Origin of the sequence: Pseudomonas sp. YY-1, assembly GCF_002843095.1 — a bacterium.
In the GTDB taxonomy this organism is placed as follows: domain Bacteria; phylum Pseudomonadota; class Gammaproteobacteria; order Pseudomonadales; family Pseudomonadaceae; genus Aquipseudomonas; species Aquipseudomonas sediminis_A.
Genome location: NZ_PJLX01000022.1, coordinates 1 through 57,512, shown reverse-complemented (window position 1 = coordinate 57,512; position 57,512 = coordinate 1). Strand labels below are relative to the sequence as shown.

At 63.2% G+C, this 57,512-nt stretch carries 46 protein-coding genes (1 of these 46 running past the window's edge); 25 read left to right on the top strand and 21 right to left on the bottom strand.

Annotated elements, in window-relative coordinates:
* Both CXP40_RS22820 and CXP40_RS22815 read right to left on the bottom strand, forming a co-directional pair.
* Positions 1 to 828, bottom strand: the 5' portion of a protein-coding gene (locus CXP40_RS22820; RefSeq protein WP_106735590.1) for an alkene reductase. It extends 222 nt beyond the left edge of the window; the window shows 828 of its 1,050 coding nt (coding positions 1-828); the start codon lies at positions 826 to 828; the stop codon falls past the left edge of the window.
* 27 nt (positions 829 to 855) lie between these two features.
* Positions 856 to 1,152 (bottom strand): helix-turn-helix transcriptional regulator, encoded by a 297-nt coding sequence (locus CXP40_RS22815; protein WP_169886839.1) that lies wholly within the window; start codon positions 1,150 to 1,152, stop codon positions 856 to 858.
* Between the two features lie 126 nt (positions 1,153 to 1,278).
* Between CXP40_RS22815 and CXP40_RS22810 the strand changes: the two genes are divergently transcribed.
* Entirely contained in the window at positions 1,279 to 1,866 is a 588-nt protein-coding gene (locus CXP40_RS22810; protein ID WP_106735589.1) for an ACP phosphodiesterase, read from the top strand.
* 132 nt (positions 1,867 to 1,998) lie between these two features.
* Here CXP40_RS22810 and CXP40_RS22805 read toward each other — a convergent pair whose 3' ends face one another.
* Positions 1,999 to 4,716 (bottom strand): cation-transporting P-type ATPase, encoded by a 2,718-nt coding sequence (locus tag CXP40_RS22805; protein WP_106735588.1) that lies wholly within the window; start codon positions 4,714 to 4,716, stop codon positions 1,999 to 2,001.
* A 176-nt stretch (positions 4,717 to 4,892) separates the two neighbouring features.
* Between CXP40_RS22805 and CXP40_RS22800 the strand changes: the two genes are divergently transcribed.
* Positions 4,893 to 5,741 (top strand): universal stress protein, encoded by an 849-nt coding sequence (locus CXP40_RS22800; RefSeq protein WP_106735587.1) that lies wholly within the window; start codon positions 4,893 to 4,895, stop codon positions 5,739 to 5,741.
* A 2-nt stretch (positions 5,742 to 5,743) separates the two neighbouring features.
* On the opposite strand, the gene CXP40_RS22795 is transcribed toward CXP40_RS22800, so the two are convergent.
* Together CXP40_RS22795 and olsB are read right to left on the bottom strand one after the other, a co-directional pair.
* The gene (locus tag CXP40_RS22795) at positions 5,744 to 6,520 is read right to left on the bottom strand and encodes a lysophospholipid acyltransferase family protein (protein WP_106735586.1); all 777 of its coding nucleotides are present in this window, start codon (positions 6,518 to 6,520) and stop codon (positions 5,744 to 5,746) included.
* Between the two features lie 108 nt (positions 6,521 to 6,628).
* Entirely contained in the window at positions 6,629 to 7,360 is a 732-nt protein-coding gene (olsB, locus tag CXP40_RS22790) for an L-ornithine N(alpha)-acyltransferase (RefSeq protein WP_099522304.1), read from the bottom strand.
* A gap of 148 nt (positions 7,361 to 7,508) precedes the next feature.
* Here olsB and CXP40_RS22785 point away from each other — a divergent pair, with 148 nt between their 5' ends.
* From CXP40_RS22785 to CXP40_RS22760, 6 genes are all read left to right on the top strand, one after another.
* A complete protein-coding gene (locus CXP40_RS22785) occupies positions 7,509 to 8,399 on the top strand; it encodes an acyl-CoA dehydrogenase (protein WP_106735585.1) in 891 nt (296 codons plus the stop codon).
* Between the two features lie 66 nt (positions 8,400 to 8,465).
* A complete protein-coding gene (locus CXP40_RS22780; RefSeq protein ID WP_099522302.1) occupies positions 8,466 to 9,251 on the top strand; it encodes an MBL fold metallo-hydrolase in 786 nt (261 codons plus the stop codon).
* A gap of 241 nt (positions 9,252 to 9,492) precedes the next feature.
* Positions 9,493 to 10,611, top strand: coding sequence for a serine hydrolase (locus tag CXP40_RS22775; RefSeq protein ID WP_106735584.1), 1,119 nt, complete (start codon positions 9,493 to 9,495; stop codon positions 10,609 to 10,611).
* Complete coding sequence (locus CXP40_RS22770) at positions 10,608 to 10,928, top strand: amidase (protein ID WP_099522300.1); 321 nt, start codon at positions 10,608 to 10,610, stop codon at positions 10,926 to 10,928. Before CXP40_RS22775 ends, CXP40_RS22770 begins: the two co-directional genes overlap by 4 nt.
* A gap of 80 nt (positions 10,929 to 11,008) precedes the next feature.
* Positions 11,009 to 11,581 carry a YceI family protein gene (locus CXP40_RS22765; protein ID WP_106735583.1) on the top strand — a complete coding sequence of 191 codons (573 nt, stop codon included), beginning with the start codon at positions 11,009 to 11,011 and terminating at the stop codon, positions 11,579 to 11,581.
* Between the two features lie 2 nt (positions 11,582 to 11,583).
* Positions 11,584 to 12,738 carry a phosphatidylserine/phosphatidylglycerophosphate/cardiolipin synthase family protein gene (locus CXP40_RS22760; protein WP_256579543.1) on the top strand — a complete coding sequence of 385 codons (1,155 nt, stop codon included), beginning with the start codon at positions 11,584 to 11,586 and terminating at the stop codon, positions 12,736 to 12,738.
* Between the two features lie 6 nt (positions 12,739 to 12,744).
* Here CXP40_RS22760 and CXP40_RS22755 read toward each other — a convergent pair whose 3' ends face one another.
* Positions 12,745 to 13,026: a hypothetical protein gene (locus CXP40_RS22755; protein WP_106735581.1), complete on the bottom strand. Its 282-nt coding sequence runs from the start codon at positions 13,024 to 13,026 to the stop codon at positions 12,745 to 12,747.
* Between the two features lie 239 nt (positions 13,027 to 13,265).
* On the opposite strand from CXP40_RS22755, the gene CXP40_RS22750 reads away from it, so the two are divergent.
* The 3 genes from CXP40_RS22750 (at position 13,266) to CXP40_RS22740 (ending at position 19,230) form a co-directional block, all read left to right on the top strand.
* On the top strand, positions 13,266 to 15,059 hold the full coding sequence (locus tag CXP40_RS22750) for a DUF1302 domain-containing protein (protein WP_106735580.1): 1,794 nt from the start codon (positions 13,266 to 13,268) through the stop codon (positions 15,057 to 15,059).
* A gap of 27 nt (positions 15,060 to 15,086) precedes the next feature.
* Positions 15,087 to 16,454: a DUF1329 domain-containing protein gene (locus CXP40_RS22745; RefSeq protein WP_256579542.1), complete on the top strand. Its 1,368-nt coding sequence runs from the start codon at positions 15,087 to 15,089 to the stop codon at positions 16,452 to 16,454.
* Between the two features lie 169 nt (positions 16,455 to 16,623).
* On the top strand, positions 16,624 to 19,230 hold the full coding sequence (locus CXP40_RS22740; RefSeq protein WP_106735578.1) for a LuxR C-terminal-related transcriptional regulator: 2,607 nt from the start codon (positions 16,624 to 16,626) through the stop codon (positions 19,228 to 19,230).
* 272 nt (positions 19,231 to 19,502) lie between these two features.
* On the opposite strand, the gene CXP40_RS22735 is transcribed toward CXP40_RS22740, so the two are convergent.
* From CXP40_RS22735 to CXP40_RS22720, 4 genes are all read right to left on the bottom strand, one after another.
* Entirely contained in the window at positions 19,503 to 20,846 is a 1,344-nt protein-coding gene (locus CXP40_RS22735) for a short-chain fatty acid transporter (RefSeq protein WP_106735577.1), read from the bottom strand.
* 178 nt (positions 20,847 to 21,024) lie between these two features.
* Entirely contained in the window at positions 21,025 to 22,206 is a 1,182-nt protein-coding gene (locus tag CXP40_RS22730) for an acetyl-CoA C-acetyltransferase (protein ID WP_106735576.1), read from the bottom strand.
* A gap of 137 nt (positions 22,207 to 22,343) precedes the next feature.
* A complete protein-coding gene (locus tag CXP40_RS22725) occupies positions 22,344 to 23,000 on the bottom strand; it encodes a CoA transferase subunit B (RefSeq protein WP_106735575.1) in 657 nt (218 codons plus the stop codon).
* 12 nt (positions 23,001 to 23,012) lie between these two features.
* The gene (locus tag CXP40_RS22720) at positions 23,013 to 23,711 is read right to left on the bottom strand and encodes a CoA transferase subunit A (RefSeq protein WP_074859308.1); all 699 of its coding nucleotides are present in this window, start codon (positions 23,709 to 23,711) and stop codon (positions 23,013 to 23,015) included.
* Positions 23,712 to 23,817: 106 nt separating this feature from the next.
* Here CXP40_RS22720 and CXP40_RS22715 point away from each other — a divergent pair, with 106 nt between their 5' ends.
* Positions 23,818 to 24,699 (top strand): LysR family transcriptional regulator, encoded by an 882-nt coding sequence (locus CXP40_RS22715; protein ID WP_106735574.1) that lies wholly within the window; start codon positions 23,818 to 23,820, stop codon positions 24,697 to 24,699.
* Between the two features lie 2 nt (positions 24,700 to 24,701).
* Here CXP40_RS22715 and CXP40_RS22710 read toward each other — a convergent pair whose 3' ends face one another.
* Genes CXP40_RS22710 through CXP40_RS22695 form a run of 4 tightly spaced genes read right to left on the bottom strand, consistent with a single transcriptional unit; the run spans position 24,702 to position 34,480 of the window.
* Positions 24,702 to 26,540 (bottom strand): peptide transporter, encoded by a 1,839-nt coding sequence (locus CXP40_RS22710; RefSeq protein WP_106735573.1) that lies wholly within the window; start codon positions 26,538 to 26,540, stop codon positions 24,702 to 24,704.
* A 58-nt stretch (positions 26,541 to 26,598) separates the two neighbouring features.
* Positions 26,599 to 30,426, bottom strand: coding sequence for an S-layer family protein (locus CXP40_RS22705; RefSeq protein ID WP_256579541.1), 3,828 nt, complete (start codon positions 30,424 to 30,426; stop codon positions 26,599 to 26,601).
* Positions 30,427 to 30,436: 10 nt separating this feature from the next.
* Positions 30,437 to 33,469: a ShlB/FhaC/HecB family hemolysin secretion/activation protein gene (locus tag CXP40_RS22700; protein ID WP_106735571.1), complete on the bottom strand. Its 3,033-nt coding sequence runs from the start codon at positions 33,467 to 33,469 to the stop codon at positions 30,437 to 30,439.
* Between the two features lie 42 nt (positions 33,470 to 33,511).
* On the bottom strand, positions 33,512 to 34,480 hold the full coding sequence (locus tag CXP40_RS22695; RefSeq protein WP_256579540.1) for an alpha/beta fold hydrolase: 969 nt from the start codon (positions 34,478 to 34,480) through the stop codon (positions 33,512 to 33,514).
* Between the two features lie 541 nt (positions 34,481 to 35,021).
* Between CXP40_RS22695 and CXP40_RS22690 the strand changes: the two genes are divergently transcribed.
* Positions 35,022 to 36,620 (top strand): argininosuccinate lyase, encoded by a 1,599-nt coding sequence (locus CXP40_RS22690; RefSeq protein WP_106735569.1) that lies wholly within the window; start codon positions 35,022 to 35,024, stop codon positions 36,618 to 36,620.
* Between the two features lie 57 nt (positions 36,621 to 36,677).
* Entirely contained in the window at positions 36,678 to 37,265 is a 588-nt protein-coding gene (locus tag CXP40_RS22685; protein WP_106735568.1) for a hypothetical protein, read from the top strand.
* 2 nt (positions 37,266 to 37,267) lie between these two features.
* Here the strand turns inward: CXP40_RS22685 and CXP40_RS22680 are convergent, their stop codons facing one another.
* Positions 37,268 to 38,479 carry a cation:dicarboxylate symporter family transporter gene (locus tag CXP40_RS22680; RefSeq protein ID WP_106735567.1) on the bottom strand — a complete coding sequence of 404 codons (1,212 nt, stop codon included), beginning with the start codon at positions 38,477 to 38,479 and terminating at the stop codon, positions 37,268 to 37,270.
* Between the two features lie 123 nt (positions 38,480 to 38,602).
* Here CXP40_RS22680 and CXP40_RS22675 point away from each other — a divergent pair, with 123 nt between their 5' ends.
* A complete protein-coding gene (locus CXP40_RS22675; protein ID WP_106735566.1) occupies positions 38,603 to 39,520 on the top strand; it encodes a LysR family transcriptional regulator in 918 nt (305 codons plus the stop codon).
* 177 nt (positions 39,521 to 39,697) lie between these two features.
* Here CXP40_RS22675 and CXP40_RS22670 read toward each other — a convergent pair whose 3' ends face one another.
* From CXP40_RS22670 to CXP40_RS22660, 3 genes are all read right to left on the bottom strand, one after another.
* Entirely contained in the window at positions 39,698 to 40,300 is a 603-nt protein-coding gene (locus CXP40_RS22670; RefSeq protein ID WP_106735565.1) for an NTP transferase domain-containing protein, read from the bottom strand.
* A gap of 2 nt (positions 40,301 to 40,302) precedes the next feature.
* Positions 40,303 to 42,501: an OsmC domain/YcaO domain-containing protein gene (locus tag CXP40_RS22665; RefSeq protein ID WP_106735564.1), complete on the bottom strand. Its 2,199-nt coding sequence runs from the start codon at positions 42,499 to 42,501 to the stop codon at positions 40,303 to 40,305.
* A gap of 128 nt (positions 42,502 to 42,629) precedes the next feature.
* Entirely contained in the window at positions 42,630 to 43,562 is a 933-nt protein-coding gene (locus CXP40_RS22660) for a LysR family transcriptional regulator (protein ID WP_017361825.1), read from the bottom strand.
* A gap of 212 nt (positions 43,563 to 43,774) precedes the next feature.
* On the opposite strand from CXP40_RS22660, the gene CXP40_RS22655 reads away from it, so the two are divergent.
* From CXP40_RS22655 to CXP40_RS22610, 10 genes are all read left to right on the top strand, one after another.
* Entirely contained in the window at positions 43,775 to 44,851 is a 1,077-nt protein-coding gene (locus tag CXP40_RS22655) for a 4-oxalomesaconate tautomerase (protein ID WP_106735563.1), read from the top strand.
* Between the two features lie 39 nt (positions 44,852 to 44,890).
* Positions 44,891 to 46,141 carry an OprD family porin gene (locus CXP40_RS22650; RefSeq protein WP_106735562.1) on the top strand — a complete coding sequence of 417 codons (1,251 nt, stop codon included), beginning with the start codon at positions 44,891 to 44,893 and terminating at the stop codon, positions 46,139 to 46,141.
* A gap of 41 nt (positions 46,142 to 46,182) precedes the next feature.
* Positions 46,183 to 47,163 (top strand): tripartite tricarboxylate transporter substrate binding protein, encoded by a 981-nt coding sequence (locus CXP40_RS22645; RefSeq protein WP_106735561.1) that lies wholly within the window; start codon positions 46,183 to 46,185, stop codon positions 47,161 to 47,163.
* 48 nt (positions 47,164 to 47,211) lie between these two features.
* The gene (locus tag CXP40_RS22640) at positions 47,212 to 47,664 is read left to right on the top strand and encodes a tripartite tricarboxylate transporter TctB family protein (RefSeq protein ID WP_106735560.1); all 453 of its coding nucleotides are present in this window, start codon (positions 47,212 to 47,214) and stop codon (positions 47,662 to 47,664) included.
* A 4-nt stretch (positions 47,665 to 47,668) separates the two neighbouring features.
* A complete protein-coding gene (locus tag CXP40_RS22635) occupies positions 47,669 to 49,183 on the top strand; it encodes a tripartite tricarboxylate transporter permease (protein ID WP_106735559.1) in 1,515 nt (504 codons plus the stop codon).
* A 14-nt stretch (positions 49,184 to 49,197) separates the two neighbouring features.
* Complete coding sequence (locus CXP40_RS22630; RefSeq protein ID WP_106735558.1) at positions 49,198 to 50,145, top strand: D-2-hydroxyacid dehydrogenase family protein; 948 nt, start codon at positions 49,198 to 49,200, stop codon at positions 50,143 to 50,145.
* 309 nt (positions 50,146 to 50,454) lie between these two features.
* A complete protein-coding gene (locus CXP40_RS22625) occupies positions 50,455 to 53,193 on the top strand; it encodes an autotransporter outer membrane beta-barrel domain-containing protein (RefSeq protein WP_106735557.1) in 2,739 nt (912 codons plus the stop codon).
* 107 nt (positions 53,194 to 53,300) lie between these two features.
* Positions 53,301 to 53,489: a hypothetical protein gene (locus tag CXP40_RS24055; RefSeq protein WP_256579539.1), complete on the top strand. Its 189-nt coding sequence runs from the start codon at positions 53,301 to 53,303 to the stop codon at positions 53,487 to 53,489.
* A 204-nt stretch (positions 53,490 to 53,693) separates the two neighbouring features.
* Positions 53,694 to 54,059, top strand: coding sequence for a type II toxin-antitoxin system RelE/ParE family toxin (locus CXP40_RS22615; RefSeq protein WP_061241945.1), 366 nt, complete (start codon positions 53,694 to 53,696; stop codon positions 54,057 to 54,059).
* A complete protein-coding gene (locus CXP40_RS22610; protein ID WP_074675645.1) occupies positions 54,052 to 54,384 on the top strand; it encodes an XRE family transcriptional regulator in 333 nt (110 codons plus the stop codon). Before CXP40_RS22615 ends, CXP40_RS22610 begins: the two co-directional genes overlap by 8 nt.
* A 420-nt stretch (positions 54,385 to 54,804) precedes the next feature.
* On the opposite strand, the gene CXP40_RS22605 is transcribed toward CXP40_RS22610, so the two are convergent.
* The 3 genes from CXP40_RS22605 to CXP40_RS22595 form a co-directional block, all read right to left on the bottom strand.
* Positions 54,805 to 55,044: an AbrB/MazE/SpoVT family DNA-binding domain-containing protein gene (locus tag CXP40_RS22605; protein ID WP_041476652.1), complete on the bottom strand. Its 240-nt coding sequence runs from the start codon at positions 55,042 to 55,044 to the stop codon at positions 54,805 to 54,807.
* Positions 55,041 to 55,844, bottom strand: coding sequence for an inositol monophosphatase family protein (locus CXP40_RS22600; RefSeq protein ID WP_041476671.1), 804 nt, complete (start codon positions 55,842 to 55,844; stop codon positions 55,041 to 55,043). Before CXP40_RS22600 ends, CXP40_RS22605 begins: the two co-directional genes overlap by 4 nt.
* A 61-nt stretch (positions 55,845 to 55,905) precedes the next feature.
* A complete protein-coding gene (locus CXP40_RS22595) occupies positions 55,906 to 57,192 on the bottom strand; it encodes a Fic family protein (protein ID WP_256579538.1) in 1,287 nt (428 codons plus the stop codon).
* Between the last annotated feature and the right edge of the window lie 320 nt (positions 57,193 to 57,512).

Sequence of the window (57,512 nt, the reverse complement as noted above, 5' to 3'; positions counted from 1 at the left end):
CTTCTTCAGTTGCGGTGTCAGACTGTCGTCGCCGGATTTCTCACGGGCGCAGATGAAGGCGATGCCACGTTTGCCCAGTTCACGGGCGACGTAGCCGAAGGTTTCGGCACGATTGGCATCGCCCATGTCGTGTGAGTCGGCACGTGGCGCCAGGTGCACGCCGACGCGACCGGCGCCCCACACGGAAATCGCAGCATCGGTCACTTCCAGCAGCAGACGCGCACGGTTTTCGACGCTGCCGCCGTAGCGGTCGGTGCGCTGGTTGGTGCTGCTCTGCAGGAACTGGTCGAGCAGGTAACCGTTGGCACCGTGGATTTCCACTCCATCGAAACCAGCAGCCATGGCGTTCTCGGCGCCTTGACGATAAGCCTCGACGATATCGGCGATTTCTTCGGTCTCCAGCGCGCGCGGGGTAACGAAGTCCTTGATCGGGCGTACCAGGCTGACGTGGCCGGCCGGCTGGATCGCGCTGGGAGCGACCGGCAGTTCGCCGTTCAGGTAGATGGGGTCGGAGATGCGGCCGACGTGCCACAGCTGCAGGACGATCTTGCCGCCGTTGGCGTGTACCGCCTGGGTGATGTTGCTCCAGCCGCGGATCTGCGCATCCGACCAGATGCCGGGGGTGTTCGGGTAGCCCACGCCCATCGGCGTGACAGCAGTGGCTTCGCTGATGATCAGGCCGGCCGAGGCGCGCTGCACGTAGTACTCGGCCATCAGCGCGTTGGGCACGCGGCCTTCGTCGGCGCGGCAGCGGGTCAGCGGCGCCATGATGATGCGGTTGTTCAGGTGCAGATCACCGATCTGGATGGGGTCGAACAGTGTGGGCATGGTGGTTTCTCCGAGGGAAAGGTCAAATCAGAGTTGCTGGCCGAGGCGCTCGACGAAAGCCTGGATCAGCTCGTCGTTGCGCTTGAAGAAGTGCCACTGGCCGACCTTGCGACTGGTCACCAGACCGGCGCGTTGCAGGGTGGTCAGATGGGCGGAAACGGTGGATTGCGACAGCCCGGTGCGCAGGAAGATCTTGCCGGCGCACACGCCGATCTCCAGCGGGTGATCCTGTTCGGCGAAGTTGAGCTCGGGCTCCTTCAGCCAGTCGAGGATGTCGCGGCGTACTGGGTGGGCGAGGGCCTTGATGATGGTGTCGATGTCCATGGCGGTGTCGGTGTGTATCGTCATGGGGCGAACCTTATATCGTCTCCGGGCGATATACAGATTGATTGTTCCAATAGTCTCCATCAACGGCTTCGATTGTCCTGCTCAGGGCGGTAAGCTCGTGTCATGAACTACCTGGCCCATCTTCATCTTGGCGGCGATGCGCCGCCGCAACTGCTCGGCAGCCTGTATGGCGACTTCGTCAAGGGCCCCCTGGCCGGACGCTGGCCGACTGAGATCGAAGCGGCCATCCGCCTGCACCGGCGCATCGACGCCTTTACCGACAGCCACCCGCTACAGGCACGCGCGCGTGCCCGCTTTCCCGCCGCGCGGCGACGCACGGCCGGCATGCTGCTGGACCTGTTCTTCGACCATTGCCTGGCCCGCGATTGGGCCGAGTATGCGGCGCAGCCGCTGGACCATTTCACCCGCGAGGTGTACCGGGTGCTGGCCGCCGAGGCCGAGCTGCCAAGGCGCCTGGCGCTGATGGCGCCGCGCATGGCGGCGCAGGACTGGCTGGGCAGCTACCGCGAGTTCGCGGTGCTGGAGCAGGTGATCGCCGGCATGCAGCGACGCTTGTCCAAACCGCAGTTGCTCGATGGCAGCCTGGCGGAATTGGAGCGCCTGTACGAACCGCTCAGCGAGGACTTTCGCGCCTTCTACCCCGAGCTGATGGCCTTTGCCGAGGCCGAGCTGAACGGGATGGAATCGTAGCCCGGATGCAATCCGGGGATGAGCGGTATGCCCGCCACAATCGCCGCTAAAGCGCCTCCCACGGGTGTTCGTTGTTGGCTCCGTGGGAGGGGTTTCAGCGGCGACTACATCACTGCGGTGCTTCTCTGACGTTCAGATCGCCTGCGGATGCAGGCGATAGCGCCGCACCAGCCATTTCTCCAGCTCCACCACGACGAACAGCGTCAGACCCGCCAGCAACACGCGCAGCCATTCTTCCAGCGTCATGCCAACCGAGCCGAATACGTTCTGCAGCGGCGCGGCATAGGTGAACAGCAGTTGCAGCAGCAGGCAGATGCCGATGGTCAGCAGCACCGCGCGATTACCCAGCAGGCCGTCGCGGCTGAGTACCGAGGCGAACAGGCTGCGGCTGTTGAGCAGGTAGAAGATCTCGCACATCACCACGGTATTGACGGCGATGGTGCGGGCGCTTTCCAGGCTGTTGCCATGCTGCAGCTCCCAGAGGAACAGCGCGATACCGGCACCGGCGATCAGCACCGAAACCATCGCGATGCGCCAGACGAAGTAGGCCGACAGCAAAGGCTCGCCCGGCGCGCGCGGTGTGCGGCTCATCAAGCCGTGCTCGCTGGGCTCGAAGGCCAGCGCCAGGCCCAGGGTGCTGGAGGTGACCATGTTGATCCACAGCACCTGCGCCGGCGTCAGTGGCAGCACCACCTGGAACAGAATGGCGAAGATCACGATCAGCGACTGGCCGCCATTGGTCGGTAGAGAAAACAGGATGAATTTCTTCAGGTTGTCGTAGATCGCCCGACCCTCGCGCACGGCCCCGGCGATGGTGGCGAAGTTGTCGTCGGCCAGCACTACTTCGGCTGCTTCCTTGGCCGCTTCGGTGCCCTTGTTGCCCATCGCCACGCCGACGTCGGCGCGCTTCAGGGCCGGTGCGTCGTTGACGCCATCGCCGGTCATGGCCACGACCTCGCCGCTGTCCTGCATGGCCTGCACCAGGCGCAGTTTGTGCTCGGGGCTGGCGCGGGCGAATACCTCGACGCCGGGCAACACCTCGCGCAGGCGGCGGTCATCGAGCAGTTCCAGCTCGGCGCCGGTCATCGCCGGCAGGCCGACGCCGATGCCTAGTTGCGCACCGATGGCGCGGGCCGTCTCGGCATGGTCGCCAGTGATCATCTTTACCCGGATGCCGGCTCGCTGGCATTCGGCGACAGCGGCGATGGCCTCCTCGCGTGGCGGGTCGATGATGCCGACCAGCGCGAGCAGAGTCAGCCCATCTTCTACGTCGTCGAAGCTCAGGTTGCGTTGCTCGGTCGGTGCCGTTTTGCTGGCCAGGGCCAGCAGGCGCAGGCCACGGGCAGCCAGATCGGTGGCCTGGCGTCGCCAGTAGTCGGCATCCAGAGCCGTGTTAGCGCCGTCGGCGCTGCGCTGGCTGGCGCACATTTCCAGCACGCGCTCGGGGGCGCCCTTGAGGTAGACCAGGCCATGGCCTGCGTGGTCATGGTGCAGGGTGGCCATGAAACGGTGTTCGGACTCGAACGGAATCGCGTCACTGCGGGGCAGTTGTGTGTGCAGCGACTGGATATCGAGACCGCTTTTCAGCGCCAGGGTCAGCAGCGCGCCTTCGGTCGGGTCGCCATGCAGTTGCCAGTGGCCGGCGGCGTCCTGTTGCAGGCGGGCGTCGTTGCACAGCTGTGCGGCACGGGCGATCTCCAGCAGTTCGGTGTCGGGCTCGAGCAGCTTGCCGTCCTGGTGGAAGGCGCCTTCCGGGGCATAGCCGACGCCGCTGATATCGAGGATGCGACTGGCGCTGACCACGCGTTGCACGGTCATTTCGTTGCGGGTCAGGGTGCCGGTCTTGTCCGAGCAGATCACCGTCACCGAGCCCAGGGTTTCCACTGCCGGCAGGCGGCGGACGATGGCGTTGTGGCCGGCCATGCGCTGCACGCCGAGGGCGAGGATCACCGTCATGATCGCCGGCAGACCTTCGGGGATGGCCGAGGCGGTCAGCGCCACCACCATCATGAACATCTCGCCGGGGTTCTGGCCGTGCCAGAGAATGCCGAGGATGAAGGTGGCCATGGCCAGGATCAGGATGATCACCGCCAGCCAGCGGCTGAACTGTTCGATCTGTCGCAGCAGCGGCGTGGATAACGCCTGCACCTGCTGCAGCATGGCGCCGATGCGGCCGAGTTCAGTGTTGGCTCCGGTCGCCACCACCACGCCGCTGGCCTGTCCGCTGCTGACCAGGGTGCCGGAATAGGCCATGCAGCGACGGTCGCCGAGCGCGGCGTCGGCGTTGCAGTGAGCAACGGATTTTTCCACCGGTACCGATTCACCGGTCAGCGCCGCTTCTTCCACCAGCAGGTTCTTCACGCTGATCAGGCGCAGGTCGGCTGGCACCTTGTCGCCGGACGCCAGCAACACGATGTCGCCGGGCACCAGGCGCTCGGCATCGATTTCATGACGTTCACCGCCACGCAGCACCATGGCGTGGGGCGAGAGCATGCTGCGGATGGCGTCCAGCGCGTTCTCTGCCTTGCCTTCCTGGATGAAGCCGATGATCACGTTGATCAGCACGGCGGCGAGGATCACCGAGGTATCGATCCAATGGCCGAGCAGGGCGGTGATCAGGGCCGCGACCAGCATCATGTAGAGCAGCACGTTGTGGAACTGATAGAGCAGGCGCAGCAGCGGGCCACGGCGTTGCGGCGGCGGCAGGCGGTTGGCGCCGTGGCGCTGTAGGCGCTGCTCGGCTTCCTCCTGGCCGAGGCCGCTGGCACTGCTGCGCTGCTCGTCGAGCGCTTGTTGTGCAGTCAAACCGTGCCAGGCGTGGTCACTATGTTGTGAGGGGGGATTGCCCATGGGGCGCGTCTCCTTGGTTGGGCCGGCTGCGCCTGTCGATCGCCATCGGCCGGCGCAACCCGCAGTCCTTACTAACCTAGACCGCTTTAGCGCGTCGGACCTGACCTGCATCAAGGAGTACGAGGTCGCGAGGCGCTTGAATGTAACGCGGTGTTAAACCCATGGAGGAACACGAGATGATCAAGATTCTGGTAGCGACCGATCTGTCCGAACGTTCGGCGCACGCGGTACAGCGCGCCGTGCAATTGATCCGCCGCCAAGGTGGTGGCGAGTGGGCTCTGCTGCACGTGATCGATGACGATGCGCCGGCTGCGCATGTGCAACGTCAGGTACAACAGGCCGAAACCCTGCTGCAGGCGCAGGCCGAACGCCTCGGCGAGCAGGCGGGCAGCGTGCCGCGGGTGATCGTGGGCACTGGCGAGGCCGCCTCGGTCATTGTCGAAAGCGCGCAAGGCATCGGCGCCGACCTGCTGGTGGTGGGCGCACATCGCAAGTCGGCACTGCGTGACTTCTTCGTCGGCACCACGCTCGAGCGGGTGGTGCGCAGCAGTCATCTGCCAGTGCTGCGGGTCAATGGTCCGGTGACCCATGAATACCGCCATGCGTTGCTGGCGATGGACCTCTCGCGCACCTCGCAGCAAGCCCTGAACCGGGTGCGTGAGCTGGGTCTGGCGAGTCTGGACGAGCTGCACGTGGCCAGCGCGGTCGAGCCGGTTGTAGCGGGCGCGATGATGGAGGCGGGTATCAGCGCTGAGGTGCTGGAGAATCAGCGCGAGCTGCAGCGTCAGCAACTGGTGGAGCGCCTGAGTGCAGTCGGCGTGAGCCTGAGTCACGAGCGCCTGCTGGTGCAGATCGGCTCGCCGGAAGGGGTGATCGGCGAGGCCTTGCGTCAGTCTGGTGCGGACCTGTTGGTGCTCGGCACCCATGCCCGCGAAGGGGCGTCGCGTTTCTTCCTGGGCAGCGTTGCCAGTCGCTTGCTGGCCTCGCTCGACAGCGACGCCTTGATCGTACCGCCGGCTGGCTGAGGCTAGGCCGCTGCGGCCGATTGCACCTCGGTTGCATCGAGCTGCAGTGCGCTGGCGATGATGGCCTGGCTGTGCCGGGCCAGTTCGTTGCGGCTGCGTGATTCGCTGGGGATCGGTGCGAGCAGGCGGATCTCGACCTCGCAGGCCGAGCCCGAGAGCAGGCGCAGCAGATGCGAGAGCATGTCGTCGTCGCCCACGAACGGTGCCACCGTGCAGGGTTGGCCATCGCGCAAATAACGGATGGCCACTGGTTGCAGCGCCACGCCGCTGTCGATGGCGCTGCTCAGCAGACGACCGTGAAAGGTGCGCAGGGCCAGGCCGTCAGTGGTGGTGCCTTCGGGAAAGATCAGCAGGTGATGGCCCTGCTGCAGGTGGCGGGTGAGTTGCTGGCTCACCTGGCTGCTGTCGCCTGCACCGCGGCGGATGAATAGCGTGCCACCCTTGTGCGCCAGCCAGCCGGCCAGCGGCCAGCCGCGTACTTCCGCCTTGGACAGAAAGGACAGCGGCTGCAGAGCGCCCAGCAGCGGAATGTCGGTCCATGACACGTGGTTGGCGACCCACAGCATCGGTTGCGTGGGCAGCTCGCCCTCCACCCGTACGCGAAACGGCAGGGCGCCGCCCAGGCGTGCCAGGAACCAGCGGGTCAGGCGTTGGCGCAGCGGCATCAGGTCGTGCCGAACTACACGCTCGAACAGGCTGACGATGCCGGCCAGCAGGGCGCCGAAGGCGATTACCAGGGCCAGGTGGGCGAGGCGCAGGGACAGACGCAGTTTGGCCATTGAGGCCTCCGCTTGAGAACGAGTGCCAGCATTATCCACGGGCAGCGCCGTTTGGCCATTATCGTGATTCATGCCGGCCTGTAGGGGCGAGCTCCTACAGGCCGGGTTTCAGACTGCCGCCTTGAAGTGCCGGGCGTAGCGTGGGCACAGCTCGTCGCGCTTGAGCAGGATGAACACGTCGGCCACCTGGAAATCCTTGTCCCAGCAGGGTTCACCGCAGATCTTCGCGCCCAGGCGCATGTAGGCCTTGAGCAGCGGCGGCATTTCGGCGATGACGTTGCCCGGCAGGTCCAGCTGCGGCAGTGGGTGTTTCGGCTCGGCACGCAGATGCTCGGTGCACAGGTAGCGTTCACGCAGGCGCTGCATGACAGCATGGGCCTGGATGCCGCCGTCCTGCATGGAGATGCTGGCGCAGCCCATCAGGTAGCGGTAGCCGCCTTCGTTGAGCACCTCGGCCAGCTCGCCCCAGAGTACGGCGATGGTGGCACCGTTGCGGTAGGCGACATCGACGCAGGTGCGACCGATCTCCAGCACCGGGCCTTCGAGACCGGCAAGGCCGTGCAGGGCGAATTCCTCTTCGCTGTAGTAGCGACCAAGACCGGCAGCCGCCTGGTGGTCGAGCAGGCGGGTGGTGGCCACCAGCTCGCCGCTTTCCAGATCACGCACGCCGATATGGCGGCAGTGAATGTCGTAGTCGTCCATGTCCAGACCCAGTTCGGCGCCGTTGAGCTTGGCGTCGAATTCCGCGCTGAATACGCGGTAGCGTAGGGCCTGCGCTTCACGCAGGGCGGCGGGGCCTTGCAGGCGTTCGGCCTGCAGTCGGCGAGCGGTTTGAGTCATGCCAGATCCTCCGTGTGCCGGCTGGATGCTTGCAGCCGGTCGATCTTGTTGGGCAAGCTCAGGCTAGGTAGCTGCGGTGTCACCACCGTGAAGCTTTTTTGATGCTTATGTGACAGCAGCTCAGATGCTGCTGCGAGGAGCCGATGCGATGCCTTGGTCGAGCCTGTTTCAGCCTATCGAGCGCCTGACTGCCGAGGCGGGGTTGGAGGACTGGTACGCTCGCCTGCTGGCGCGTCTGGGCGGCACGCCACAGCCCTTCGAGCTGGCGCTGGTGGGCGGTTTGCAGGCGGCCACGCCTGGGCTGGCCTTTCTCGCGGGTTACCAGGCGGCGCTGCGTGTGCTTTGGCCGGCGGCGCCCTGGACGGCCGGCGCGCTGTGTGTGACGGAGAACCGCAGCACCCGCCCGGCGGACATGAACACGCGTATAGACGGTCTGCACATCGTGGGTCGCAAGGATTTTGTCACCGCCGCCGAATGCGCCGACTGGCTGCTGGTAGCGGCGCGCGAAGAGGGCGAAGGGCAGGCACCGTGTCTAGCCCTCGGTGTGGTGCGCCAGGGCGCACCCGGCGTGCGCATCGAGCCGCTGCCAGCCTTGCCGCTGATGCCGGATATCGGCCATGCCCGTTTGCATCTGGATCAGGCGCAGGGCGAGCGTTTGGCAGGCGATGGCTGGGACGACTACGTCAAACCCTTTCGTACGCTGGAAGATGCGCACGTCCTCGCGGCAGTGGCGGCGTGGCTGTTCGGTGTCGGGCGCGAAAGCGCCTGGCCCGAATCCCTGCAGTTGCGTTTGCAGGCACTGCTGGCCGGCTGCGCCGAGGTGGCGCGGCAAGCGCCCAATGCCGCCACCACCCACCTGCTGCTGGCCGGTCTGTTCGCCCAGCAGCAGGCGCTGGCTGACGAACTGGACGCCGCCTTCGCCGCGGGGCCTACGCACTGGGCCGCGCTGTGGCAGCGCGACAAGGGTTTGCTGCGCATTGCCGAGGCGGCGCGCAGCAAACGCCTGGAGAAAGCGCGGCAGATTGTCGCCGGCTCTTGATCCATATCAGTACCCTCTCGGCAGCGTGCGCATAAGGTTGCCTCGCGATTCATCTACGAGGTTTCCATGCGCCGCGAGCCCATCGTGCTGTTCGATAACGGCAGCCACCAATGCCTGATGTTCGATGACCTGGTCAGCGGCGAAGGCGTGCAATCCAACCAGTTCCTGATCACCGACAACGAGCAGTACCTGCTGCTCGATCCAGGCGGCGACCTGACCTACACGCCGCTGTCGCTGGAGCTGTCCAAGCACATTCCGGTGCAGGACCTGACCTACATCTTCGCCTCGCACCAGGACCCGGACATCATCGCCTCGCTCGACAAGTGGCTGCTGCACACCCGTGCGCGGGTGATCTGCTCCAAGCTGTGGGCGCGTTTTCTGCCGCACCTGACCGCCAACTACCTGGTGCTGAGCCGCGGCATCAACACCTTCGATCGCATCATCGCGCTGCCGGATCGGGGCCAAAGCATCCCGCTGGGCAAGTGCACGCTCAAGGCCGTGCCGGCGCACTTCCTGCACTCGGTGGGCAACTTCCAGGTCTATGACCCAGTGAGCAAGATCCTCTTCTCCGGCGACATGGGCGCTTCGCTGGTGGATGACGCCACGCCGGTGCGCGATTTCGTCAACCATGTGCCGAACATGGAAGGCTTCCACCGGCGTTACATGGCTGGTAACAAGGCCTGCCGCCTGTGGGCGGCGATGGTGCGGCAGATGGACGTGGCGATGATCGTGCCGCAGCATGGCCGGCCCTTCGTCGGCCCGGAAATGATCAGCGCCTTCCTCTACTGGATCGAGAACCTCGAATGCGGTCTCGACCTGATGGGGCCTGAGGATTACCAACTGCCCAAATGAAGGTGGGATCAGACTGTGTGAAAACGTAGCGAGCGAAGGTCAGGCAAGGCAAAAATAGGCGAAGAAGCGCAGTTTACGAGTTGTAAATGAGCATTCGACCGGGCTGGCGTTCCAGCCTGTTTTCAACGCAGCATGGCCGAGCGTAGTAGTTTTCACAGCCGTCTGAGATGGCGGTTTCGTCGCTTCAAGCAGTCATCATCGCCGTGCTAGGGTGCGCCACGATTTCCGATCGAGGCCGCCCATGCCCACTTCCTTGCTTCGTCGACTGAGCCTGGCGCTCGGTTTCAGCCTGGCTGCCAGCACCGCCGTGGCGGAAAGCTGGCCGCAACCCGACTGGCAGAGCCAACCCGCACCACCGTCCGCCGCCATCGCCGAGCTTGAGGCCTATGCTTTTGCTCCGCGCGACGATGCCGAGCGCAAGGGCGTGCGCACCGATGCGTTGTTGGTGATCCGCGATGGGCAGATCGTCTACGAACGTTACGCCGAGCCGACCACCGCGCAGACGCCGCACCTCTCATGGTCGATGGCCAAGAGCCTGCTCGCCACCACCCTTGGCGTGGCCTATGGCGAGGGCCGCTTCAAGCTCGATGCGCCAGTGGCGCAGTACTACCCACCGATGGCGGACCACCCGCAGATCAAGATCGGCCACCTGCTCAACTGGGCCTCGGGTCTGGCCTGGCAGGAGGACTACGAGTACGCACCGCTTAAATCCTCGGTGGTGGCCATGCTCTATACACGGGGGCGCGACGATATGGCCGCGTTCACTGCTGCGCATGAGGCCGACGCCGCACCCGGCACGCGCTTTCGTTATTCCAGCGGCGACAGCAACCTGCTGGCTGCCGCGTTGCGTGGCATGGTCGGCGAGCAGGCTTACGCCGACTATCCCTGGACGGCATTGTTCGAACCGCTGGGTATCAGCAGCGCGACCTGGGAGCGCGATGCCAGCGGCACCTTCATCGCCTCGTCCTACGCTTACATGACTGCGCGCGACCTGGCCCGTGTCGGCCTGCTGATGCAGCGCGGTGGCCGTTGGGGCGAGCGCCAGTTGCTGCCGGCAGCCTGGGTCGATTTTGTCGCCACGCCCTTCGCCGGCTATCAACCACAGGGCTTCGCGCCTGGCGACGCGGTGCCGGGCGGGCACTGGTGGCTCAACGCTGAACTGCCGGGTAGCACGCGGCCCTGGCCGGATGCGCCGTCCGATACCATCGCCGCGCTCGGACATTGGGGCCAAGGCCTGTACGTGATGCCGCAGGAGAACCTGGTGGTGGTGCGTTACGCCGATGACCGCGATGGCAGCTTCCAGCACAACGAGCTGCTCAAGCGCGTGCGTGCGGCCTTCGCCGTGGAGGTGCAGCCATGATCCGTCGTCACCCGATTCTCAGCGCGCTGGCACTGCTGCTGATTCTGCTGCTGGCCTGGGCCTGGCCGAACCGCGTTTACCTGCAAGCGTTTCCGGACATCATCGGCGCCTACACGGCCAAGGAATACTGCTCCTGCCGTTACGTCAGCGGTAACCCGGCGGCCTACTGTGAAGGCTATGTCGCGCAGTACGTGCCGATTAGCAGCCTGCTGGATGACGAAAGCGCCAAGCGTGTGACCGCCAGCGGTCTAGGCCGCACTCACAGCGCAGCCTGGCTGGGTGAGCGACAGGGCTGTCAGTTGCTGCCGAACGAGTAGAACTGGGCCAGCGTTGGGCTTTGCAAGGCCTGCGCTGGCGACTATCGTTGCCGCCTGGTCATGCCGTTTTCCGAGTCCCCATGCGCCTTTCGCTTTTCGCCCTGCTGCTTGCTGCTGCCTTGCCCGTTCATGCCGATTGGTACCTGGACAACGAGTCCTCACGGCTGTCGTTCATTTCCACTCACTCTGGCAGTCAGTCGGAGGTGCATCGCTTCCTCACCCTGCACGGGCAGATCGCCTCTGATGGGCGTGCGCGCCTGCGGGTGGATCTGGATTCTGTAAGCACCGGTATCTCGCTGCGCGATGAGCGCTTGCGCAGCCTGCTGTTCGATACCTCGCGCCTGCCCGAGGCGCGCATCAGCGCTCAGGTCAACCTGCCACAACTCACCGACCTGGCGCCCGGCGCGCAGCTGGAACTGCGCCTGCCGCTGCAACTGACCCTCAACGAGCACAGCCGCGAGCTGGACAGCGAGCTACTGGTGACTCGCCTGGATGATCGACGCTTTCAGGTGGTGACCCTGGCTCCGCTGGTGTTGCACGCCGAAGACTTCGCCCTGGCCAGTGGCGTCGAGGCGCTGCGCAAGGTCGCCGACCTGCCGGCCATCAGCCTGTCGGTGCCGGTGGGCGCCGTGCTGATATTCACGGCGCGTTGAGCGTGCATAAGCGCGGCCGCATCTTTCCTTGGCGGGGCGGCAATCGCTTCGAATTGCTGCTGGACGGGCCGGCGTTCTTCCCACGCATGCTGGCGGCCATCGAGGGCGCCAGCCAGCAAGTGGAGATCGAGCTTTACCTGATCGAGGACGGCCGCTGCAGTGAGCGCCTGGTCGATGCCCTGTGCCGGGCGGCCGAGCGCGGCGTGGCGGTGCGCGGCCTGTTCGATGCCTATGGTGCGGCGGGGCTGGGTGCTGCGCTGCGTGAGCGGATGGCGGCCGCGGGCGTGCAGCTGCGCTGGTACAACCCGGTGCGCTGGCGGCGTGGCATCCGCAATTTTCACCGCGACCACCGCAAGCTGCTGCTGGTGGACCAACGCCTGGCTTACGTCGGCGGCACCGGTTCTACCGACGAGTTCTGGCTGCCAGACGAGCCCCGCAGCCCCTGGCACGAAGTCATGGTGGAAATGGAAGGGCCGCTGGTGGGCGACTGGCAGCAGTTGTTCGAGCAACTCTGGCTGGCGCGCTTTTCCTGGCGCCCGAGCAATCAGCCGGCCGCGCTGAGCCTGCCCGAATGCCCGCCAGCAGGGATTGGCCTGGGGCGTGTGGCCTATGCCGACGCGGCGCAGCACCGCGACATCCTGCTGTCGCTGCTACGTGCCTTGCGCGGGGCCAAGCAGCGGGTCTGGCTGGCCACGCCGTACTTCCTGCCTACCTGGAAAATCCGCCGTGCCCTGCGCCGCGCCGCGGCCCGTGGCGTCGAAGTGCGCCTGTTGCTGGCCGGGCGCCACACTGACCATCCTCCAGTGCGTTTTGCTGGCCAGCGCTACTACCCCAAGTTGCTCAGGGCTGGGGTGCGTATCTTCGAATACCAGCCGCGTTTCCTACACCTGAAGATGGTCCTGGTGGACGACTGGGTCAGCGTCGGTTCGTGCAACTTCGACCACTGGAACCTGCGCTTCAACCTCGACGCCAACGTCGAGGCGCTCGACCCGGACTTTACCCAGGCCGTGACGGCCAGCTTCATCGAGGACTTTGGCGTCAGCCGCGAAATCACCCTCGACGACTGGCGTCAGCGCCCCTGGTGGCGTCGTGCGCAACAGCGGTTGTGGGGCTGGCTGGACCGGCTGGCGGTGAATCTGTTGGATCGCTGGCGTTAGGCAGCGTCAGCGAGTGCTGAGGTTGCGTCCGAACAGACTGAAAAACAGCAGGTGCAATGTCACTGGTAGCAACAACCACTGGAAGTGGTAGTCGTCGCCAAGCCACAACCGGTACAGCGCAAATGGATGGGCCAGCACCAGCAGCCACCAGGTGCAAGCCGCCAGATGGCTGCGCCAGGTACCGTGTTCACTGCGAAAGTTGAGTAGGCCGAACGAGCCGGGTAGCAGGGCGAAGATCGTACCCATGCCAACGCCCAGTGTGGCGCAGAGTTTCAGCAGTATCTCCATGATCCTTGTCGCTCCTGTGGTTCGCGGCTGCACAGCATGCCTGGGCAGTGGCGTGCAGGAAAGTTCGCTACCGCCTTGATACCTCGTCATTCAGCACGCTGAGTGTCGCGGCCTGCGCCCGCGCCAGGGCGCCATTCATCCTTTCGGGCGACAGATGAAATCCCTCCTTGGTGCGCTTATCCGAGGTGTGGTCGCTGCGTAGGGTTCCCTGCAGTTGCACCCCACTTCAGGAGACCCGCATGACAAGAACAACAGGGCCCGGACTATTCCAGCCGCACACCTTGGCCTTGGCCATCGCCCTTGGCATCAGCGCTCCGGCGCAGGCCGTCAACTTCAACATCGGCGAGATCGAGGGGCAGTTCGACAGCTCGCTGTCGGTCGGTGCCAGCTGGTCGATGCGCAGCCCGGATCGTGACCTGATCGGCCCCAACAACGGCGGCCAGGGCCAGTCGCAGACCGGTGACGACGGCCGGCTGAACTTCAAGAAGGGCGAGACCTTCTCGAAGATCTTCAAGGGCATCCACGACCTTGAGTTGCGCTATCGCGATACCGGTGTGTTCGTGCGTGGCAAGTACTGGTACGACTTCGAACTCAAGGACGAGCACCGCCTGTTCAAGGACATCGACGATCACAACCGCAAGGAGGGCGCCAAGTCCGCCGGGGCGGAAATCCTCGATGCTTTCATCTACCACAACTACGCCATCGGCGATCTGCCGGGTACAGTGCGTGTCGGTAAGCAGGTGGTGAGCTGGGGCGAGAGCACCTTCATCGGCAATAGCATCAACTCGATCAACCCGATCGACGCGGCTGCCTTCCGCCGTCCCGGCGCCGAGATCAAGGAAGGTCTGATCCCGGTCAACATGCTCTATCTGTCGCAGGGCCTGACCGACCGCCTGAGCATGGAGGCCTTCTATCAGCTGGAGTGGGACCAGACCATTATCGATAATTGCGGCACCTTCTTCTCCACCGCCGATGTGGCCGCAGATGGCTGCGACAACGGCTACCACATCGGCTCGCCGGCCATCGCGCCGCTGCAGCCAGTGGCTGTAGCGTTCGGTCAGGGTTTTCGGGTCGACAGCGAAGGGGTGATCCTGCCGCGTGCCGGTGATCGGGATGCGCGTGACAGTGGCCAGTGGGGTGCTGCGCTGCGTTGGCTGGGCGACGAGACCGAGTACGGTCTGTACTTCATGAACTACCACAGCCGTACGCCCATCGTCAGCACGCAGAACGCAGGCCTGGCGACCCTGGCAGCGCTGCCGGGGATCATCGGCACCGCCAATGGCATCGTGCCGGGCAGCGGCGCGGGCCTGGCGCAGAGCGTGATGCTCGGCAATGGTCGTTACTTCCTCGACTACCCCGAGGACATCCGTCTCTACGGCGCGAGCTTCTCCACCACGCTGCCTACCGGCACTGCGTGGAGCGGCGAGATCAGTTACCGGCCGAACATGCCGCTGCAGATCAACACCACGGACCTGACCTTGAGCCTGGTCAACCCCATCGCACCGGGCACCTCGCCAGTCAGTGCCGGGCCGGGCGAGGACAACATCGGCTACCGGCGCAAGGAAGTGACCCAGGTGCAGACCACCTTCACCCACTTCTTCGATCAGGTCATGGGTGCCGGCCGCTTCACTCTGGTGGGCGAGATCGGCATGGCTCACGTCGGCGGTCTGGAGAGCCGCGACAAGATGCGCTACGGCCGCGATTCGCTGTTCGGTGCCTACGGCTTCGAGGGTGACACCCACGGCTTCGTCACCAGCACCTCCTGGGGCTACCGCGTGCGCGGCATCTGGGAGTACAGCAACGTGTTCGCCGGGGTGAACCTCAAGCCGAACGTGTCCTGGTCGCATGACGTGGACGGCTACGGCCCCAACGGCCTGTTCAACGAGGGGGCCAAGGCGGTGAGCTTCGGCATCGATGCCGACTACCGCAACACCTACACCGCCAGCCTCTCGTACACCGACTTCTTCGGCGGCAAGTACAACACCGCGGTCGACCGCGACTTTCTGGCGCTCAGCTTCGGCGTGAGCTTCTAGGCCATCAGGATCAGTTGAGGAATGCAGATGAATACAACCCTGAAGATGCTCGGCGCGCTGTCCCTGAGCCTGCTGGCCGGTAGCGTGCTGGCGGCGGTCAGCGAGCAGGAAGCAGCCAAGCTCGGTAACAGCCTGACCCCGCTGGGTGCGGAGATGGCCGGCAACAATGCTGGCACCATTCCGGCCTGGACCGGCGGCCTGGCCATTGATGCCGGGCAGGTCGACGCCCGCGGCTTTCTGAGTGACCCCTATGCCGGCGAGCAGCCGCTGTTCACCATCACCGCGCAAAACCTGGATCAGTACCGCGACCAGCTCACACCCGGCCAGTTGGCGATGTTCAAGCGCTATCCGGAAAGCTACCGCATGCCGGTCTACCCGACCCATCGCAGCTCGGCTGTGCCGGAGCGGATCTACGAGGCTGCCAGACGCAGCGCGCTGAATACCGGGCTGGTGGAGGGGGGCAACGGCCTGAGCAATTTCAATGACAGCCGCTACTACGCCTTCCCGATCCCGCAGAACGGCCTGGAGGTGGTGTGGAACCACATCACCCGTTATCGCGGTGGCAACCTCAAGCGCAGCATCGTCCAGGCGTCGCCGCAGACCAATGGCGCCTACACCCTGGTGAACTTCGAGGACGAGGTCGCCTTCCCCGACAACGTTCCGGATATCGACCCGGCGAAGGCGGAGAACACCCTGCTGCTGTTCAAGCAGCGGGTCACTGCGCCGTCGCGTCTGGCCGGTAACGTGCTGCTGGTGCACGACTCGCTCGACCAGGTGCGCGAACCGCGCATGGCGTGGATCTACAACGCCGGCCAGCGCCGTGTGCGCCGCGCGCCGCAGGTGGCGTACGACGGTCCGGGTACCGCCGCCGACGGCCTGCGCACCACCGACAACTTCGACATGTTCAGCGGTGCGCCGGATCGTTACGACTGGAAGCTGGTGGGCAAGCGTGAGGCGTTCATTCCCTACAACAACTTCCGTCTGGCCTCGCCGCAGGTGAAGTACAGCGACATCCTCAAGGCTGGCCATATCAACCAGGATCTGGCGCGCTACGAGCTGCACCGGGTCTGGGAGGTGGAAGCCACGCTGAAGAGCGGTGAGCGCAACATCTACGCCAAGCGGCGCTTCTTCGTCGACGAGGATTCCTGGCAGATCGCTCTGTCCGAGCATTACGACGGCCGTGGTCAGCTCTGGCGTGTGGGTGAGGCGCTGTTGTTCCAGCAGTACGACAAACAGGTGCCGGTGTACGCGCTGGAAGCCCTCTACGACGTGATCGCTGGCCGCTACATCGCCATCGGCATGGCCAACGAGGAGCGCACCGCGGTGCAGTACGGCACCCAGGCTTCAGCCAAGGACTTCACCCCGGCCGCGCTGCGTAACGCCGGCGTTCGCTGACCTGGCAGCAGTCTGAACAAGCCGGTGGCGCCCTGCGTGCCACCGGCTTTTTTCTGCCTGCTTCTCTCACGTGAATCTCACGCCATAAGCGTCAAGGGGTGGTCGTGAGTGGTGAGCGGGGTACCATCGCCAGGTGGTTCAACAATGACAAGCAGAGAGAACCGCTGCCATGCCGACCCTCGCCATCGCCCGCCCGAGTGCGCTGCAGGTGCAACCTGCCGATCTACCACGGCTGCCACCGTGCGTCGTTTCCCGTCCCGTCCTTCTGCAGCGTCTGCTTGCCAGCGAGTCGCGTCTGCGCCTGCTGTGCGCGCCTGCCGGTACCGGCAAGAGCGTGCTGCTCGGCCAGTGCGCGCGACACACGCCTGCCGCCGTCGAGCGGGTCTGGCTCGATCTCGCGGGGCGCAGCCTGACGCCAGCGCAGTTGTGCAAGCGACTGGCGGTTGTCTTGCAACTGCCGAACGATGATGCCAACGAAGCAGGACTGATCGAGCGGCTGCACGAGCGCGCAGGGCGCTTGTGGGTCTTTATCGATGACTACCCGCGGCAGGCCGACGAGGCGCTCGATGCCTGTCTCGACCGCCTGTTCGCCGCAGCGCCGGCTCAGGTCACCTGGTGGGTCGCCAGTCGTCGAACGCCGGCCTGGAACCTGCCACGTCTGCTGCTTCAGGGTGATCTGCTGGAGCTCAAGGGCGAAGAGCTGGCGTTGGATGAATCGGCGCTGAGCGAGCTTCTCGCCGCGCTGCGGATCGAGCTGGCCGATGATATCCGGCAGACGTTGCTCGCACACAGCGAGGGTTGGCTGGCGGCGATTCGTCTGCTGTTGCTCGATGCCGACGCGGACGCGCTGCGCCAGCGTTTGCAGGATGGCTGTCCGGTGCTGCGCGATTACGTGCAGCGTGAGGTACTGGCCGATCTGGACCAGGAGCTGCGCAGCGATCTGCATGCACTGGCCTTGCTGCCGCGTTTCTCCCTGTCGCTCTGTGAGCACCTGCTGGAGGGGCGTGCTAGCGAGCTGTTGAGTGAGCTGCAGCGGCGTCAGTTGTTCGTGCGCAGTCTCGACAGCAGCGGCATCTGGTTCCGGATGTGGCGACCGCTGGCCGAGGTACTGCGGCGCTTGCCGGGGGCACCGGCGCCGGCTCCGGTCCATGTGCGGGCCTGCCAGTGGTTCGCTCAGCATGGCGACATCCGTGAGGCGGTCGAGCATGCCTTGCAGGCGGGTCAGGTCGAGGTCGCGGTCAACTATCTGCAGCGCTTCGATCAGGAGCAGTTGCTGCAGGGCCATTCGGTAGCGCAACTGCTGCAATGGCGCGAGGAACTGCCGGACTGGTTGTTCGCCAGCTCGCCGCGTTTGATCGTGCTGCAGGCCTGGGCGCTGATTATCTGCGCCCGATTCGACGAGGCCAGTGCCTGCATCAAGGGACTGGCGCATTTCATGCCGCAACCCGATGCGCGGCGCCAGCGCAAGTTGATCGCCCATTTGCAGGCATTGACGGGCGTGCTGGCGCGTCAGTGCGGACGGCGCGATGCCCGCTTGCACTGCCAGGAAGCGCTGCAGATGCTGGACGAGGGCAGCTGGTCGCAGCGTGTGCTCTGTTATCAGGCGCTGGCTCAGCAGCATATGGCCGAGCACGCCCTGGATCAGGCCAAGCAGGCGCTGGATCAGGGCCTACGCCTGGCGCGGCTCAATGGCAGCCTGATTTTCGAGGCTTTGCTCAATACCGATCACTGCCTGCTGCTGCAGATGCGTGGCGAGGCCGGGCGCGCTGCGGAGCTCGCCGAACAGTCCCTGGCGCTGCTGCGCGAACGCTTCAACCATAGCCCGGTGGTCGCTCGCCTGCTGTTGGTACGGGCCAGCCTGCTAGCCCGCCAGGGCCTCGACGAGGAGGCGCAGCAAGCGTATCGCCTGGGGCTGCAGGAGGCCGAGCATTGCGAGGATGCCTACATCATCTCTGGCTATCTCGGCCTGCTGGAGCTGGCGGAGAGCCGTGGCGATCTCGACGAGGCGCATCAGTGGTTGCAGCAGGCCGAGCGGGTGATGCAGTGGTCGCACGTGCCGGAAGTGCGTTATCGCTGTGTGCTGCAGTTGCAGGCAGGGCGGCTGTTGCTGCGTCAGGGGCAGACCGGGCGCGCGCGTGAGTTGTTCGCCCAGACGCTGCAGCAGTTGCAGCAACGCCAGCAGTTGGCGCCGTCGGAGTTCTATGACCTGCTGCCGCGCCTGCGCCGCTATCTGGCGATCAGCGATCTGCTGCTCGGCCACCACACTGCCGCTGAGCATGCTCTGCGCCTGCTGCTGGATGAATGCCAGCTCGCCGGGCATCGCAGTCTGGCCTGCGAATGTCGGGTCAGCCTGGCCGAGGCGCTGCTCATGCAGGACGAGGTGGAGCAGGCAGATAACCTGTTGCAGCAGGCGCTTGGTGAGGCGCGACAGCTGCGCCTGCTGCGGCCGTTACAGGAACTGCAGCAGCGTCAGGCGCAATGGCTCGATCGCCTGTTGCCGGGTGAGGCTGGGCAGAACCTGCATCAGCGCCTGTTCGATCCGGCGCCGTGCTTGGATGAGCCGGCCAGTGCCGGTACTGCGCTGCTCAGCTCGCGTGAGCTGGCAGTGCTGCAGTTGATTGCGCAGGGTTATTCCAATCAGGAAATTGCTGATCGTCTGTTCATCTCGCTGCACACGGTCAAGACCCATGCGCGGCGGATCAACGTCAAGCTCGGTGTGCAAAGACGCACCCAGGCCGTGGCAATGGCCAAGGCGCAGGGGCTGATGGGGGATTGAGTTCGGCCTGCTGCGCGTCGGCGCTGCTGCGTTAGAGGCAGGCTCACAATGCTCGTGTACAAAAGTACAGTCGCCCGCGACTCCGACCGTTGCTCGCCTGCCTCTGCCTTGCATCGCTCTGGCTCGCGAGGTCTCACGGTGCGGTGATCGCGAGCGAGGATTCAACCGAGCAAATAGTCAGCTCGTAGGGTGGGCTTTAGCCCACCTGGGCTGGTCAGCGTGGGCCGAAGCGGATCGCCGCCCAGCCCACCCTGCAAAGCCTAGCTGCCTGGTCAGCCGAGGAAGTAGAACGCGCCGCAGATCACCACGCCCGAGTACAGCAGCATGATCAGGCAGTAGCCCATGATGTCGCGGGCGCCGAGGCCGACGATACCGAGCAGCGGCAGCGCCCAGAACGGCTGGATCATGTTGGTCCAGGCGTCGCCCCAGGCAATTGCCATGGCAGTGACGGTCGGCGAAACCCCCAGAGCTTGGGCGGCTGGCAGCATGATCGGGCCTTGCACCGCCCACTGGCCGCCACCGGACGGAACGAACACGTTGACCACGCCCGCGCTGAGGAAGGCCAGCAGCGGGAAGGTGTCGGCCGACGACCAGGAAATGAACGCCTCGGTGATCTGCCGGCCGAGGGAGATGCCGTCGGCATTGGCGCCCATCATCATGCCCATGATCCCGGCATAGAACGGGAACAGCAGGACGATGCCGCCGATGCCGCGCACGCTCTCGTCCACCGCGCGCATGTAGCGCTCCGGGGTGCCGTGCATCAGCAGGCCGCTGAACAGGAAGATGGCGATGACCACGTCAAGGCCAAGGACGAAACCCTTGGTGGCGAAGTGGTTGAACAGATAGATGCCAGCCATGGCCACCAGTGCCAGGCCTAGGATGCGGCTATCGTCCAGGCGCTGCGCCGGGGTTTCACGGGACGGCAGTTCCGCACGCGATTCCACCAGTTTGGCCGGGTCGGCGACCTTGGCACCCTGACGCGGGTGCATGGCGCGGTTGAGCAGCGGCAGGCCGATCACCAGCAATGCGACGATGGTCAGGTTGAGGGTGCTGAACAGGGTTTCGGTGATGCTTACCGGGTCGGTCAGTACGCCTGCAGTGATGCGTGCCAGATCCGGGCCGCCGGTGGCCAGGGAGAGCGGCACCGAACCCGCCAGGCCGCCGTGCCAGACCAGGAAGCCGGAGTAGGCCGACGCTACCAGCAGCGGGTAGTCGACGCCGTCGACCTTGCGCGCCAGGGCGCGAGCGAACACCGCGCCGATCACCAGGCCGAAGCCCCAGTTGACCCAGCAGCCGACCAGCGCCACCAGGGTGACCATGATGATTGCCTGACCGGGGGTGCGGGCCATACCGGCCAGGCGGTCGAGTTGGCGGTTGATGATCGGTGCGCTGGCCAGTGCATGGCCGGTGACGAAGATCAGTGACATCTGCATGGCGAAACCGAGCAGTGTCCAGAAGCCGCCGCTCCAGTGCTGCACCATGGCCGGTAGCGATTGGCCGGTGGAGAAGATACCAGCCAGTAGAACTCCCAAGGTCAGGAGTGCAGAGAACACGAAGGGTGAGGGCAGGTACTTCTGTACCAGGCTCACGCTCATGCGAGTGAGGGTGTTGAACATGGATGACGCCTCTTTCTTATGGTTGTGTAAGGGCTTTAACCAGGCATTCGAGGTTGGATACGCCTGGATACTACAAAGCCCGGCCGAGGCCGAGCTGGTGGTTATGTTGATCCGTAGGGCGGGTGTAGCCTGCCAATTTCTCTGGCAGCGGGGTGCACCCGACCTACGGTTTCGCGCTTTATTCGCGTTCGATGGCCAGCGCCACGCCTTGACCGCCACCGATGCACAGGGTCGCCAGGCCTTTCTTGGCATCGCGACGGATCATCTCGTGCAACAGGCTGACCAGCACACGACAGCCCGAGGCGCCGATGGGGTGGCCGAGGGCGATGGCGCCGCCGTTGACGTTGACCTTGTCAGCGTCCCAACCCAGCTCCTGGCCGACGGACAGCGCCTGAGCGGCGAAGGCTTCGTTGGCTTCGATCAGATCCAGGTCGGCCAGGCTCCAGCCGGCCTTGCCCAGGCAACGGCGGGTAGCCGATACCGGGGCGATGCCCATGATCGCCGGATCGACACCGGCATTGGCATAGCCAGCGATCTTCGCCAGTACCGGCAGACCCAGCGCCTGCGCTTTGGCCGCGCTCATCAGCAGCACGGCAGCGGCACCGTCGTTGAGGCTGGAGGCGTTGCCGGCGGTGACGCTGCCGTCCTTCTTGAATGCGGGTTTGAGCTTGGCCAGGGATTCGGCGGTGGTGCCGGCACGTGGCTGCTCGTCACGGGCGAAGGCGACTGGGTCGCCCTTGCGCTGAGGAATCAGCACTGGAGTGATTTCAGCGTCGAAGCGACCGGCCTCGATGGCCGCCACGGCCTTTTGTTGCGATGCAGCGGCGAAGGCGTCCTGGGCTTCACGGCTGACGCCGTACTTGTCCACCAGGTTCTCGGCGGTGATGCCCATGTGGTAGTCGTTGAAGGCATCCCACAGACCGTCGACGATCATGCTGTCGAGCATCTGTGCGTGACCCATGCGCAGACCGGTGCGGGCTTTGGGCAGCACGTAGGGCGCCAGGCTCATGTTCTCCATGCCGCCGGCGATGATCACGTCGGCGTCGCCGCAGCGAATGGCCTGGGTGGCCAGGTGCAGGGCCTTGAGGCCCGAGCCGCAGACCTTGTTCAGGGTCATGGCCGGCACGGCATGCGGCAGGCCGGCGCGGATGGCGGCCTGGCGTGCGGGGTTCTGGCCGCTGCCTGCAGTGAGCACCTGGCCGAGGATCACTTCATCGACCTGGGCGGCGTCGAGGCCGGTTTGTTCCAGCAGGCGCTTGATGACGATGGCGCCGAGCTCGGGCGCGGGGATGTCGGCCAGGCTGCCCTGGAAGCTGCCGATGGCGGTGCGGGTGGCGGCGACGATGACGACGTCTTGCATGGGAAATCCTCTGGGTATGGTAGGACGGAGAGCTTCGCGGATGAATCCGCTCCTACAGGGAGTGCAGCAGATAACACCAAATAAAAACACCCCGCAAAACGCCAGTCGTGGTGGCGTTCTGCAGGGCGGTAGACAACCTAGAACTGCATTTCCGGCACGTATTCGGGGACGATCAGTTTGCCGGCGGTCTTGGCGACGATTTCCTCGACGCTCACGCCCGGTGCGCGTTCGCGCAGGATGAAGGCGCCGTTTTCGATCTCCAGGTAGGCCAGGTCGGTCAGCACCTTGCGAATGCAGCCGCTGCCGGTCAGTGGCAGGCTGCAGTGCTCCAGCAGCTTGGATTCGCCGTCTTTCGAAGCGTGGGTCATGGTGACGATGATGTTGTCTGCACCGGCCACCAGATCCATGGCGCCGCCCATGCCCTTGACCAGCTTGCCGGGAATCATCCACGAGGCGATGTTGCCGCGCACATCCACCTCGAAGGCGCCGAGCACGGTCAGATCGACATGGCCGCCACGGATCATGGCGAAGGATTGCGCCGAGTCGAAGATCGCCGCGCCCTTGATTGCGGTGACGGTCTGCTTGCCGGCGTTGATCATGTCGGCGTCCACTTCGTCTTCAGTGGGGAAGGCGCCCATGCCGAGCAGGCCGTTCTCCGACTGCAGCATCACGGCCATGCCCTCGGGCACGTAGTTGGCCACCAGAGTCGGGATGCCGATGCCGAGGTTGACGTAGAAGCCGTCCTGCAGCTCGCGGGCGACGCGCTGGGCCATTTGTTCACGGGTCAGTGCCATGCTGGTCTCTCCTCAGGCGCGCAGGGTGCGTTTTTCGATGCGTTTCTCGAAGCTGCCGCAGATCAGCCGGTCGACGTAGATGCCGGGGGTGTGAATCTGCGTGGGGTCGAGTTCACCGGGCTCGACGATCTCTTCGACCTCGACCACGGTGATGCGCCCGGCGGTGGCGACCACCGGGTTGAAGTTCTGCGCGGTGTGGCGGTAGACCACGTTGCCGAAGTGGTCGGCCTTCCAGCCTTTGACGATGGCGAAGTCGCCGGTGATGGCCGGTTCGAGGATGTAGTGGCGGCCATTGATCTCGCGCGCCTCCTTGCCTTCGGCGACCGGGGTGCCGTAACCGGTGGCGGTGAAGAAAGCGGGGATGCCGGCACCGCCGGCACGCAGCTTCTCGGCCAGGGTGCCTTGCGGGGTCAGTTCGACTTCCAGCTCGCCGGACAGCAGTTGCTGCTCGAACAGGGCGTTCTCGCCGACGTAGGAGGCGATCATCTTGCGGATCTGCCGATCTTCCAGCAGCACACCGAGGCCAAAACCGTCGACGCCGCAGTTGTTGGAGACCACGGTCAGATCGCGCACGCCACGACGGCGGATCTCCGCGATCAGGTTCTCGGGGATGCCACACAGGCCGAAACCGCCGGCCAGCACGGTCATACCGTCCTGCAGGCCGTCCAAGGCTTCTGCATAGCTGCCGACGCGTTTGTCGAGTCCGCTCATTAGAGGCTGCCTCTTTTGTTGTTATCTGGGGTGAGACCAAGCTTCTGCGCTATGGGCTTATTTGTTAAGTTTGTTTTTCCTCTTGATTGATCAGGTAAATAAATCAATGACCGTCAAGCAGCTACGCGCCTTTCTCGCCGTGGCGCAGAGCCTGAGCTTCGCCCAGGCCTGCGAGCGCCTGCATCTTTCGCAGCCAGCACTGAGCCTGGCGATCAAGAACCTGGAGCAATCACTCGGCGGTCAATTGCTGGTGCGCACCACCCGCAGCGTGGCGCTGACGCCGGAAGGCGAGACGCTGCTGCCGATTGCCGTACGCCTGCTGGCCGACTGGGACAACGCCGAGGACCTGCTGCGTCAGCACTTCACGCTGCAGATGGGCAAGGTGGCGGTAGCGGCCATGCCGTCGTTCGCCGGCAACCGTCTGCCGGCGGCGCTGCGCGCCTTCCGCGATGCCTACCCACGAGTCAACGTGGCGGTGCACGACGTGATCAACGAACAGGTGATGGAGATGGTGCGCGACGGTCGCGTCGAGCTGGGCATCGCCTTCGAACCAACGACACTCGATGGTTTGCAGTTCACACCCCTGTACGAGGACCGTTTCGTCGCCGTGGTGCCGGTCTCCAGCGAGTTGGCCGAGCAGTCCGCGCTGACCTGGGCACAGTTGCTGGAACAACCCTTCATCACCCTGCAGCGGCCCTCGGCGGTGCGTTTGCTGCTGGAAGACAGCGTGACCGCCAGCCACGGCAAGCTACCGGTGGCGTTCGAGAGCCATCAGTTGGTCACGGTCGGGCGCATGGTCGCCGAGGGTCTCGGCGTCAGTGCCGTGCCGCAGCTGTGCCGGCAACAGATGGAAGAACTCGGCGCGCGCTGCCTGCCGCTGAGCGAGCCGCAGGTGTCGCGCCGTATCGGCTTGCTGCACCAGGCTAGGCATCAGCTGTCCAGCGCGGCGCAGGCGTTGAGTGAGACCCTGCTGCTACAGGAGCAGTAAGGTCAATCGCCCAACAGTTCCAATAGCCGCTCGCCGAACACCTCGGGCCGGCCTTCGAACAGGCGCTGCAACGGCTGTCCATCCGCCAGATAGCGGTAGAGCCGCTGGCGCTCGCTGAAGTCTCCGGCCAGGCGTGCGGCAGCGCTGACGTAGTCCTCGACGCTATCGGCGATCAGCCACTCGGGCAGGCCGGCGCGGCGCAGTAGTCCTTCGTCGATATGTTCGAACACTTCCGCACCGGTCTTGCACACCCCCGGCAGGCCGACGGTCAACGCATCGATGATGCCGTTGGTATTGCCGAACGGAAACGGGCTGAGGAACAGGTCGCAGCGGCTGAAGGCGCCCAGGTACTGCGGGTAGGGCTGGTGCGGGTAGATTCGCGCATTGGGCAGATAACGTCGGATCAGGCGCTGCAGCTGTGGGAAGAGCAGGCCCTGCGCCTGGCCGATGAGAAAGTGAAAACGCACCTGCTTGCCGTACTGACCTTGGGTGAGCTGGGCGATCTGCTGGCAGGCCTGCAGAAAACGTGGGTTGAGCTTCATGGTGGTGGCGGCGATGGCGATGGCCACCTCGTCACCGTCGCAACGCTCGGGCAGTGAGAGTTCCACGGGGATGGCCGAGGGGCGGTAGGGTTGGCCGTCGCTGGGTAGCAGGAGCAGCTTCTCGTCGAAACAGGCCGGATCACCGACGAAATCCTCTTCGACGCTGATGTAATCGATATGCCGCGAGCCGGTGGTCGCCGGGTGCCCCAGTGCAGCGACTTGCAACGGTGCCAGCCGCAGGTTGGCGACGAATAGGGTGAGCGGGAACATGCCCACGCTGGGCATGTACAACACCTGCGGTTGCAGCTTGGCGGCCAGTTCACGCACCTGGCGTACGCAGGCCAGCAGGTCGTTCGGTGCACTCAGCTCGGTGAACGCGTCGAACACTGCGCGTCCCAGATCGTCGACGTTGCTGGCATAGCCCACGGCATGCAGGTCGAAGTGCTGCCGAGCGGCTTCGAGCGTTCTGGAGTGGGTGCGGTAGATCGAATGGCCACCGGAGAACCACTCCAGTACCACCAGCATCTTGCGCTTGCCGGAGGCGGTGCGAGGTGCGGTCATCGGCAGCGAGTCGATGCCGTTATGCGCCAGCTTACGTTCGACCAAGCGGCAGATGGAGCGCTTGATGCGATGGCGCTGTGGCAGGTCGGCATAACTGCAGTGCATGTAGACGTCATGAATGATCGCCACCGGCAACTGATCCAGGCTGTCGAGGCTGTCCAGTCGTTCCGGCAGCCAGGCCAGCAGCGCCTCACGCTTGGAGTGCGCGGCGGGCGTGCCGAGAAAGCGCGGCGACAGCAGCGCCATGCACAGCGCCACGGTCAGGTTGCGGTTCTGTTGCCAGAGCAGCTCCACGTCCAATGGCAGCTGCGACTCGGACGAATAGAGCACGCAGAATTTCACCAGCTCCGTCGGCGCCACTTCGAAGCGGCCGTCTTCACCGCCATACAGGTTGAGCGCGCGCAGGATATGGTCGGCGTTGACGAAGGCACTGGCGGCGAACAGCGAGGACAGCCAGCGCTGGAAGTTGATCAGTTGATCGAAACCGGTGGGGCTGATCTGGAAGCCTGGGTCGGAAAACAGCGTGGTGATCGCGCTGGTGATGCGGGTCAGTACATGGGCTTCGAGATCCGCCGCGGAAACCGCCGGCGATACCGAGAGCACGAACTGGCCGGATAGCTTGCCGTAGTGGCGGTCGATGATCAGCAGCAGGCGAATCAGCTCGCGTGCGGCCGCCTCGTGCTGGCGCGAGTAGCAGAGCTGCTCGAAGTGTTCGAGGGAAAACTTCTCGTCGGTCATGGCCTGGCCTTGTTACGTATGGGCGGGCGCGACGTGTATGGCGTCGCGCCGCGCCTTTTCAGTTTTCGCTGGGTGCCGCTGCCTGCAACTGCGACAGATCCAGATCGATCAGATCGATACGCGGCGCCAGCGGCGTCTGCCGGTAGTCAGGATACAGAACCTGGCTCCAGGCGCTGCCGGCGATCTGCTGCTGCAAGTGACTGCGCGTTGCCTCGCCATCGTTGCCGAGGATGCTGGCGTTGATCAGCCCGCCGAGGCGATAGACCACCGCGCCACTGCCGCTGGCACCGATGCTGGTGTTGTCGCTGCCGTTGGCGATGTAGGTGCCGCCAGGTGCCTGCGCATCGATCAGCAGGATGCCGTTTTGAACGCCGAGGCGGTTGTTGCCGCTGACGAAGTTCAGCGCCGTGCCGCCGCGGCTGAAGGCTTCCAGGGTCAGGTTGCCGCCAGCGCGGGTCAGCAGGCTGTTGCTGCCGCTGCTGGTGCCGTTGAAGGTGATGCCACTGGCGCCGTTCTCACCACGACCGCTGACCTTGATATCGCCACTGGCCGAGCTCAGCGAGATGCTGTTCGAGCCGCTGCGTATGAACACCCCGCTGGCCTCGCTACCGCCGTCAGTGCGACCGTTGAGGCTGATGTCACCGCTGTTGCTGGCGATGGTCACCGAGCTGCCATTGCTGGACGGGTAGAAATGGATGCCGTTGCCCGTTCGCGAATAGCCGTCGAGGCTGATCGAGCCGCTGCCGGTGGCACGCAGTTCGGTTTGCCCGGTGAGTATGCTGAGGCCATTGGCATTGTTGGCCTGGCCAGTGATGCTGAGCTTGCCGTTCTCCACGCTGAGCAGGTTGTTGCCGTTGCTGTAGAAGTCCACGCCATCGCCCGAACCGGTCGAGCGGCCGATCAGGGTGACGTTGCCATTACCGGTGGTCTGGATGATGTTGGTCACGCTGAGCAGGGCGATGCCGTGATCCAGCTCGCTGCTGTCGGGGGAGTGAAAGTGGCCATCGAGCAGGATGTTGCCGCCCTGCGAGGCGATGCGGTTGGTCGAGGCCTGGCCGCTACCGCCGAGGGCGATGGCGTCGGAGGTGCCCACGCTGTCACCGCGCAGGGTGATGTCGCCGGTCTGGGTGGTGATGCTGACGCCCTGCGAGGCGCCGCTTGAGTTGAGGAAGATGCCGTAGCCACCGAAGCTGCTGGTGCTGTTGCCATTGATCTGGATATCGCCGGTGGTGGTCGACAGCTCGATGGCCGCGCCGCTGCCGGAGGGCGCGAGATCCACGCCCCGACCGGAGATGCTGTTGCCTTCCAGGGTCAGGTTGCCGCTCTGGGTGCCGACGCGAATCGCGGAGTTGCTGCCGCTGGCATCCAGATACAGCGCGCGGAACGAGCCGCTGCCGGTGTTAATCACGCTGTTGTCGGCGGCCAGGCGCACGTTGCCGGCAGTGCTGGCGATGTTGATGGCGCTACCACTGCCGGAGGTGATCAGGCCCAGCGAAGGCGTAGTGCCGCCGGAGCTGTTGCCTTCGACGGTGATGTCGCCATCGCTGAGCAGGTTGATCGAGGCGCCAGCGCCGGTGACGTTGAGCACCGTGCCGTAGCTGCCGCCACTGTCGCCAGCGAGCACGATCCTGCCCGAGTCGCTGGCGGTCAGGTTGATTGCGCCATCGCCTGCGGCTGCCAGGTACAGTGCGCGGCCGCTCTGGCTGTTGGCCTTGACCGTCAGGGTGCCGCTGCCGACACCGATGTTCTGCGTCGAACCACTGCCGGTGGAGCAGATCAGCACGCCGAAGCCGGAAGCCGCATTACCACTGAGGGTGACGTTGCCCGAGCCGCTGGCAGCGATGGTGTTGCTGGTGCTGAAGATGCGCGTGCCGTTGCCCGAACCCAGGTTGTCGGCGCTGATGTCGATGGAACCGGCACCTTCTGTCAGCAGGTTGCTGCCGCCATGCAGGATGAAGGCGTCACCCGTGCCGCTGCTGCTGGCCTGCACGGCGGTGATGTTGATATCGCCGCCGCCGGCATCGATGGTGCTGGCGGAGATGTTCATCGCGGTAGCGCTGGAGCCGGCAGCGAGGCTGGCCGAGGTGGCGCCGCGAATGGTGACGTCGCCGCCGTTGGTGTCGATCAGGCTGGAGCGGATGAACACCCCGGTGCCGCTGCTGACGTTGGTGCTGGCGAACGAGCCGCTCGGGTCGATCGCGCCGCTGATTGTCAAGTCGCCACCGTTGGTGCGGATGGTCGCGTTGTTCAGCGCCACCGAGCCGTTGCCGCTGTTGTTGAAGTTCGACAGCAGCGACACGTTCAACGTGGCGCCATCTGCATGGGTAATGCTGGTGCCGGTCATGTTGACGTTACGGTGGGCGATCAGCGTCAGGCTGGCATTGCCCTGCGCCTGAACGTTGTCCAGCACGTTGATGTCGCCGGAAGTGCCTGGGCCGGACGAGGTCTGCACGATGATGTTGGCACCCTCGCTCAGCGACGCATTGAGCGTGGCCGAGCTGAGGGTCGAGCTGCCGCCGGCGTTGGGGGTGAACGGGCTCTCGCTGGAGGTACCGGAGCTGGCGCCGCTGGTGATATTGATGTTGTACGGGTCGAGCAGCCAGGTGCCGCCCTTGCCGGAAGCGGCGCTGAGGTTGACGCGGCCGGTGGCATCCAGGGCATGGGCTGAGGTTTCCACGAACCCGCCATTACCTCCTTCGCCACCGCCGATAACGCTGATATTGCCGTGGAACTGAGTGCTGTCGGTGGCCCAGAGAATGACCTTGCCGCCATCGCCACTATTGAGCGCGTCGGCCTCGATGCGCGCGTCCTTGCCCATATGGGTGGCGCTGGCGTGCTGCAACGGGCCGGTACCCTGGTAGTCGCCGCCGAGCAGCACGGTACCGCCGCCGGCATCGCCGCTCGCGTCGATACGCGCATCGTCGAACAGGCCGACGTATTCGCCGGTCATGGTCACTTCGCCGCCGCGTTCGCCGGCATTGCGGCCGGAGACATCGAGCACGCCGCTGCTGGCCACCACGCCGCTGTCACCGCCGTCGAGGACGATACGGCCATTGCGTTGCTGCAGGCTGCTGGCCTCGATCACGCCTTCGTTGTTGACCACCTTGCTGAGCATGGCGTCGCTGGCGCGGGCGCTCATGATCACGGTACCGCCATTGGCTTGCAGCAGGCCCTGGTTGACCACGCTGGCATCGATGACGGCTTCGTCGACCTGCATGTTGATCAGGCCGTCGCCGTGGTAATCGAGGGTGATCTTCTCGCCACCGCCGAGTACCACCGAGCCCATCTTGGCGACCACGGTACCCTCGTTGCGTACCTGAGCGCCGAGCAGGGCGACGCTACCGCCGTCAGCCGCACGGATGGTGCCCTGGTTGATCACCGCACCGCCTGCGCCCTTGCCATCGAACTGCAGGCGCCCGGCCATGAAATCGTTATCGGCGATGTCCAGGGCGCTGGCTACCAGGCCGCCGACGTTGACCGCGGCGCTGCTGCCGAACAGCACACCAGTAGGGTTGATCAGATAGACCTGACCATTGGCATTGATCTGGCCCATGATCTGCGAGGCGTCGCTGGACAGCACGCGATTGAGTGCCACCGACGAGGCGCCCGGCTGGTGAAAATTCACCGTGGCATCACGGCCGACATTGAAGGTGTCCCAGGTGGCGATCAGCTTCTGGCTGTTCTGGTTCACATCCAGCACATTGCCGGACTGGCTGATGCTGCCGCTGCCTGCGGTGATCTGGCCGTTGCTGGGCAGGGCGTTGTTGTCCAGCGCCATGGCGTTCAGCGGCATCAGGCCGTGCATCACGCACAGCACGGCGTAGCTCAGCGGCTTGAGAGAAGGCTGTTGCGGACGACGGCCGCGACGGGCGTTTTTATTGTTCACGGTCATCTCCTCAGAATGAATAGTTGAAGCCGGTGCCGATGGCGTTGATGGTGGTGCCGACGCCTGGCGAGTAGCCGCTGGCCGCGTAGGCGCCGGCCACGGCGAAGTTGTAGTTCGACAGCGAAGCATTCTTCAGCAGCACGTAGTGGGCGAACACCTCGGTGTTGCGGGTGAAACGATAGCCAACGCCCAGCGCGTACTGGCGTGCGCCCATGCCGCTGGTGTCGCACTCGATTCCACTGGCGGAGATCATCGAGCACTCGCCAGGCAGTGCGCGGGCATAGCTGGCGCGCAGGCGCCAGGCGCCGATTCGGTGGCTGACGCCAAGCATGTAGGCGCGACGGCGGTACTCGGAGAGGTCGCTGAAGCTGACGCTGTTGTTGATCACGTCGTCTTCCGAGTAGTAGAGCTCGTCGGCCACCAGCGACAGCTGGGTGTTGCCGAAGCGGTAACCCAGGCCGAAACGGAAACTGTAGTCGTTCGATGAGGTGCCTTCGGTGACGTGGGTGTTGCTGCCCACGCCGCGGGCATTGCGGCCCAGGTTTGCGATACCGAAGTAGTTGACGTGACGTTCGGCGGCGGCGACCGCGGTGAAACCGCCGTTCTTGTAGGTCACGCTGCCGCCGTAGATGTAGCCCCGGTCGACGTCTTCTGCTGCTCGCATGCCGTTGTTGGAGTAAGCCAGCTTGACCTGCAGGCCATGCCACTCAGGCGACCACCAGGCAACCACGCCGGACTGGCGACGGTTGAACGCGGCATCGGAGTTGACGCTCTCATCGGCCTGGCTGAGCGGGCCGGACACGTTGCTGGCCAGGCTGCTGTTGAAACCGGGCGAGCCGATGATGTTGTAGTAGGCCGCGCTGGTCTTGCCGAAGAACGGGTCGAGGCTGGTGGTGCTCTCCTTCAGCGGCATGTCCCAGACGCCGTAGAGCAGAGTGCCGAAGCGATCATCATCGAGCGCTACGCCGGAGTTGCGCAGGCGTGTGTTGGGCGAGATCGACAGCGGTGCGGTCTCGTCGCCACTCAGGGTGTAGTTCACCGAAATGCCGTATTCCAGCTGCCACAGAAAACGCGTGTCGTCGTTGATCGGGATGCCAGCGTGGGCACCGATGTAGGAGACGTTGTCGCGAGCACGCCAGTAGCTGGACATGTTGCGGCCATTGGCCGTGGCCAGCTTGCTCTGGTCAGCCGGGGAGGCACGGGTGGAGTCACGACGGTCGATGTATTCCGGCACCAGGCCGAGCGATCCGTATAGCACCAGCTCGGTGGTCTTGCTACGGAAGTCCTCGCGGCTGCCGACGTCCTTGGCCAGGCCGGCGAAGGCCTGTGGTGTGCCGGTTACCGACAGCCAGAAGCGCTTGTTGTCGCGCTCGTCGCTGATCGGGTCGTCGCCTGGCGAGAAGGCCAGGCTGGCATTCATCACCAGGTCGCGGTGATAGACGTTCAGGCCCACACCGTAGCCGTAGCGGGTCAGGTGATTCTCGCTGTCGTCCCAGGGGTTCTTGTTCACCCGCACCCGGCCGCCATCGGCGAACAGGGTGGCTTCGGCAATGGCGCCATAATAGCGGCCGAGGTATTTGCGTAGCTCCAGGCGACCGAGCAGGCCTTCATCGCCTGCGGCTTCGCCGACCGGGTAGGCACGCACGCCGTTGGGGCCGCCGAGGCTGAATTTCTCCGAGGCATCGAGGTTCTTGTCTGCCCATTGGCCGCTGAGGGAGGCGAACAGCGAGTAGCCACCGCCTAATTCCTGCAAGCGGCTGAATGCCAGGTTGGCCTTGCGATAACGACCGGCGGCATTGGCGGTCAGTTGGTCGAGGGCTTCATCGAGCGGGGTGTCCTTGTTCAGCTTGCCGATGCCATAGGCCAGGCTCCAGCGGTTGCTGCCGGCCCAGTCGTCACGCCAGTCGCCATAAAGCGTGGCGCTGCGGAACACGGCGGATTTCTTCACCGCGAAGGCGCCGGCTTCGTCCTCGAAATGCCGGTGCTCTTCGGCCAGGTTGAGCGAGATGTTGGCATCGCGGCTGCGCAGCAGCGAGCTGTCGAGAAACACCGAAGAAACGATGGCGGTACCGCTGGCGTCAGCGGTCTTCAGGCTCTTGCCGATGGCGTATTCCATCTCCGCGTAGTTGGCGCCCAGGGTGACACCACTGGCGCCCAGCGGCTGGCGATAACCGAGGCCGCGAATCTCCAGGCCTTCGAAACTGTTCTGGCCGTTGAAGAACAGGCTTTCGCCGAAGCCGAAGGCGTCGTTGAGGCTGACGTTGCTGGTGACCCGGTTGGCGCCGGTGTAGTAGTTGCCGTGGTTGTCGAAGCTGACGCGGCCCGTCCAGGCAGTCATCTCGCTGAGCTTGAGGACGATGTCGGATGCGCCCGGCTCGCGCGACGGTTGCAGCACGGCGCGCACCGAAACCCCGGCGATATCGGACAGGCGCAGCAGCACGCGCTCCAGATCGGCCTCGCGGATCACGCTGCCGCTGGGAATGGCGTCGACAAAGCTCTGTTGCATGCCTGGACGCAGGCGCACGTTGGGCTCGGGTTCGGCGCGCACCGTGCCGACGCGACCTTCCTGCACGCCGATGGTAACCACGCCATCGCTGATTTCCTGGGCGGGCAGATAGGCGCGGGCGACCAGATAGCCGCGGCTGCGATACAGCTCTGTGACGCGCGCAGCGGCCTCACGCAGGCCGGCGAGATTCAGCTCTCGACCGGCATAGGGGGCAAGCTCCTGCAGCAGGCGCGACTCACTGATCTCACGGTTACCGGTGAGCTTGAAAGCATTTACGCGAAAGGCGGCAGAGGCCTGCTCGGCCGGATTTGCAGCCTGGCTGCGGTCATCCTGAGCTTCGATGCGCACATTGCCACGCGGCGCATCCTGGGTGCGTTCGGCCGGACGGAGAATGTCGCGGTTGTTGTCGAACAGCGTGCCGGCGGAGGGCAGAGGTTCGGCTTGAGCCTGGGCAGCGAGGATCGCCGCGGCCAGCAGGGTCAGATTGCGCGGGTGCAGCACCCGGCGTACCTGGGCGGAGGTGAAGGTCGAAGTCATGGCAAGCTCGTTGTTGTTTTTGTGAGTCGGGCAGACGGGGTATCAGCGTTTCGGGAACAGCGTGTTGGCGACAATCTCCGTCGCCAGCAAACGGGCCGCGTTGTGGCCGATACCGGCGACCGTGATCTGTGGGTGATGGATGGGCACCCCCCACTTGCTGGAAAGGAACGCCTCGTAGCGCAGGTAGTTGAGCTGGCGCTCGACCCGATGTGCGCCCTGCATGTTGGCGCCGCAGGTGCGATCCAGTACGCGGTGCCACGGGTCGTTGTCGCGCTCACCGACCATGAAGGTCACGTCGCGAGCGGCGTAACGGCGAAACAGCTGCTCGGCCCCGAGGTTCTGCCGGGTCAGATAGAAGGGGGCGCGATCCAGGCCATAGCGATAGCGGCTGAAGCTCGGGCACATGACTGTGCGCACTGGCTTGAACGAACCATCCTGCAGGCGGCTGTCTTCGATGTAGACATAGGAAGACGGAGCGGAAATGGCGTAGCGAACCTGGATCCCGGTAGTGGCGAGGCGCTCATCGCTGTCGCCGAGAATGCTGTAGCGCTGCATCAGCTGGCCACCGGCGGAGTGACCGATCAACACGACTTCCTTCATTGCCGGGAAACGCTGGCGGTCGGCCAGGTACAGCAGCAGATCATCCAACACGGCGAAGGCGTCGATACCGCGGCGACCTTTGCTCGATGCGGTGCCGTGCATCCATTTGTCACGTGCCCACAGCGGCATGTCACTACCGGCGCGGCTGTCCTCGGCGGTGAGGAAATTCAATGACAGCAGCAGGGTGTCGCTGGCGTCGAATCCGGCTTTCTTGAGCAGGCTCTGACCGTATTGGTAGTAGTCGTCGGCGTTACGACGCACACCGTGGATCACCACCACGGCACGTGAGGCCGGGCTGGCACCATTCAGGTCTGCATTGGCGAAGGCGAGGAAGTTGTAGGGCTCGTTCTGGCCCAGGCGCAGTAATTGCTGGTTGGCGCTGGCAAGACCGCAGTACAAGGCGCTGGTCAACAGAGCGATAGCCAGGACGGCCTGTCTGCGGAGGTTCGGGCCTCGCTTGAGTAGAGAACCCAGGGGCCAGAGAACGTCGTACGGCATATTCCACCTCGGCAGAGAGCGCGGCACACCTGCACAGGGCATTGGCATGTCGCTAAGTCGTACCCGCTGGTTGGCAGCGCAGGTCGACCTGATTGATTGGAGTTATGGCGACGATGCTAACAGCGGTTTTTGGCTAGATAAAATATCTTGAAAATAGCCAATTGATACTTTTTATATATTGAGCTGTGAGAGGCTCTGAACTCGTTGGGGTGGCACAGGCAGGGTGTGCCATATGCACCGATCGTTGTGGGCAATCTCGGTTCTTGGAGTTATCTCGGTGCGCGCGGCGCATCCTGCGGGCAGCGGCGCTTGATGAGATTTTTTTGGTACTTTTAAGGTATTGATTGGATATTTTTAATATATTTCATATCTTTCATGTATGCCGCTAGCATCGGTGGGCTGCTGCTTTTCAAGGCAGCCGAGCCCTCACTGATACCGAGCGGAACTGAAAACCATGAGAACAAGAAAGACTCTGCTTCACCTCGCCGTCGTCTATGCGCTGTTTGCTTCATCCAGCGCCCTGGCGGCCAACACTGCCGAACTGCCTTGCCGCACCACTGCCGAATGCGCTGAGCAGGCGCGCAAGATCGGCGCGACGGTGGACAAGTCGGCGCTCAAGGGCGGCGCCTACGAAAGCCAGTTCTCCTGGTTGAACCGCATCAACAAGGCATCGATCGTCATGCTGACCGAGGAGGGCATCGTTTCCGCTCCTCAGGGTCGACGCATCGCCGGTGGCGTGCAGCATGTGATCGATCAGGCTGCTCAGCCCGACGGCAAGAGTCCCAGTGACGTGTTGCAGGTCGAGCAGATCATGATCGACAAGATCGGTCCCGAAGCCTCGCTGATTCACTCCGGGCGCAGCCGCCAGGACATGTACGCCACCTATCGCCTGGCCGTGCTGCGTGCCCAGGTGCTGGATTACAGCGATGCGCTCAATTCGTCGCGCGCCCGCCTGCTGAAGATCGCGGGCGACAACGTCGACACCTTGATTCCGGCCTACACCAACGGTGTGCAGGCCATGCCAATCAGCTACGCGCACTACCTGCTGGCATTCGAAGCGGCTTTCGAGCGCGATGCGCAGCGCATTCATGAACTCTATGCACGCCTGAACCTGAGCCCGATGGGCACCGCGGTGCTGGCCAACTCCGGCTGGCCGCTGAACCGTGAGCGTCTGGCCACGCTGCTGGGCTTCGATGGCGTGCGTGAGAACTCGCTGGATTCCAGCCAGGTATCGACCTTCGACATCCCGCTGGAAGCGGCGGGCATCGCTTCGTCCTCGGCCATCCGCGTCGGTGCGCTGATCGGCGATATCCATACCCAGTACCACCAGACCCGTCCCTGGCTGCTGCTCGAGGAAGGCTCGACCTACACCAGCAGCGCCATGCCGCAGAAGCGCAATCCCGGCCTGCTGATGCGCACCCGTGAGTCGGCCTCCGATGTGGTTGGTCTGGCGGGTGCCACCACCATTCGCGCACACAACGTCACCACCGGCATGACCGACTACAAGGCCGCGTTCGAGGACTTGGGCCTGTTCAAATCGGCCACCGATATGTTCGAGCGCCTGGACATGGTGCTCGATGCGCTGGTGATCAATCCCGAGCGCGCCATGGAAGAGCTCGACGCCGACTGGACGACCTCGATGGAACTGGCCGATACGCTCGAACGCGAGCACAAGGTGCCGTTTCGCATCGGCCACAGCTTCGCTTCGCTGATCGTTGGTCAGGCGCGTGATCAAGGCTTGTTGCCGAAGGAGTTCCCTTACGCCGACGCGCAGAAGCTCTATACCAAGGCTGCGCAGAAGTACAACTGGAAGGATCAGCGCCTGCCGTTGAGCGAGAGTGCCTTCCGCGCCACCCTGTCGCCGCGCACCATGGTCGAGACGCGCAAGGGCACTGGCGGCCCGCAACCTGCCGAGGTCAAGCGCATGCTGGCCGAGGCCGGCAAGCGTTTGCAGGCGGACAAAAGCTGGATGGGCGAGCGTCGTCAGCAACTGATCAAGGCGGACGAGGTGCTGGACAAGGCCTTCGCCAAACTCTTGCCTGCTTCGCGTTGATTTCGAGTGGCGAGGCCTTGCGGGCTTCGCTGCTCATTTTCTTCAGGAGCGTGAAAGATGGAACGTGTGCGCCGCTACGCCTTGCTGCTCTGTTCGGTCGTCATGGCCAGCATGGTATTCAGTGACGCAGTGGCGCGTCGTTCCGACTCCAACGCTCCGGTTGAAGCAGGGGCGCAGCTCGTGCGGCTCGACGCTGTCGCTGACAGCTTCGCCCTTGCATTGGTGGCCAACGCCGATCTGTACAACCTGCCGCGAGGTATTCGACGCGTAGTCGTGCTTGTCGAGGGCGACTCGAACTCCAGCGAGTCGCAACTGGATGAGCAAGGCGATACGTTGATCCTCGTGCCGCAGTTCAGCGTCGCCGATGGCCGCAAGCGACCTGTGGATCTGCCCGTATGGCACAGCGAGCAGGCCTGGGTTGAGGGTGAGGTGTCGAGTGAAGGGCATGTCGGGCTATCGGCATTCACGGTACTCGATGCATTGGTGAGTTACCTGGGGCGCAGCAGCCATTTTCCGCAATTGCAGGAGGTGGTTTTCGTCGGTCGTGGCACGACGGCCGACCTGGTTGCGCAGCATCGCTTGCGCCCACAGGTAGCCACTTCTTTTCACGTTCGGCACGTGAGTACGCGACTGGCTCGGCACTGATCTCAGCCCAGCATCTCCCGCAATTTCTGTTTGTCCACCTTGCCATCCCAATGGGCGATGACCACGCAGGCTACGCAGTTGCCCAGCACGTTGGTCACCGAACGACATTTCATCAGACGCTCTACGCCGATCAGGATGCCGATGCTCTCCAGCGGCAGGATATTCAGCACGCTGAGCGTCGCGGTGAGCGTGACGAAGGCCGAACCGGCGACGCTGGTCGAGCCCAGTGAGGTCAACAGGCAGACCAGCAGGATGGTGCCCAGTTGTAGGACGTCCAGTTCGACGTGAGCCAGTTGTGCGAGAAACACGACGGCCACCGCCAGGTAGAGGTTCGAGCCGTTGAGATTGAAGCTGTAGCCGGCAGTGAGCGTCAGGCGTACGGTCTGGCTGTCGCAACCGGCTGCCTCCAGTTTGTCGATCAGGCGCGGCAGGGCTGCGACCGAAGAGCCCGTCGCGGCCACCAGTAGCAGCTCTTCCTTGACGTAACCGATCAGCCGCCACAATCGACAGCCCGCCAGGCGCAGGGCGATGGCCGGTACCAGCAGCAGGTAAACCAGGCAGGCCACATAGGCCACTACCACGAACTTGGCCAACGGCAGCGCCGCTTCCAGTCCGTACTTGCCGATGATGAAGGCGATGGCACCAAACGCCGCCAGTGGCGCGAAGCTGACGATCACTTGCATGGCGCGAAATACCAGCTTCACCGCCTGATCGAGCCGCTGCGTCAGGCGTTGCCCCGGTGCGCCACTGCGACCGAGCAGCAGGCCGCAGATTACGGCAACCAGCAGCACCTTGAGGATGAAACTCTGTTCGAGCGAATCGAGCAGCAGGCCCGGAAGTTGAGAGAAGAATGGGCCACTTGTGGTTTCAATCGTCGCCCAGTCGCTACCCATTTGGTGCAGGCCGCCGCCTGAGTGCAAGAGCAGGGCGACGAGCAAGCCGGTCAGCAGCGACAGCAGTGACATCAGCTGCCAGTAACCGACGGCCTTCAGGCCCAGGCGCGCGGTGGCGCGGTAGTCGCTGAGGGCGGCGACGCTGGAGCAAACCAGGACGAACATCACTACCGGCGCGCACAGACCAATTGCGGAGATGAACAGGTCGCTGAGCGGCTTCATCTCTACCGCCAGATCAGGCCACCAGACACCCAGAAGGGCGCCGAGAACCAGTGCCAACAGAAGCAGGGCAATGCCTGTTCGAGAATGCCTGAAGATCATTGGAGCCTGTTTTATTCTTGTTCGTCGTCGTGGCGTCGAGGCCGCGCGTGAGTGTTCATCCTACCCCATCGGCACGTGGATTCGGTATCGTGTGCCGGCCTGATCAACCTTCTAAGGGCCTGCATGGAACTTCGTCATCTGCGCTACTTCGTCATGGTTGCCGAAGAAAAGCATTTCACCCGCGCTGCGGCCCGTCTGAACATGCAGCAGCCGCCGTTGAGCCAGCAGATCCGGGCGCTGGAGCAGGAGCTTGGCTTCGACCTGTTCATCCGCCACGCCAAGGGCGTCGATCTGACCGTCGGTGGCGAGGTGTTCCTGCGCGAGGCTCGCGATATTCTCCAGCGGGTATCGCAGGGCGCATTGAAGGCGGCGCGCACGGCCAAAGGCATCGAGGGGCGTCTGAGCGTCGGTTTCACCAGCTCGGCGGCCTCGCATCCGCTGATTCCACGGATTATCAGGCGCTATCGGGATCTGTATCCGGGTGTCGATATCGGCCTCAACGAAGGCAACGCACAGGAGCTGACCGACGATGTCAACGGCGGCGATGTGGATGTCAGCATCCTGCGGGCTCCAGTCGGTAACCCTCAGGGCGTCGCCTATCACCGTCTGCTCAACGAAGAGCTGGTGCTCACCTTGCCGGTCGGGCATCGGCTGCTGGCGGGCAAGGGCGCGGTTTCGCTGAAGGATCTGGCTGGCGAACCGTTGATTCTGGTGCGCCGCCCCGGTGCGCCGGGGATGTACGCCAATTTCCTGCAAGCCTGTCGTAATGCTGGGTTCGAGCCGCATGTGGCGTTCGAGGTGGAGCGCATGCTGACCAACGTGAGCCTGGTGGCCGCTGGTGCCGGGGTTTCGGTGGTGCCGGCATCGATGCGCGGCTTCCACGAGCACAGTGTGGCTTATCGCTCGATTCGTGATGCCAAGCCGCGCCTGGTCGCGCCGATCACCCTGGTCTGCCGCGAGTTGCACCAGTCACCGCAGGTGGCCAACTTCATTGCCCTGGCTCGCGAGTTGGGCAGCGAGTACCGCAAGGAGCCGCACTAAGAACCTGTTCACGATCTCGCGAGCTAGAGCTAGGCAAGGCGAAGTCAGGCGAAAAAGCGCAGTTTACGAGTTGTAAATGAGCATTTTGACGGGGGCGCCCAGCTCGGGCTGGCGTTCCAGGCTGGTTTCAACGCAGCATGGCTGACGCGCAGCAGATCGTGAGCAGGTTCTGAGGGCTCAGCGTGTGCTGAGGCATTGCCAGTCTTCCTGAGTATCGACGTCCTGCAGCACACCAGGGTCGTCCAGCTCCACGATACGCACAGCGCTGGGGTTCTGCTGCAGCACCGGCTTGGCCCCGGTATCGCCGCTCAGCGTCGCGAGCTGCGGCCATAAATCGCGACCGAACAGCACCGGATGGCCGCGCTTGCCCTGATAGCTGGGCAGCACGATGTTGTTCGCGCTGGAGTGGGCGATCAGGGTTTCCAGGCTGTCCCGATGTATCGATGGCATATCGGCTAGAAAGATCGCCACGGCATCAGCGTTGGATTCGGCCAGTAGACGCTCTGCACCTGCCGCCAGGCTGTGGCCCATGCCCTGGGCTGTTAGCGGATGCTGGACGAGCTTGATGCTGACGGGTAATCCCAGCTCCGCGATGGACTCGTCCGGGCGCAACACCAGCCAGATTTCTTCGAGCATCGAGCAGGGCAGTGCCAAGCTGGCGTTGAGCAACGAGCGGCCGTCGCCAAGTTGCAGGCGGCGCTTGTCGGCGCCGAAGCGGCGGCTATAGCCGGCCGCCAGCATCAGCGCGGCGACGCTCTGGATTGCGCGCTCGCTAGCCATGCTCAGCCAGCCAATCCTGCCGCCCTGGCGCGCGCGGCGTGCAGCTTCTTGTAGCTGTCGATCAGGCGCAGGTGCTTGTCCAGGCCTTCGAGTTTCATGCTGGTCGGTGTCAGGCCATGGAAGCGTACGCTGCCATCTACCGAGCCGATCACTGCGTCCATGCGCTCGTTGCCGAACATGCGCCGCAGGTTGTGCTCGTAGTTAGCTAGCTCCAGCTCGTCGTCCAGCTGGATCTCAAGAACGGCGTTTACCGCCTGGTAGAACAGGCCGCGCTCGACGGTGTTGTCGTTGTACTGCAGGAAGGCCTCGACCAGTTCCTTGGCGTCGTCGTATTTCTTCAGCGTCAGGTTGATCAGCAGCTTCAGCTCGAGAATGGTCAGCTGGCCCCACACCGTGTTGTCGTCGAACTCGACGCCGATCAGTGTGGTGATGTCGGTGTAGTCGTCGACCTCGGCGTTGTTGAGGTTGCGCAGCAGTGACTTGAGTTCGCGGTCGCTGAGGCTGTGCAGGTTGAGGATGTCCTTGCGAAACAGCAGCGCCTTGTTGGTGTTGTCCCAGATCAGATCCTCGACCGGGTAGATCTCCGAGTAGCCCGGCACCAGGATGCGGCAGGCGTTGGCGCCGAGGTCGTCGTAGGTGGCGACGTAGACCTCCTTGCCCATGTCCTCGAGGATGGCGAACAGAGTCGCAGCTTCCTGCTCGTTCGAGTCGGCGCCTTCGCCGGAGAAGTCCCACTCGACGAACTCGAAGTCCGGCGTGGCGCCGAAGAAGCGCCACGACACCACACCGCTGGAGTCGATGAAGTGCTCGACGAAGTTGTTCGGCTCGGTCAGCGCCAGGCTGTCGAAGGTCGGCTGCGGCAGGTCATTCAAGCCCTCGAAGCTTCGCCCCTGCAGCAGTTCGGTAAGACTGCGCTCCAGCGCCACTTCCAGGCTCGGGTGGGCGCCGAAGGAGGCGAACACACCGCCGGTGCGTGGGTTCATCAGGGTCACGCACATCACCGGGAATTCACCGCCGAGTGAGGCATCTTTCACCAGCACCGGGAAGCCTTGTTCCTCAAGGCCTTTAATGCCGGCGACGATGCCCGGGTACTTGGCCAGCACGTCCTGGGGAACGTCCGGCAGGCACAGCTCGCCTTCGAGGATTTCGCGTTTCACCGCCCGTTCGAAGATCTCGGACAGGCACTGCACCTGGGCTTCGGCCAGGGTGTTGCCGGCGCTCATGCCGTTGGACAGGTACAGGTTCTCGATCAGGTTGGACGGGAAATACACCGTTTCGCCATCGCTCTGGCGCACGAACGGCAGCGAGCAGATGCCGCGCACCGTGTTGCCGGAGTTGGTGTCGTAGAGGTGTGAGCCACGCAGTTCGCCATCCGGGTTGTAGATGGCCAGGCAATGCGCGTCGAGGATTTCCTCGGGCAGCGCGTCCTTCGGCCCCGGCTTGAACCAGCGCTCGTTGGGGTAGTGGACGAACTCGGCGGCGGCGATGTCCTCGCCCCAGAACTGGTCGTTGTAGAAGAAGTTGCAGTTCAGCCGTTCGATGAACTCGCCCAGCGCCGAGGCCAGGGCGCTTTCCTTGGTTGCGCCTTTGCCGTTGGTGAAGCACAGGTTCGACTGCGCATCGCGAATGTGCAGCGACCAGACGTTGGGCACGATGTTGCGCCAGGAGGCGATCTCGATCTTCATGCCAAGGTCGGCGAGGATGCCCGACATGTTGGCGATGGTCTGCTCCAGCGGCAGATCCTTGCCCGCAATGTAGGTGGTGGTGTCACTCACCGGCATCAGCAGCGCCTGGGCATCGGCGTCGAGGTTTTCCACTTCCTCGATGATGAACTCGGGGCCCTGCTGTACAACCTTCTTCACGGTGCAGCGGTCAATGGAGCGCAGAATCCCCAGGCGATCCTTCTCGGAAATGTCCGCCGGCAGCTCGACCTGGATCTTGAAAATCTGCGCGTAGCGGTTTTCCGGATCGACGATGTTGTTCTGCGACAGGCGAATGTTCTCGGTGGGGATGTCCCGCGTCTGACAGTACAGCTTGACGAAATAGGCCGCGCACAACGCTGACGACGCCAGAAAGTAGTCGAACGGCCCCGGCGCCGAGCCGTCGCCCTTGTAGCGGATCGGCTGATCGGCGATCACCGTGAAGTCATCGAACTTGGCTTCGAGGCGAAGGTTGTCGAGAAAGTTGACCTTGATTTCCATGGGGCGATACCAGCGAGCGAAACAAAATGGCCGCCATTATCCGGGTTTTCGGCGGCCTGTCTTGCTTGGTGGTTGCTGATGAAAGCGCGTCGGACCGGCGGCCTGCATGCGCAGGCCCGAACAGCGGCTCAGCTTTCGGGTTCGGCGGGGTTAGTGGTGCCGATGGAGGTATAGCTCGGCCATTGCCGCAGCAGGGTTTCGACGAACTGTTCGGCTGCCGGTGACAGTGAAGAACCACGGCGGCGCACCAGACCCAGAGTACGGCTGATTACCGGATCGACAAGCGGCCGGCTGACCAGAATCGGATGATCCTCGGCCGGCATCGCCAGACTGGGGAGGGCGGCGATGCCCAGGCCGGCCTCGACCATGCCGAGTGACGTCGACAGGTGCTGCACCTCGTAGAACCAGCTTGGGCGCCAGTCGAGATGGGCCAGGCCGTGATCGAGCAGCACGCGGTTGCCACTCAGGCGGCCGACGCCAATCAGGCGGTAGTCGCTCAGTTCGCGCCAGGCCACTTCAGAGCGTTTGGCCAGGGGATGATCGCGCCGGCAGGCGAGCACGAAAGGCTCGTTGACCAGCGGCGTGAAGTCGATTTCCGCGCTCTGCCCGCTCTGCATGTTGATGCCGAAATCCGCTTCGCCACGTATCACCGCTTCCAGCCCTTCATGGGCACTGAGGTCGAGGATACGGATGCGGATCTTCGGGTACTGCAGGTTGAAGGCGCGGATCACTGTCGGCAGGAAATAGAAGGCGGCCGTCGGGATGCAGGCGAGGGTGACCTGGCCGGACTGGCGCTCGGCCAGTTCGCGGATGCCGAGGATCGAGCGCTCGAAGTCGTCCAGCAGGCGCTGCGCCTTGGGCAGAAAATCCCGGCCCACGGCCGTCAGGCTGACCCGGCGCGTGGTGCGATCCAGCAGCTGCGTGCCGAGGCTTTCCTCCAGCTTCTGCATGCGCCGGGTCAGTGCCGGCTGAGACAGGTGGATGGCGTTGGCGGCCTCATGAAAGTTGCCGAACTCGGCGATTTTCACGAAAGCACGGATATCTTGCAGTTCGTAATTCATGCGCTTGGGTTATCAGTTATGCGTATTTTTGTTTGAAAGTTACCAATGAACCCTAGTCTTTCCGTTTCCGGCTGGCAAGCAGGGAAATACGAGCGTGCATTAATGCGTTAAATGGAATAAATATTGAAATATATGCATTTTACAGAATAAAAGTCCGCTCCTCATAATCGACGCAAAGCAACAATCATTAGTTTTATTGCGTTGGAGGCATCATGCGGACGGTACCTTGTGTACTCATGCGAGGCGGTACTTCGAAAGGGCCGGTCTTTCTGGCCAATCATCTGCCCACTGACCCGCAGCAGCGCGACGAGGTATTGCTGAGCCTGATGGGCTCGGGCCACGAGCTGGAAATCGACGGCATCGGTGGCGGCAGCCCGCAGACCAGCAAGGTGGCGATCGTCAGTCGCTCGCCGCATCCGGACGCCGATGTCGACTTCCTGTTCGTGCAGGTCATGGTCACCCAGCGCCGTGTCGACACCGCACCCAATTGCGGCAACATGCTCTGCGCCATCGGTCCTTTCGCCATCGAGCATGGCCTGGTCAATGCCGGCTCGCCGATGACGCGGGTGCGCATTCGCAACCTCAACACCAACACCTTCGTCGACTCCGACGTGATGACCCCTAATGGCCGCGTGCGTTACGACGGCGACACCGCCATCGACGGCGTGCCCGGTACTGCCGCGCCGATAAAACTGACTTTCCTCAATGCCGCTGGCGCCAAGACCGGTCGCCTGCTGCCTACCGGCCGCGTGCATGACGAGTTCGACGGTGTCGTGACGACCTGTATCGACATGGCCATGCCCATGGTGCTGATGCATGCCGAGGCGTTGGGCAAGACCGGCTACGAGTCTCCTGCCGAGCTGGATGCCGACAGCGCGTTTCTCCAGCGCCTGGAACGCATTCGCCTGCAGGCCGGCCTGGCCATGGGGCTTGGTGACGTATCGCAGATGGTCATTCCCAAGCCGGTGCTGCTGGCACCTGCACGCCATGGCGGCACGCTGAGCGTGCGCTATTTCATGCCGCATACCTGCCACCGCTCGGTCGCTGCCACCGGTGCCATCGGCCTGGCCACGGCCTGCGCGCTACCTGGCAGCGTCGCCCATGAAGTCGCGCCCATCGAAGGCGAGGCACTGGTACGCCTGGAGCATCCGGGCGGTCAGATCGAGGTTTCCCTGCAGCCTGCCGCCGATGGCAACCCCGAGAAGCTGCGCGCCTCGCTGGTGCGCACGGCCCGTCGTCTGTTCTCGGGCGAGGTGTACATCCCCAGCCTGCGGCGCACCGGCACCTGATTTCGCTTCACTACAACCACACCCGTAGGGCCAACCACAATGACAAGAAAAAAATCCCTTAGCTGCTCCGTCGTCGGTATTACGGTCATGGCACTGCCTGCAGTCGGTGCCAACGCTGCCGGTTTCATCGAGGACAGCAAGGCCAGCCTGGAGCTGCGCAACTTCTACCTCAATCGTGATTTTCGCGAGAATGCCGGGCAGAACAAGCGCGAAGAGTGGGCGCAGGGCTTCATCCTCAACCTGGAGTCCGGCTACACCCAGGGCACCGTGGGTTTCGGCGTCGACGCCATCGGCATGCTCGGCATCAAGCTCGATTCCTCACCGGATCGCAGCGGCACCGACCTGTTGCCGCGCGACAGCAAGAATCGCCCCGAGGACGACTACAGCAAGCTCGGCGTGACCGGCAAGGTGCGTTTTGCCGAGAGTCAGCTGCGCGTGGGTACGCTGCTACCGAAGATGCCTTATCTGCAGTACAGCAACGCGCGTCTGCTGCCGCAGGTGTTCGAGGGTTGGCAGGTGCAGAGCAAGGATCTCGAGCGCGCCACTTTCACCCTGGGCGAGATCGACCGTGTGGTGCAGCGCAGCGTGTCCGGCTCCGAGAAGCTGGCCCTGAACAACAAGAACGGCCGATTCGGCCGCAGCCCCGAAAGCGACGAGCTGCGCTTCGCTGGCGTCGATTACGCGATCAACCCGCAGTTGCTCGCCAGCTATCACTATGCCGAGCTGAGCGATGTCTATCGCCAGCATTTCCTCGGCCTGCAACATACCCTGGCGCTGGGGCCTGGCAAGCTGAAAAGCGATCTGCGTTACTTCAACAACAGCGAGGCCGGAAAGGAGCTGGTTGGAGATATCGACAACCGGGTCATCAACGGCATGTTCACCTACAGCGTCGCTGGCCATGCTCTGGGCCTGGCTTACCAGAAGATGCTTGGTGAGGATGGCTTCACCTATGTGGACGGTGCCACGCCTTACCTGACCAACTTCCTGCAGATCAACGATTTCGCCGGTCCCGACCAGCGCTCCTGGCAACTGCGCTACGACTTCGACTTCGCCAGTGTCGGTGTTCCGGGCCTTAAGTTCATGACTCGCTACGTGCGTGGCGACCAGGTCGATTTCGCCGCAGGCGAGGGTCGTGAATGGGAGCGCAACACCGATATCGCCTACACCTTCGGTCAGGGTGCCCTGAAGAATCTGACCGTGACCTGGCGTAACGCGACTTACCGCTCCAGCTTCGTCCGTGATCTGGACGAGAATCGCCTGATCCTGAGTTACATCGTGCCGCTGTGGTAACCCAGCGCCCTTACCGACAAATCTAATAAGAGGAACCCACCATGATCACTCGCTCCATTCGCCGTATCCTGCCGCTTTCCCTAGCTGCGCTGCTGGCCAGCGCCTCCGCTATGGCCAATGAACCGGCGCGTCCGGAATGCATCGCCCCGAGCAAACCGGGCGGTGGTTTCGACCTGACCTGCAAGCTGGCTCAGGCCGGTTTCAAGGATGAAGGCCTGCTCAAATCGCCGTTGCGTGTGACCTACATGCCGGGTGGTATCGGCGCCGTGGCCTATAACTCGATCGCCGCCAACCGCCGTGCCGAACCTGGCACCCTGGTGGCCTTCTCGGGCGCCTCGCTGCTCAACCTGGCCCTGGGTAAATACGGCCGATTCGATGAAAACGCCGTGAAGTGGCTGGCCGTGATCGGCAATGACTACGGCACCCTGGCTGTACGCGAGGACTCGCCCTACCAGAACCTCGATGATGTGGTGCAAGCGCTGAAGAAAGACCCGAAAAGCATCGTCGTCGGTGGCGGCGGCAGCATCGGCGGGCAGGGCTGGATGAAGATCGCGCTGTTGGCCCGCGCTGCCGGTGTCAATCCGCGCGACCTGCGCTACGCAGCCTTCGAAGGCGGCTCCGAGCACTACATGGCGCTGATGGGCAAGCACGTCGACCTGGTTACCGGCAGCGCCAGCGAGATCCGTGCGCAGCATGGCAACAAGATCCGCACCCTGGCGATCTTCAGCGAGGAGCGTCTGGGGGGCGATCTGGCCTCCATCCCCACCGCGCGCGAGCAGGGCTACGAAATTCAGTGGCCGTTGATCCGGGGTTATTTCCTTGGCCCGGACGTAAAGGAGGAGGACGTCGCCTGGTGGCACGCGCAGTTCGACAAGCTCAATGCCTCCAAGGACTTCCAGACCTACCTGGCTGACCGTGACGTACTGCCTGATTACGTGACCGGTCCGGCGCTGGAGCAACTGGTCAAGGCGCAAGTGCAGGAATACCGAAAGCTGGGCGAAGAGTTCGGCCTGGTTGAGTGATAGTCCTATGTGCCGCCTCTGCGCGGCGCATCGCTGCGGAGCAACACCATGCATGATCGTATCTTTGCGGGGGTGACCCTGCTGCTTTGCTGCATCCTGGGTTTTTTCGCCTGGGGTTACAGCGCCCCGTTTTCCTACGAACCGGTCGGGCCCAAGGCCTTCCCGTTGCTGCTGTTACTGCTGATCGCCTTTGCTTGCCTGCAACTGCTGCTCAAGCCAGCCGGTGATGTGCAGAGCGAAGAACCGCCCCTGAACCGTGAAGTGATGGTCAAGGCGCTGGTCTTTCTCGGCCTGATGATCGGCTATGCCGTGCTTTTCGAAACCATCGGTTTCATCCCCGCCAGCATGCTGTTCGGCATCGGCATGGCGCGTCTGTATGGCGGCAGTTGGCTGCGCAGCCTGATCAGCGGCGTGGTGTTGGCCATCGGCCTCTACCTGCTGTTCGACAGGGCACTGGCCGTACCGCTGCCGCTTGGCATTCTTTCAACCCTGGAGGGCTGAACCCATGGATACTCTCGGTTATCTCAGCCATGGCTTCGGCGTGGCGCTGAGCCCCTACAACCTGGTCACGGCCCTGTGCGGGACCCTGATCGGCACCGTCGTTGGCCTGCTGCCGGGGCTTGGCCCGATCAACGGCGTAGCCCTGCTGATTCCCGTTGCCTTCGCATTGGGGCTGCCGCCGGAAACCGCCTTGATCCTGCTGGCGGCTGTGTACCTGGGCTGCGAATACGGCGGTCGTATTTCCTCGATTCTGCTGAACATTCCGGGTGAGGCATCCGCCGTGATGACCACCCTCGATGGCTACCCACTCGCCCGTCAGGGCCAGGCCGGCGTCGCGCTGTCCCTGTCGGCCTGGAGCTCGTTCATCGGTGGCCTGATCGCTACCGTCGGTGTCGTGCTGTTCGCACCGTTGCTGGCCAAGTGGGCGGTGGCGTTCGGCCCCGCCGAATATTTCGTGCTGATGGTCTTCGCCATCACCTGCCTGGCCGGCATGGCTGGCAACAAACCCCTTAAAACTGCCGTTGCGGCGCTGGTCGGCCTGCTGCTCTCCTGTGTGGGCATCGACGCCAACAGCGGAGTCTATCGCTTCACTTTCGGCAGCCTGGGTCTGGCCGATGGCATCCAGTTCGTGGTGCTGGTGCTGGGTCTGTTCTCGGTCAGCGAACTGCTGGTCCTGCTGGAGCGCACCCATCACGGGCAGAAGGCGATCAAGGCCAGCGGACGCATGCTGTTCAATATGAAGGAGGGCGGCTTCGTACTCGCCACCAACCTGCGCAGCGGCGTGGTCGGCTTCGTCCTCGGCGTGCTGCCGGGTGCAGGCGCGACCCTGGCCAGCGCGGTGTCGTACATGAGCGAAAAGCGCATGGCAGTGAAGGACAACAAGTTCGGCAACGGTGACCTGCGCGGCCTGGCCGCACCGGAAACCGCCAATAGCGCCGCTGCCTGCGGCTCCATGGTGCCGATGCTGACCCTCGGTGTGCCAGGCTCGGGCACCACGGCGGTGATGCTCGGCGCCCTGACGCTGTACAACATCACCCCGGGGCCGCTGCTGTTCCAGAATCAGCCGGACATCGTCTGGGGCCTGATCGCATCGCTGTTCGTCGCCAACATCATGCTGATCATCATGAACGTGCCGATGATCAAGGTCTTCACCAAGGTGCTGGCCGTGCCGTACTGGGCGCTGGTGCCGGCAGTGGCGATCATCACCGCCATCGGGGTGTATGCGGTGCATGCGACCACCTTCGACCTGTACCTGATGATCGCCATCGGCCTGTTCGGCTACGTCATGCGCAAGCTGGACTTCCCGCTGTCGGCGATCCTGCTCGGCTTCATCCTCGGCGGCATGATGGAGCAGAACCTGCGTCGAGCGCTGTCCCTGTCCAGCGGTGATCTCGGTATCCTGTACGCCAGCCCGATCACCTGGGTGGTCTGGGCGCTGGTGGCAGTGATGATTGTGCTGCCGTTCTGGCGCGCCTGGCGTGCGCGCCGTCAGCAGAGCCCCGTTGCCAGCGAGGCCTGATTCGGAGACTTGGCATGCGTATCGTGATACCGGATGACTATCAGCGCGTCGTTCAACAGCTCGATTGCTTCGGGCTGTTGGAGGGTTTCGATGTTCGCGTGTATCACGATGCCGTCAGCGACCCGGATGTACTGGTCGAGCGCTTCGTTGATGCCGATGCGCTGGTGTTGACCCGCGAGCGCACGCGTATCGACGCCGCGCTGCTGGCACGTTTGCCCAATCTGAAGCTGGTCAGCCAGACCGGGCGAGCCGGCCCGCATCTGGATGTGGAGGCTTGCCGCGAGCGCGGTGTGACCGTCGCCGAGGGCACTGGCTCACCCATCGCGGCGGCCGAGCTGACCTGGGCACTGATCCTCAATGCCCGGCGTCAGCTGCGCGAAGCCATGAACGGCCTGTATGCCGGGCACTGGCAGGTCAACCTCGGCCAGCGTCTGTATGGTCAGACGTTGGGCATCTGGGGTTACGGCAAGATCGGCCAGCGCCTGGCACGTTATGCACGTGCATTCGACATGCAGGTGCTGGTGTGGGGCAGCGAGGCCTCGCGCCAGGCCGCCATCGCCGATGGCTACGAGGCCGCATCGACGCGCGAAGCTTTCTTCGAACAGTCCGATATTCTCACTCTGCACCTGCGTCTGGCGCCCGCCACGCGACATTGCGTAAGCGCCGCTGACCTGGAACTGATGAAGCCTGACGCCCTGCTGGTCAACACCAGTCGCGCCGAACTGATCGCCCCCGGGGCATTGCTCGCTGCGCTGGACCATGGCCGTCCTGGCCAGGCCGCGCTGGACGTGTTCGAGCAGGAGCCGATTTTGCAGGCCGATCACCCGTTGCTGACCCACCCGAAAATCCTCTGCACGCCGCACCTGGGCTACGTTGAAAAGCACAGCTACGAAGCCTACTTCGGCGAGGCATTCGCCAATGTCAGGGCGTTTGCATTGGGCACCACAGCTCAGGGCCTCTAGCGCCTCGCCTGAATCTCAGCATATGCGGCTGACGCAGCCTGCCGTCAGTTTTCTCGTTGCTCTTGGTAGGTGCGTCCGTACGGTCAGTTTTCGGTAGTCGTGCCGCTTCTGACTGTGCCGTTTGCGGAGGGCAATGGCTCCTGCCCGTTCGTTCTGTTGCATCTGGTTATGTGCCAACAGGCTTCAGTTGGTCGCGACCTGGCGGATCATGGTTTATAACCCTATGACTGATTCAGCTGCGTTACACATCAAACCCCGAGCCCGCCAGGCAAGCCAGCGAACGACTTACAACGAAAAAGGATTTGCGCCATGAAGTACAGCGCTGCAGTGTTCCCGCTTCGCCACTCCCTGATGCTCTCCGCTGCGATTGCCGCCTGTATCTGGGGCGCAGACAGTGCCCGGATGGCGAGTGCGCAAGTGACGTTCACGGGGGACGTGAGCCCTACACCGCCCCCAGGCAATGACTGGGTCGTTGGTGGCGATCTTGTCGTGGGTGATGGTGCTGCCGGAACCTTGCTTATCGATGCTGGTGGCACCGTCAGCGGTACCGTAGATGCCTATGTCGGCAACTGCGACAGCGGCACGGTGACCGTCCAGGGTGAGGACGGTGCAGGCAATGCGTCCACCTGGACGATAGACGGTGAGACCTATATCGGCGTCGAGACGGGCAGCACTGGTCGGCTGGACATCCTCGATGGCGGCGTGGTGAGTAGCGATGGCGGCGTTTCGGTCGGTCGAGAGGTTGGCAGTACCGGCAACGTCACGGTCTCGGGGGCCGGCTCCTTGTGGGACGCCAGGTCGGCTGCGAATCCCACCCCCAGTTTTCAGATCGGTGTCGGTGGCGTTGGCACGCTGGATATCAACGATGGCGGCGTGGTGCGCAGCCAGCAGGGGGTGATAGGTGTCATTGCTGGGGGCGATGGCCGTGTCACCGTCAACGGTCTTGGTTCGAGTTGGGCTCCGCTGGACAACATCTATGTCGGTTTCGAGGGCACGGGTCTGCTGCAGGTCGAGGACGGTGCCGCAGTCAGTACCGAGCAGGCCGGCGGTGGCGCTGCGACCATTTATATTGGCTATTACGCTGGCAGTGACGGCACGGTGAGCGTATCGAGCACCACGGGCGATGTCTCGACGCTGAGCGCGACCGACGACCTGCGGGTGGGCGTCGAGGGCAGTGGCTCGATTTCGATCGACAGCGGCGGCCTGGTGCAGATCGCCGACAACGTGCATATCGCCGATACCGCCACCAGCAGTGGCACGCTGCAGCTCAACGGCAGCGCTGCCGGGCGCGGTGTGCTCGAAACCGGGGCAGTGATCGCCGGGCTGGGCACGGCCGACCTCGATCTCGATGGCGGGATTTTGCGCGCCAACCGTAACGAGAGCGACTTCCTGAGAAACTTCACGGCGGGATTGGCCGTCGGCGCGGAAGGCGCCTGGTTCGATAGCAACAGCTATGACATCGGCATCGATACGGTCTTTTCCGGGAGCTCGACCTTCAACAAGCTAGGCACGGGCACGCTGACCCTCACTGGCAACAGCGCCACCTTTACCGGTGATGTGTTGGCACAGACAGGTACCCTGCAGGTCGATGGCACTCTTGGCGGCACCATGGATGTGCTGGCAGGGGCGCGTCTTACCGGTACTGGCCAGGTCGGTGTCACCACCAACCGCGGGGTGATCGCGCCAGGGCAGCCCGGCAGCCTGGGTACGCTGACGATTGCCGGTGATTACACGCCAGCCGGCGGCAGCATCGAAATCCGCACCCAACTGGGCGACGACAGCTCGCCGACCGATCGCCTAGTGATCACCGGCTCCACCTCCGGCAGCACACCCATCACCGTCATCAACGTCGGTGGTACCGGTGCGCAAACCACCGAAGGGATCAGGATCATCGAGGTCGGTGGTGCGTCCAGCGGCGTATTCACCCTGGCGAGCAGCACGACCTACGAAGGCGACCCGGCGGTCGTGGCCGGAGCCTACGCTTATCGCCTGTATCAGGGCGGCGTATCCACGCCCCTGGATGGCGATTGGTATCTGCGCTCGGTCATTCAGAACACCTCCGCGCCGCCCGGCACGCCGCTTTACCAGCCGGGCGTGCCCAGCTACGAGGCTTATCCGCAGATACTGCTCGGCCTCAATGGCGTGTCGACGCTGTATCAGCGCGTGGGCAATCGCCTTTGGGAGGAGGGTAGAGCAGTGTCGTCGGCCGAGGAGGCCGGTGGCCGTTTCACCACCCCTAGTGGCGTCTGGATTCGGATAGAAGGCGGGCACAATCGCGTCGATCCGCAGCGTTCGACATCCGGCAGCGAGTATCGCTACGACATGACCAGAACGCAGGTCGGTGTCGATGCGCTGCTGCTGCAGAACGATAGCGGCCGCCTCGTTGGTGGCCTTTCTCTGCATTACGTCAACGGCAGTGCTGATACCAATTGGCGATATGGCGCGGGTGACTATGGCTCAGGTGACATCTCCACCGATGGCTATGGCCTTGGTGCCACGCTGACCTGGTACGGCAACGACGGCTTCTATGTCGACGGTACCGTGCAGGCGACCTGGTACGACAGCAACCTGTCGGCGCGCCCGGTGCGTGGCCTGGTCAGCGACAACGATGCCTTCGGCTACGCCTTCTCGCTGGAGAGCGGTAAACGCATCACCCTGGATCGAGGCTGGCTCATTACCCCGCAGGCTCAGGTGACCTACTCGAAGGTGCGCTTCGACAGCTTCAGCGATGTATTCGGCGCCTCGGTTCGCCCTGGCCGTGACGACAGTCTGCAAGGGCGTGTGGGCGTCAGCCTGGAGCGTCAGCTCGACGCTACGCGGCTCTATACCATCGCCAATCTGTACAACGAGTTTCTCGACGGCACCTCGGTGCGTGTCGACGATCAGGTGTTTCGCAGTCGCGACGACCGCGTGAGAGCCGGCGTCGGTTTCGGTGGCTCGCATGACTGGACGGCGGCAAATATTCGCTTTACGGTGAAGGCAACTTCACCCGTAGCCTGGCCAGCAGCGACTCTTACGGCTACGGCGCCACGCTCGGTTTTCGTGTGAGGTGGTAAGCACATCATTACGATGCTCAGCTCGCCCTGATTTGTCTGGCCACCGGTGCTCGACGGTCAGAGGCTGAGAAGCTGAAACTGACTGGCCTGCGTAATGGCGTGATCACCTTTAGCGGAACCAAGAACGGCAAGGTTCGTTCGGTGCCGATCACTGCAGAGCTGGAAGCCAAGATCGTCAGGCACTGGAAGCAACACGGCCAGCCAAACTCGTCCATTACCTCGTTCCGCCGCGCCCTGGTCAGGACGACCATCCGCCTAACGAAAGGCCAGGCCGCCCACGCCCTGTGACACGCCTTCGCCAGTCGCTTCATCCAGAACGGCGGGAACATCCTCACACTGCAGAAATCCTGGGTCACTCCAGCCTGGCCATGACCATGCGCTACACGCCTGGCACCGGATCATCTGCAGGATGCGGTACGCATTGGCCCGCTCTCGTCTCTATGATTCAGATATTCCATTGATGGAATATTCCTTTGAGGTTATATTTTCGCCATGACTTGGGATATCGAATACACCGACGAGTTCGGTGAGTGGTGGGAAAGCTTGTCTGCTGAGGAACAGGAGTCCGTTGCGGTGTCAGTCCAGCTTCTAGAGGAGCGAGGCCCGTCACTCGGCTTTCCACACAGCAGCGGAATCAATGGCTCTCGTCACAGCCATATGCGCGAGCTGAGGACGCAGCACGAAGGCCGACCCTACAGAACCCTGTATGCATTTGATCCCAGGCGTTCGGCTATTTTGCTGATCGGTGGCGACAAGACTGGTGATGATCGTTGGTATGACATCAACGTTCCGCTGTCTGATCGACTGTACGACGAACATCTGGAACAGCTTCGTAAGGAGGGCTTGATAGATGGCTAAGAAATTTGCAGAGCTGCGCGCAAAAATGGCGCCTGAGGCTCAGGCCAGGGTAGAGGCCAAAGCCCAGGAGCTGCTTGCAGAGATGCCGCTTAATGAGCTGCGCCAGGCTCGTGGGCTGTCACAGAAGGTGCTGGCTGAGGTGCTGCATGTACAGCAACCATCCATCGCCAAGATGGAAAAGCGTACTGACATGTACATTTCCACTTTGCGTAGCCACATCGAAGCCATGGGGGGTCAGTTGGATGTCATTGCCCGGTTTCCCGATGGTTCGGTGAAGATCAGCAATTTTTCAGACATCGAAAGCGATCTTCTCCAGCAGGCTTAACGCTTCGACACCTTTTCGACACCCCAAAGAAAAACCTCTGACTTTCTCTAGGAAAATCAGGGGTTTATTTGGTGGAGCCGGGGGGATTTGAATCCAAAGACACAAATGCCCAGCTCAAATCAGCGTTTCAGGCGCTTGGCCTCGGAAAACTGATTTGTAGGATTTCACTCAGTCGTTGAGCAGTATAGGAACCTTGAGCCTTCCGTCAAGAGCGCATCCAAATCGATTTTCACTTCAAAGGCTTAGCGCGGTACAGGGAGGGTTTTTTGCGTTCAAATCCTTTCTGGGGAGTTGAACTGACTGGATTGATCAAGGCGTTTTGGTTCAGGTGGTTGCCCCGATCAGTCCTCTAAACGCTTTGCTCATGACGTCATGACGTCATGCGACAGGCAGGGCAGCCAGTTCTGCCTGGTTGCCTGCTCAATCATCCGTAACATTCTGCACTTTTCCGAAGGTATCCCAGTGTCCGACCAGTTCATCAACGCGGTCTGGAGTGCGTTCAGTTTTGCTCAGCACTAGGCACCGCGTTGAGCCAACGTATTCCTCGACTAGATAAAGGGAGTCACCAACATCTACACCGAGCTCTTGGAGGACCTCATCGGGAATGCGAATGGCGCCATCACCATCCCAATCCTCGATCACGACTTTTAGCGTTTTCATGTAAATACCTTGCTCCAATTTCGGCTTGCCAGTGACTGGCAGGCTTCTCGCGTACCGCCAAAGCATCTCCGAGATACTGTCTGCATGTCGGCTTCAGTGACATAAGTGATGCTGTTCCCATCCTGGTCAATCAGCACGCCCCCTGCGCCAATTAGCAGCGCATGACCTGCAGCCACATCGTGTGCTGAAACCGGCACAAGCGATACGCCTGCATCCCCATCACCTGCTGCGACTCGTGCCAACCGATAGGCGATGCTGGGCATCGCCACAAAGCAACCTGGTGAGCACAATTCAGAATTGATTTCGGGCTTGTTCGTTGCCGCAGTGCTGACCATAACTCTGCTGTCTTGATTCCATTCTTTTTGGGTGAGTGTCGCTTTAATGGGGCTCCCATTGCGAAGCACACACGGTGCCCCTTTTGCCCATGCGACGCAGTCGGAATCACCATCCAGCAAAACAGGTGCATAGACCACGCCAAGCACCGGTTGGGCATCCTCAAGCAAGCCGACAGATATTGCAGAGCCTTTGTGGCCTTTCAGGAAGTCTGCAGTCCCATCATTGGGGTCAACAACCCAGCAATACCTGGCTCCTGTGAGCCTATGGCCTGTTTCCTCACCCCAGAAATCACAGTCGAGCAGCTGCAGTAACCGCGGCTTTAGCAGTGATTCAATTTCAACATCGACATCTGCTTTATCGCCTGAGCCGCGAGGTCCTTCTGGGCGCTGCCATTCAGTAATGAGCAGCAGGCCAGCGTCTTCGACTAGTTGGACGACCTGTGCAAGAAGGCTTTCGTAATCCATAGGGCTTAATATTGAGTGTTCGCTTTCTGTCTGAGGGCGTGAATGGTTGGGTGTGAGATCATCAATTCCCATGGCGCGATTTCCAGAGGGTGAACTCGGATGGCCGTAATCCGTAACGCGCCAGCACCCCTTCGTGCAGTCGTCGGAGCTCTTCAACGATCAGGGCTTGTACTTCTGGCTGCTCAGTGTCTGAAACATGCTCAGCTACTGCGTGTTGAATGCAGGTCAGTGGATCAAGCTCAGGATGAGTGACGACCTCTCGAATGGTCGATTTGATGAAGTCCCGCCAGGTCAGTCTAAGTGGGTCTGGTTCAGCAAGGTCTTGCTTGATTGCCAGGTACTCCTGCGTTGAGCGTTCATAGGCCCAGAGGTACAGGTCGCGCAGCAGCTCTACCCGGGTCATTTCGTATACGCCCAACGTGGCGCGGCTGTAGGCCTGTTCGGGTACATCCAGAAATGTCAGCGGACATAGGTTGGCGCGAAACAGTGGCAGGTTCGCTGCCAGTCTGGAGGTGCGCTTGTTGATGTCGGCAAAGGGCTGCAGGTAGGGCAGGTGCACCATCATGAAGAACGACTGCTCGAACGGATCAGTAATCTGATTGGCCTTGCTAAGCAGAACCTCCAAGGTGTCCTCAATCTGTTGTGGTGTTGAGAGAGGGCGATAGTTGCTTTTCCCAATGTCGACGGCATGCTGCCGGATGCGGCCTTCATCTGCAGGATTTGGGAGCAGGTTCTCGGCCAAGGCGCTGTGCAGGTTCATCAATGTGTAGCGGTTGAACTCTGCACTTTCAATGTTCTCGACCAACAGCTCGATTGCCGTTTTATGGTTCAAGATCATCTGTGTTTCGATGGCTGCTTTACCTTGTGCGGCCTTTCCATGCTCAATCAGCTGTCGCGTATCGAGTCGCGAGTAGGTGTTCCCCTCCAGGTGACTCGATGCCCACGATAAATCAATCAGCAGGCGATTCAGGACTGCGCGGCTGTACGTGCCTGCAGGCTCCAAGGCATCTGTGGTTTTGCCCATTCTGTGCAGTTGGCGCCGCAGTGATTCTGGCAGGTAGCTCGTTGCGTTCGGCTGGTAGGTGTCAAGAAAGTCGCGCTGGTAGCCTACGGGCTTGCGCGCTTCAGGTGGTTGGTTGATGTAAGCGAGGATGTCCCGGCTGTCTGCCGACAGCGGGATAAAGGACGGAAAGCTATCAGTGTCCAGGGTGCTGGTTTCTGCTTGGATAGCAGTTCCGAAATAGCGCCGTGCTCTACCTTCACCCTGCGCTGAGATCTGACCGCTTGCTATCAGCTTTGCAATCAGTCGCTGCGCTGTTCTCCGAGCAATGTCGGGATGTTTGGCCAATAGCTCAGTCAGCGTCAGACCGTTCCCAGATGCCTGGATACTGTTGAGTATGTCTGTGGAGGAGGGCATAGCTTAGGTGGCGCCGTTTGAATGCTGTTGGCGCAATTATGGCGCAGTTTTCTGAACTGCGCCAATTGGAGTGGCGAATTTGGCGCAGTTCTAGGCGATCTGCGCCATAGCGAGGGCCGAGGGGGCTGAGCGAGGGGTAGTAGTTCAGATGTGCTGGGGCCCTGGATATTGGTACGTCCATGACCAACGAACCCAAAGCCCACTCCAGATGGTCCGCTACCGGCCGATTCTGTTGAAAAAGTAGGTTTAGC

What these genes read in the sequence shown, in the direction of transcription:
- CXP40_RS22815 (WP_169886839.1), bottom strand. Translation starts at nt 1,152, where the DNA reads ATGGACATCGACACCATCATCAAGGCCCTCGCCCACCCAGTACGCCGC.
- CXP40_RS22810 (WP_106735589.1), top strand. Translation starts at nt 1,279, where the DNA reads ATGAACTACCTGGCCCATCTTCATCTTGGCGGCGATGCGCCGCCGCAA.
- CXP40_RS22805 (WP_106735588.1), bottom strand. Translation starts at nt 4,716, where the DNA reads ATGGGCAATCCCCCCTCACAACATAGTGACCACGCCTGGCACGGTTTG.
- CXP40_RS22800 (WP_106735587.1), top strand. Translation starts at nt 4,893, where the DNA reads ATGATCAAGATTCTGGTAGCGACCGATCTGTCCGAACGTTCGGCGCAC.
- CXP40_RS22795 (WP_106735586.1), bottom strand. Translation starts at nt 6,520, where the DNA reads ATGGCCAAACTGCGTCTGTCCCTGCGCCTCGCCCACCTGGCCCTGGTA.
- olsB (WP_099522304.1), bottom strand. Translation starts at nt 7,360, where the DNA reads ATGACTCAAACCGCTCGCCGACTGCAGGCCGAACGCCTGCAAGGCCCC.
- CXP40_RS22785 (WP_106735585.1), top strand. Translation starts at nt 7,509, where the DNA reads ATGCCTTGGTCGAGCCTGTTTCAGCCTATCGAGCGCCTGACTGCCGAG.
- CXP40_RS22780 (WP_099522302.1), top strand. Translation starts at nt 8,466, where the DNA reads ATGCGCCGCGAGCCCATCGTGCTGTTCGATAACGGCAGCCACCAATGC.
- CXP40_RS22775 (WP_106735584.1), top strand. Translation starts at nt 9,493, where the DNA reads ATGCCCACTTCCTTGCTTCGTCGACTGAGCCTGGCGCTCGGTTTCAGC.
- CXP40_RS22770 (WP_099522300.1), top strand. Translation starts at nt 10,608, where the DNA reads ATGATCCGTCGTCACCCGATTCTCAGCGCGCTGGCACTGCTGCTGATT.
- CXP40_RS22765 (WP_106735583.1), top strand. Translation starts at nt 11,009, where the DNA reads ATGCGCCTTTCGCTTTTCGCCCTGCTGCTTGCTGCTGCCTTGCCCGTT.
- CXP40_RS22755 (WP_106735581.1), bottom strand. Translation starts at nt 13,026, where the DNA reads ATGGAGATACTGCTGAAACTCTGCGCCACACTGGGCGTTGGCATGGGT.
- CXP40_RS22750 (WP_106735580.1), top strand. Translation starts at nt 13,266, where the DNA reads ATGACAAGAACAACAGGGCCCGGACTATTCCAGCCGCACACCTTGGCC.
- CXP40_RS22745 (WP_256579542.1), top strand. Translation starts at nt 15,087, where the DNA reads ATGAATACAACCCTGAAGATGCTCGGCGCGCTGTCCCTGAGCCTGCTG.
- CXP40_RS22740 (WP_106735578.1), top strand. Translation starts at nt 16,624, where the DNA reads ATGCCGACCCTCGCCATCGCCCGCCCGAGTGCGCTGCAGGTGCAACCT.
- CXP40_RS22735 (WP_106735577.1), bottom strand. Translation starts at nt 20,846, where the DNA reads ATGTTCAACACCCTCACTCGCATGAGCGTGAGCCTGGTACAGAAGTAC.
- CXP40_RS22730 (WP_106735576.1), bottom strand. Translation starts at nt 22,206, where the DNA reads ATGCAAGACGTCGTCATCGTCGCCGCCACCCGCACCGCCATCGGCAGC.
- CXP40_RS22725 (WP_106735575.1), bottom strand. Translation starts at nt 23,000, where the DNA reads ATGGCACTGACCCGTGAACAAATGGCCCAGCGCGTCGCCCGCGAGCTG.
- CXP40_RS22720 (WP_074859308.1), bottom strand. Translation starts at nt 23,711, where the DNA reads ATGAGCGGACTCGACAAACGCGTCGGCAGCTATGCAGAAGCCTTGGAC.
- CXP40_RS22715 (WP_106735574.1), top strand. Translation starts at nt 23,818, where the DNA reads ATGACCGTCAAGCAGCTACGCGCCTTTCTCGCCGTGGCGCAGAGCCTG.
- CXP40_RS22710 (WP_106735573.1), bottom strand. Translation starts at nt 26,540, where the DNA reads ATGACCGACGAGAAGTTTTCCCTCGAACACTTCGAGCAGCTCTGCTAC.
- CXP40_RS22700 (WP_106735571.1), bottom strand. Translation starts at nt 33,469, where the DNA reads ATGACTTCGACCTTCACCTCCGCCCAGGTACGCCGGGTGCTGCACCCG.
- CXP40_RS22690 (WP_106735569.1), top strand. Translation starts at nt 35,022, where the DNA reads ATGAGAACAAGAAAGACTCTGCTTCACCTCGCCGTCGTCTATGCGCTG.
- CXP40_RS22685 (WP_106735568.1), top strand. Translation starts at nt 36,678, where the DNA reads ATGGAACGTGTGCGCCGCTACGCCTTGCTGCTCTGTTCGGTCGTCATG.
- CXP40_RS22680 (WP_106735567.1), bottom strand. Translation starts at nt 38,479, where the DNA reads ATGATCTTCAGGCATTCTCGAACAGGCATTGCCCTGCTTCTGTTGGCA.
- CXP40_RS22675 (WP_106735566.1), top strand. Translation starts at nt 38,603, where the DNA reads ATGGAACTTCGTCATCTGCGCTACTTCGTCATGGTTGCCGAAGAAAAG.
- CXP40_RS22670 (WP_106735565.1), bottom strand. Translation starts at nt 40,300, where the DNA reads ATGGCTAGCGAGCGCGCAATCCAGAGCGTCGCCGCGCTGATGCTGGCG.
- CXP40_RS22665 (WP_106735564.1), bottom strand. Translation starts at nt 42,501, where the DNA reads ATGGAAATCAAGGTCAACTTTCTCGACAACCTTCGCCTCGAAGCCAAG.
- CXP40_RS22660 (WP_017361825.1), bottom strand. Translation starts at nt 43,562, where the DNA reads ATGAATTACGAACTGCAAGATATCCGTGCTTTCGTGAAAATCGCCGAG.
- CXP40_RS22655 (WP_106735563.1), top strand. Translation starts at nt 43,775, where the DNA reads ATGCGGACGGTACCTTGTGTACTCATGCGAGGCGGTACTTCGAAAGGG.
- CXP40_RS22650 (WP_106735562.1), top strand. Translation starts at nt 44,891, where the DNA reads ATGACAAGAAAAAAATCCCTTAGCTGCTCCGTCGTCGGTATTACGGTC.
- CXP40_RS22645 (WP_106735561.1), top strand. Translation starts at nt 46,183, where the DNA reads ATGATCACTCGCTCCATTCGCCGTATCCTGCCGCTTTCCCTAGCTGCG.
- CXP40_RS22640 (WP_106735560.1), top strand. Translation starts at nt 47,212, where the DNA reads ATGCATGATCGTATCTTTGCGGGGGTGACCCTGCTGCTTTGCTGCATC.
- CXP40_RS22635 (WP_106735559.1), top strand. Translation starts at nt 47,669, where the DNA reads ATGGATACTCTCGGTTATCTCAGCCATGGCTTCGGCGTGGCGCTGAGC.
- CXP40_RS22630 (WP_106735558.1), top strand. Translation starts at nt 49,198, where the DNA reads ATGCGTATCGTGATACCGGATGACTATCAGCGCGTCGTTCAACAGCTC.
- CXP40_RS22625 (WP_106735557.1), top strand. Translation starts at nt 50,455, where the DNA reads ATGAAGTACAGCGCTGCAGTGTTCCCGCTTCGCCACTCCCTGATGCTC.
- CXP40_RS22615 (WP_061241945.1), top strand. Translation starts at nt 53,694, where the DNA reads ATGACTTGGGATATCGAATACACCGACGAGTTCGGTGAGTGGTGGGAA.
- CXP40_RS22610 (WP_074675645.1), top strand. Translation starts at nt 54,052, where the DNA reads ATGGCTAAGAAATTTGCAGAGCTGCGCGCAAAAATGGCGCCTGAGGCT.
- CXP40_RS22605 (WP_041476652.1), bottom strand. Translation starts at nt 55,044, where the DNA reads ATGAAAACGCTAAAAGTCGTGATCGAGGATTGGGATGGTGATGGCGCC.
- CXP40_RS22600 (WP_041476671.1), bottom strand. Translation starts at nt 55,844, where the DNA reads ATGGATTACGAAAGCCTTCTTGCACAGGTCGTCCAACTAGTCGAAGAC.